We start from the raw sequence: 57,671 nt of genomic DNA, 5'->3' as shown, positions 1-57,671 counted from the left end.
CGAGCCTGAGCCTTTCATGAACAATCGCCGCATGGAATGCGGACGGGGTAAAGGGCTGGGCGGCTCGTCGCTGATCAACGGCATGTGCTACGTGCGCGGTAACGCGATGGATCTGGACAACTGGGCGAAACAATCGGGTCTGGAGCACTGGAGCTACCTCAACTGCCTGCCCTACTACCGCAAGGCAGAGACCCGCGACGTGGGGCCGAACGACTACCACGGCGGCGACGGTCCGGTGAGCGTCACCACCTCTAAGCCGGGCGTGAACCCGCTGTTTGAAGCGATGGTAGAGGCGGGCGTGCAGGCGGGCTACCCGCGCACCGACGACCTTAACGGCTATCAGCAGGAAGGCTTTGGCCCGATGGACCGTACGGTCACGCCGCAGGGCCGACGCGCCAGCACCGCGCGCGGCTATCTGGACCAGGCCAAACCGCGCCCGAATCTGACCATCCGCACCCACGCCATGACCGATCACATTATCTTTGACGGCAAGCGCGCGGTGGGCGTCGAGTGGCTGGAAGGCGAAAGCACCATTCCGTCAAAAGCGACGGCGAAGAAAGAGGTGCTGCTGTGCGCGGGCGCCATCGCGTCTCCGCAGATCCTCCAGCGCTCCGGCGTGGGCAACGCTGAACTGCTGAAGCAGTTTGATATCCCGCTGGTACATGATTTACCCGGGGTGGGTGAAAACTTGCAGGATCACCTGGAGATGTACCTTCAGTATGAATGTAAGGAGCCGGTCTCCCTCTACCCTGCCCTGCAATGGTGGAACCAGCCGAAGATTGGCGCGGAGTGGCTGTTTGGCGGCACAGGCGTGGGCGCGAGCAACCACTTCGAAGCGGGCGGGTTTATCCGCAGCCGCGAGGAGTTCGAGTGGCCAAACATTCAGTATCACTTCCTGCCGGTGGCGATTAACTACAACGGCTCGAACGCGGTGAAAGAACATGGCTTCCAGTGCCACGTTGGCTCCATGCGCTCGCCGAGCCGCGGCCACGTGCGCATCAAGTCGCGCGATCCGCACCAGCATCCGGCGATCCTGTTCAACTACATGTCCCACGAGCAGGACTGGCAGGAGTTCCGCGACGCGATCCGCATCACCCGCGAGATCATGCACCAGCCTGCGCTGGACAAGTATCGCGGTCGTGAAATCAGCCCGGGCGTGGAATGCCAGACCGACGAACAGCTGGACGAGTTCGTGCGCAACCACGCTGAAACCGCCTTCCACCCGTGCGGCACCTGCAAGATGGGCTACGACGAAATGGCGGTGGTCGACGGCGAAGGCCGGGTTCACGGGCTGGAAGGGTTACGCGTAGTGGATGCGTCGATTATGCCGCAGATTATCACCGGCAACCTGAACGCCACCACCATCATGATTGGCGAAAAGATTGCCGACGCCATTCGCGGGCGCGAGCCGCTGGCGAAGAGCACGGCGGCGTATTATGTGGCGGATGGGGCGCCGGTTCGCCGCTGAGTGCGAACTTCTCCCCTCACCCCGGCCCTCTACTAAAGGGAGAGGGTGTCATCGTCCCCTCTCCCTCTGGGAGAGGGTTAGGGTGAGGGGAAATTATTGCCGAAATGCTTCAAGCCGCTTAACCTGCCGTCCTTCCCCGTCAAAATTCTCCGCCGCCAGCCAGGCGCGCAGCTCTGCATCGCGCTGCGGCCATTCGCCGTCAATAATCGAAAGCATATCGCTGTCGCGGTTGCGTCCTTTACGCACCAGCTTCTGGCGCAGGCGCCCTTCCCAGACAAACCCCAGCCGCTCCGCCGCGTTGCGTGAGGCGATGTTCATCGAATCGCACTTCCACTCCAGCCGGCGATATTGATGCTCAAAGGCATTTTTCAGCAGCAGCCACACCGCTTCGGTACCCACGCGGGTGCCCTTCATTCTGCGCGACCAGGTGACGTGGCCGATCTCAACCGAGCCCTGAAAGCGTTCTATCGCCATATAGCTGACCAGCCCTACCGCCTTTTCGGTGCGCAGATCGATAACGGCAAAGGGCACCAGGTCGTCATCCAGCACCTTTCCCAACACCCAGTGCGCAGTGGCCTCAACGCTCACAGGCTGGGTGCTGGCAAGCCACGTCCAGTCGCTGTCGTCACCCAGCGCATAGGCTTCAAACAAATCAGCCGAATGGCGGTCAGCATCCAGCGGCTCCAGGCGGCAATACTGCCCGGTGAGCAGGGTACGGGTTAACGCGCGGGCGCATTTCCAGTCCGGGACAATATCATTAACGGTTTGACCATGTTGATTGATTTCGGGCACGGCGGTGACTCCCTGAAAGGTAAGGAGTTTGTTATAGCAGGTTAAAAAGCGAACGAAAAGAGAGGTGACTCATAACCAGACCGAATGCGTTATTCCCGGAGGGCATAAGCAAAGCAGAATTTCGACTTTGAGGAAATCCTCAGCCAGCCTACCGTAACGGTGCATAAAACAATCACAATATATTTTCTTCAGGGATCGCTATGAATAAAAAACTGCTGCCTTTACTGGTGCTGGCTGCGCTCTCAAGCGCTGCTCACGCCGCTACCCCGCCCAACACGCTGGTTGTCGCCCAGGGTCTGGATGATATCGTGAGCCTTGACCCGGCCGAAGCCAACGAACTTTCCAGCATCCAGACCGTACCGAGTTTGTATCAGCGTCTGGTACAGCCGGACCGCGATAACCCGGAAAAAATCACCCCGGTTCTGGCCGAAAGCTGGGAAGCGGACGCGGCAGCAAAAACCCTGACCATCAAACTTAAGCCCGATGCAAAATTTGCCTCCGGGAACCTGCTGCGCCCGGAAGATGTGATCTTCTCATATACCCGCGCCGTGACGCTGAACAAATCCCCGGCGTTTATCCTCAACGTACTGGGCTGGGACGCCAGCAACATCGCCAGCCAGCTGAAGAAAGTGGACGACCATACCCTCACGCTTCGCTGGACGGCGGACGTCAGCCCGTCGGTAGCGCTGAATATACTCTCCACGCCGATTGCCTCCATCGTCGATGAAAAGCAGGTTGCGGCGAACGTGAAGGATAACGACTTCGGCAACGCGTGGTTAAAAATGCACTCTGCGGGCAGCGGCGCGTTCAAAATGCGCGTTTACCAGCCGCATCAGGCCATCGTGCTGGAAGCCAACGAATCCGCGCCCGGCGGCGCGCCGAAGCTTAAAAGCATCATCATTAAAAACGTCCCCGATCCCGCTTCCCGCCGCCTGCTGATCCAGCAGGGTGATGCGGACGTGGCGCGCGATCTGGGTGCAGACCAGATAAGCGCCCTCAGCGGCAAGCCGGGCGTGAGGGTGCTTAGCATCCCTTCTGCCGAGCAAAACTATCTGGTGTTTAACACCGGCAACAGCGCTAACCCGCTGCTGAATAATCCAGCGTTCTGGGAAGCCTCGCGCTGGCTGGTGGATTATGAAGGCATCACCAAGGACCTGCTGAAAGGCCAGTATTTTGTTCATCAGAGCTTCCTGCCGGTCGGCCTGCCGGGCGCGCTGGAGGACAATCCGTTCACGTTTGACCCGGCAAAAGCAAAAGCGATCCTCGCCAGGGCGGGCATCAAAGACGCGCATTTCACGCTGGACGTAGAGAATAAACCGCCGTTCATCACCATCGCGCAATCCATGCAGGCGAGCTTCGCTCAGGGCGGCGTGAAGGTGGATCTGCTGCCCGCGGCGGGTAGCCAGGTGTACGCCCGCGTGCGTGCGAAACAGCATCAGGCGGCCATACGTCTGTGGATCCCGGACTACTTCGATGCACACTCCAACGCCAGCGCCTTCGCATGGAATGACGGGAAATCCAGCACCGTGGCCGGGCTTAACGGCTGGAAAATTCCGGAGCTGAACAACGCTACGCTGGCGGCGGTTGCCGAGCCGGATCCGGCAAAACGTCTGGATCTGTATAAGAAGATGCAGGAACAGTTACAGCATAACTCGCCGTATGTGTTCGTTGACCAGGGCAAAACCCAGATCGTGGTGCGCGATAACGTGAAGGGGTATCAGCAGGGGCTGAACGCGGATATGGTCTGGTACGATCGCGTTACGAAGTAGCCCTTGTTGCCGGGTGGCGCTGCGCTAACCCGGCCTACGTTCCTGGTTTTTGTAGGCCGGGTAAGGCGAAGCCGCCACCCGGCATAAAGAGATTTCCCATGCCACATCTTTCCACCCGCGTGCTTCAGGGTCTGCTGACTCTCCTGCTCACGCTGTTCGGGCTACTGCTGGTCACGTTTGCGCTCTCTGCCTTTTCCCCGGTCGATCGCGTATTGCAGATCGTCGGCGATCACGCCAGCCAGTCCACTTACGATCAGGTTCGCCACCAGCTTGGGCTGGATCGGCCCCTGCCGGTGCAGTTCTTGCACTACCTGCAAAACCTCGCTCACGGGGATTTAGGCACCGCCAGCGCTACCGGTCAGCCGGTATTGCAGGACCTGCTGCACGCCTTTCCCGCCACGCTGGAACTGGCAACGCTGGCGCTAATTATCGGCACGGTACTCGGCGTGATTGCGGGTGTACTGTGCGCCCGCTACGCCGGTTCGCCACTGGACTTAGCGATCAGAACGCTCACCCTGCTCGGCAATTCGGTGCCAATATTCTGGCTCGGACTGCTGATGCTGGCTCTGTTCTACGCGAAACTACAGTGGAGCGCTGGCCCCGGCAGGCTGGACGACATCTGGCAATTCACCGTCGAGCCACGAACCGGATTTGCGCTGGTTGATACCTGGCTTTCCGGCGACCGCGAGGCGTTCCGCAACGCCATCAGCCACCTGGTGCTGCCGGTGCTGCTGCTGGCCTACTACTCGCTGGCAAGTATCACCCGCCTGACGCGCTCCGCCTGTCTGAGCGAGATGAACAAAGAGTACATATTGCTCGCCCGCGCCAAGGGCGCTGGAGAGATGACCATCCTGCTGCGTCACGTGCTGCCGAACATTCGGAGTACCCTGCTGACGGTGATTGCCCTGGCCTACACCAGCATGCTGGAGGGCGCGGTATTAACCGAAACCGTCTTCTCGTGGCCGGGCATCGGGCGCTACCTCACCACGGCCCTGTTCGCCGGTGACACCACCGCCGTGATGGGCGGCACGCTGCTGATTGGCGTCTGCTTTGTTCTGATCAATAACCTTACCGACCTGCTTGTGCGGGCGACCGATCCCAGGGTGCGCTAATGCCGTTTTATCTCTTCTTACGCCGCCTGCGCCGCTCCCCTGCCGCGTTTTGCGGGCTGATCGCCATCGCGCTGCTGGTGCTTATTGCCCTGTTCGCACCGTGGCTTGCGCCGCATGACCCCAACTGGCAGGACGCCGCCGCGCGTCTGCAACCGCCCAACGCGCAGCACTGGCTGGGTACCGATAGCTATGGGCGGGATCTGCTCTCCCGATTAATCTACGGCACCCGTCCGGCACTGGGGCTGGTGGCCTTAGTCACCGTTATTACCCTCCCCGCCGGTCTGCTGGTTGGGATTTTGTCAGGCTACTACGGCGGCTGGATGGAGCGCATCCTGATGCGCTTTACCGACGTGGTGATGTCGATGCCGCGCCTGATCCTCGCCTTCGCGTTTGTCGCGATGCTCGGCCCCGGTCTGGTGAACGGCGCGCTGGCGCTGGCCTTAACGACCTGGCCTGCCTATGCGCGCCAGGCGCGCAGTGAAATCCAGCGTCTGCGCCACAGCGATTATCTGGCCGCCGCGGAGATGATGGGCATTCGCGGCCCGCGCCTGCTGGTCGGCCATATTCTGCCCCTGTGCCTGCCCTCCGCGATTGTACGGCTGGCGCTGGATCTGGCCGGGATCATTCTGGCCGCCGCCGGGCTGGGCTTCCTTGGCCTGGGCGCACGTCCACCGATGGCGGAATGGGGCGCGATGATAGCCGACGGCATGCAGGTCATTTTTGACCAGTGGTGGATTGCCGCCATTCCAGGTGGGGCGATTCTGTTTGCCAGCCTGGCCTTTAACCTGCTGGGCGATGGCCTGCGCGACGTACTGGAGCCACAGCATGACTGAACACCGCGTCATTGTCGATGCGCTAAATATCGACTACCCCGCCGCGCGCGTGGTCAACAACCTGAGCTTTACGTTAGGCAACGAGCGGCTGGCGCTGGTGGGAGAATCCGGCTCCGGCAAGTCCATGTCTGCCCGCGCCCTGCTGGGGCTGGTGCGCAAGCCCGGCATCGTGAGCGCTAAGCGGCTTAACGTGCTTGGCAACGACCTGCTGACCCTGAACAGCCGCCGCTGGCAGGCGCTGCGCGGCAACGGCATTGCGATGGTTCTACAGGACCCGCGCTACGCGCTAAACCCGGTGAAAACCGTCGCCGCCCAGCTTGATGAGGCGCTGACCCTCCATCAGCGCCTGCCCCGCGCCGAACGCCTGGCGCGCATTCACGATATCATCCGCGCCGTGGGGCTGAACGAGCACGTGCTCCAGCGCTATCCCAGCGAACTCTCCGGCGGCATGGGCCAGCGCGTGATGATCGCCATTGCGCTCGTCAACAACCCGCAGGTGCTGATCGCCGACGAACCGACTTCCGCGCTGGACGCACGCCTGCGCAACCAGATCCTGGAGCTGCTGGTACAGCAGTGCGAGGCGCGGCAGATGGCGATGCTGTTAATCAGCCACGATTTGCCGCTCGTCGCGGAACACTGTGACCGCGTGCTGGTGATGTATCAGGGTGAGAAAGTTGATGAAATGGCGGCGAGCCAGTTGCCGCAGGCAACCCATCCTTACACGCGCACGCTCTGGACCTGCCGCCCGAACGCCGGGACGTTTGGCCAGATGCTGCCGACGCTCGACCGTTCGCAACCGTGGAAGGAGGCCGACAATGGCACTCGTTGAGGTTAACCAGCTCCGGGTGAGTTTTGGTGAAAAAACGGCGGTTTCCGCCGCCAGTTTTGCGATCGAAAAAGGCGAAACCTTCAGCCTGATCGGTGAATCCGGCTGCGGCAAATCGACTATTCTGCGCGTGCTGGCGGGGCTGCTGCGCGAGTGGAATGGCCACATTTCCGTCCTCGGGGAAAATTTACGGCCAGGACGACGTTTTGAAGGCGCGCTTCGACGTAACGTGCAGATGGTGTTCCAGGATCCGTGGGCGTCTTTGCACCCGAACCACACCATTGCCCGCACCCTGTCGGAGCCGTTAAACATCCACGGCGAACCCCAGGTTGCCGAAAAGGTGGCGGATGCGCTGCAACAGGTGGGTCTGGCTGCCGACGCCAGCAGGCGTTACCCGCATCAGCTTTCCGGCGGACAGCGTCAGCGCGTGGCCATTGCCCGCGCGCTGCTGCTGCGCCCGCAGCTTCTGCTGCTGGATGAACCGACCTCGGCGCTGGATATGTCGGTACAGGCGGAGATCCTGAACCTGCTCAACCGCCTGAAGGCGCAGCACGGCATGACCTACCTGCTGGTGAGCCACGATGCGGACGTGATTGCGCATATGTCCGACCGGGCGGCATTTATGGCGCACGGGAAGATCCAGCGGGTATTTGACCGTGAAGCAATGTTGCGGGGGGAGCACAGGATGGGGTAAACCGTGCGGCGGCGAGTGCCGCACGCATTTCGTAGGCCGGGTAAGGCGTAGCCGCCACCCGGCAAAACGTTACTTCAGCAGCTTCACCGTGGCATCGATGTCGATCTCATCTTCAGTGAAGATCAGCGTCGTGTTCTGGAAGGTAGTGATCGCCAGCTTCTTCACCGTGCGCATTTCGCCCGGCTTTTTCTCGGTTTTGGGTTTGATGCTGTTCATCAGCAGCCCCACCGACAGCACCGCATTCTCTTTGTCGATTTTGGTCTCAACGGGCTCTTCCTCGCTGAACACCACGAAGGATTTAATTGAGGTGAGCTTCACGCGCTCGCCCGCAATATAAAGATGCTTACTCTCCGGGATCACCTTCACCGCATACGCGGAAAGGCCTTTGCTGTTGGTGGTTGGCTCGAAGGTCACCGCCGCATCTTTCTTAATCAGATCAGGGTTGGCGACCTTAATCACATGAAAATAGCGGTTGTCGCCGTTTTCATCTTTGATAAATCCAAAGCCTTTATCTTTAAACCACGTTGTGATTGTACCGTTCATCGCTGTTACCGCCTGTCAGATCTCAAGACTAAAGTTTTGCAGCGCGCAGTGTAATGCACAATGGCTGACGAGACAAAAAAAAGCCCCTGCACGGGAGCAGGGGAAAGTTCATGTCAGAGCTTTTTGGTATTGTGTATTTAGTTGAACACCATCCCACCATCAATCAGCAGCGACTGACCGGTCATGTAGTCGGAATCCGGCCCGGCGAGGTAAGAGACGCAGGCGGCCACGTCTTCCGGTTCGGACAAACGGCCAAGCGTGATGCGTTTGGCAAAGGTTTCCGTCCCGTAGCCAAGCGGTTTACCCGCCGCCTCGGAGACCTGACGGTCGATTTCCGCCCACATCGGCGTTTTGACGATCCCCGGGCAGTAGGCGTTAACAGTGATCCCCAGCGGCGCGAGATCCCGCGCGGCGGTCTGGGTTAAGCCACGCACCGCGAACTTGCTGGAGCTGTAGACCGCCAGCTCCGGGTTGCCGGTGTGGCCCGCCTGAGAGCAGGCGTTGATAATTTTGCCGCCGTGCCCCTCTTTACGAAACGCGTCAATCGCGGCCTGAATGCCCCAGATCACCCCTTTCACGTTGATGTTGTAGACCTTGTCGACAATCTCCGGCGTGATGGATTCGATGGGCGTGGACGGCGCCACCCCGGCGTTATTGACGATGACGTTAAAACCGCCCAGCGCGGTGCGGGCTTTTTCCACCGCCGCGAACACCTGCTCGCGGTCAGAGACGTCCACCTTCACGGCGACGGCCTTCCCGCCGTTACGGGTGATCTCATCCGCGACCGCTTTCGCCGTCTCTTCGTTGTAATCCGCAATAGCAACGGCAAAACCATCCTTCACCAGGCGAAGCGCGATCGCTTTGCCAATCCCCTGACCGGAGCCGGTTACGAGAGCCACTTTTTGCATTTCTCTGTCCTTATATTGATTCACAAAATCTGGCTGAGATGGAGCTGGCCCATCAGCAGCGGGTTATCGCTGTAGTCGACGGGAATGGCCACCACGGCCGGGCCATCGACATCCATTGCCGCACGCAGCGTCGGCTCAAGCGCGTCCGCGCTCTCGACGGCAAAGCCTTTCGCACCGAACGCGTCGGCATAGGCTTTGAAATCGACCGGGCCGAACTCGACGCCGGAAAGCCTCTGGTATTTTTTCTCTTCCTGGATGGCCACCATGTTGTAGGCGTTATCCACCCAGATGATGTGCAGCACGTTGGCGTTCAGGCGTACGGCGGTTTCCAGCTCCATGCTCGACTGCAAAAAGCCGCCGTCCCCGGAGACCGAGACCACCTTGCGCCCCGGGTTGACCAGCCACGCGCCAATCGCCCACGGCAGCGCCACGCCCATGGTCTGCTGACCGTTGGAGATCATCACCTGACGCGCCCGGAAGCTGTAGAGGTAGCGGGCGATCCAGATGTGGAAGCTGCCCATGTCGACGGTGAGCGTTACGTCGTTATTCACGATGTCCTGCATGGCGCGCACAATGCGCAGCGGATGCAGGGCAAACTGGTTAAGCGATGCGCCGCGACGGTCGAGGAGGTCCCGCTGATGCTGGCGATCGACAAGAATTTCCGAGGCGCGCTGGCTGAGTTCAAGTTTGTGCTCGATTCGACTGGCAAGCAGATTCAGCGTGGCGGCAATATCCCCGACCAGTTCCAGATCGGGAACATACTTGCGCTCCTCATAAGCGGGCAGCACGTCAATGTGCACCAGCGTGGCGTCGCCGCTGTTCCACATGGACGGCTCGTACTCCACCGGGCTGTAGCCGATGCAGATAATCAGGTCCGCCAGATGCAGCAGCCGGTCGCCCGCCTGGTTGTTAAAGAGGCCGACGCGTCCGGCGAAGCGGGTGAAGTGTTCCTGATTCACCGCCCCGGCGGCCTGATAGGTGCTGGTGACCGGAATACGGCTTCTCTCCAGCAGCTTATGCAGCGCGGCGCTGTTGGCGGGCTGGCTGGCCATAAGGCCGAGTAAGATGACCGGGTTTTTGGCCTTCGCGATAAGCTTCGCCACGTCGTTGATGGCTGACTCCGGCGCCGGGCCCATCAGCGCCGCGGTGCTGGCGGGTAAAATCGCCCCCGTGGTGGGCTGGTCGACAATATCCTGCGGCAGGCTGACAAACGCCCCGCCCGGCCTGCCCTGCTCGGCAGCGCGAAACGCGTTCGACACCACCTCGGCAATCGCGTCCGGTGAATTAACTTCGACGGCGTATTTGGTGACCGGGCTGAACATGGCGACGGTATCCATGCTCTGGTGCACCAGTTTCGCTTTATCTGCCCGCTTCACCGCCCCGCCCAGCGCCACCACCGGGTCACCTTCGCTGTTGGCGGTGGCGATGCCGGTGATCAGGTTGGAGCAGCCCGGCCCGGAGGTGACCAGCGCGACCCCGGCCTTACCGGTTAGCCGCCCTACCGCTGCCGCCATAAACGCCGCGTTCGCCTCGTGACGCACCGGGATAATCTCGATGGAGGAGTCCAGCAGGGAGTCAAAGACCTTGTCGATTTTTGCGCCCGGTATGCCGAACACCTGCTTCACACCCTGCGCTTCCAGCTGGCCGACAACCATATCGGCGCCGTGCGCCCACTGACGTGACTGTTTCTCACTGTTCACGGTAGTTCTCCTGTTAGTTTTCGACGGCGCGGATAGCCGCATCAAGGTTGCTGGGGTGCAGGTTGGCCTGTAAAAACGCGCTGTCGGCGGGCAGGTCAATCATCAGCTTGTGGATTTCGCCGAAGGTGAGCACGCCGTTCTCCAGCTGATAGTCGAGCAGGTGGCCCCCGCCCTGACGGTCGTCGGTGATAAAGTGTTCGTGATAGCCCGCCACGTTAATGCCCTGCATATGCTGCGGGGTGCGGAACCCGACCAGTACGCCCTCGCGCTGGTTAAAGCGGAACACCGGCTGGTCATCCAGCACGTCGGTCATCGCCCGGTACGGCGGTGTCTGGCGCGGTACGGTGCGGGTGTGCGCGTGGCGGAAATTGCCGTCGATGCGCAGCGCGCAGAACAGGTTATCGGAGGGGATTTGCTTGTCGATCACGTCGTGGATCTGCTGACGGCTGACCGGCCCGTCGAAGGCCTTGCGGTACTGCGGCTGGAACCAGGTCATCACCGCGAACGGCGTTTTTTGCTCCGGCTTCGCGGCGCGGGCGCTGCCGTCGGCGCGCAGCTGGTACACCTGGCTGCTGAAGGCAATCATTTCACCGTCCAGCTCGTTAAAGGTACCGAGACCAAAATCACCGTGTGCCAGCAGGTCGGCGATGGTCGTCTCCCCTTCGTAGACGCCGCTTAGCAGGGCGCTCATTAGCGATGTCTGATAGATCACGCTGTCAGGATGCTGAGCCGAGAACCCACGCAGGGTCTCGCATAAACTCGCCTCACAGTCGCATGCAGATGAATGCATCATCATGCCCGTCCTCTTCAACTTTATTTATAAAGGTTAAATAAATGTTGACCCGATTCAGCAGAGAGTTCCAATATAGAATCCATGCTGGTTTGAGACGTTTTTGATATGGAACTTCGTTATCTGCGCTATTTTGTCGCGGTAGCACGCGAGCGACACTTCACCAGGGCGGCCAAAGCGCTGGGTATTTCACAGCCTCCTCTGAGTCAGCAGATCAAACGGCTCGAAGAGGAAGTGGGCACGCCGCTGTTCAGGCGCCTGACGCGGGGCGTGGAGCTGACCGAAGCGGGAGAGGCCTTCTATGAGGACGCCTGTAAGATCCTGGCGCTGAGCGATGCCGCGCTGGAGAAAGCCCGGGGCATCGCGCGCGGGCTGAACGGCAGCCTGTCGATTGGCATCACCAGTTCAGATGCTTTTCATCCCAAAATCTTCGCCCTGATTCGCCAGTTTCAGGTGCAGAACATGGCTGTGCAGGTTCACCAGGTGGAAGCCAATATGTCGTCGCTGACGACGATGCTGGCGGAGGGTGAGCTGGATATCGCCTTTGTGCGCCTGCCGTGCGAAAGCAGTAAGGTGTTCGAATTAAAAATCCTCGATCGGGAGCCGATGGTGGTGGCGCTGCATCGCGATCATCCTCTGGCGGCATGTGGCGATCTGGCGCTGGATGAGCTGCGGGATACGCCGGTGGTGCTGTTCCCCCAGGAGGTAGCACCGGGGCTGTATGACCGCGTTTACGGCAGCTGCGAGCGGGCCGGGATCGATATGCAACACACGCTGCAATCCTCACAACTTTCCTCTTCCCTGAGCATGGTCTCCGCTGGCGGCGGGTTCGCGCTGGTGCCGAAATCCATGGCCGCTATTTCTCCGCCGAATGTCACCTACCATGCGCTGCGCTCACCGGAGCTTTATACCGATATCGCGCTCTGCTGGCGGCGTTTTGAGCGTTCGCGGACGGTGAAGCGGTTTCTGGCGATGATGAGCGAGGGGTAGCTACGGTGTGGCTGTGCCCGGCGGCGCTGCGCTTGCGCGGGCCTACGGTTCGTGTCGCGGATAGGTTGGCTGGTTGGCGGTTTTGTAGGCCGGGTAAGGCGCAGCCGCCACCCGGCAATGCCCTTTGGAAGCCGCCTCGCAAACTTTTAAGCAACCTTATGTAATTCAGGGGCATCCCTTTTCATCCCTTCTCCGCGGTCGTAAAGTGCCTGCGTTGCGGCACATCCGTAACCGGGCGTAGGAACCCGTTAGCATGACATGACATTTTTTTTGGACAACGAGGATGCTAAATGGCGACTACCCCTGGATTTTCATACGTACACGCTGAAGAAAGCGCTGTTCATCACCTTCTTCACCTGCAACTTCCCGATTCTGCGGATCTCTTTGAACTGGCTGGCACCTGTGCGGCGTACGTGAGCGTACTGGTGGAAACGGACGATGCGGTGACATTTTCCACGCTCTGTAAGCAACTGCTGGCAGCGCTGAAGCGGCTGCGGGAATGCTGCGATGCCGAACTGCCTTCGTATCTGGTTGAACAGCTGATCGCAGGAGAAAAGAACGCCTCCTGCGTACCGGACTGCTGGCAGGATACGGCGTTGCAGGTGGACTATGCCATGGCGTTAACGCTGGCGGTGATGGGCGGGACGTTGCCTGTGAGCGTGGCGAAAGAACTCACCGGGCTGCTGCATGATATGGTCTGGCTGCTGGCGGAGTTTGTGAAGGAGCCTTATATAACGGCGCACTGAGGCGGGTGATGGGAGGCTGGAATACTGCTGGGTGATAAGCGGGATTTCGGCCTTTAGAAAATGCAATATTTCATTGTGAATGATTAGTTGATAATGAGAAGCAGAACTCTCTCTTATAACTCTAAGCTTGTTAATTTTATTTGTAGCGCCGCTATTTCTTGATTAATAACATTAAATCCCTCATCGATAGCACATCTAAGCTCTGCATCAATATTTTTTATTCCTTGCGCATAATCCACCATCACTTCAATTTTTGCAGCATGCAATCTTTCATACATATCTTTATCTTTATTATTATCAGCCATATCAAATAGAATTTTTTCGTAATCTACGACAAGCTGATTATTTCCTTTGAAGGACTGTATTAATGAGCGAGCATATGTGTAAATGTTAATTATTGAATCTCTTGCTTCATCATTCAGTTTTGCAATGATCTTTGCGTTTTGCTCGTAAAACGTAAAATTATCATCACCAACAGGGAAGTTAATAGGCAGTATTTTTCCCGGCCCAATGTTATCAATATGATTTTGCATTCTTTTATTATACAAAGTAATCAAAGTAAAAATCTCTCCTTTTATTCCTTTTAATACAGACAACTGCAACTCAAGGGAGTTCTTTTCAGCCTCTGCGCGAGTAATCTTTGCCTCGCGATCAACACCTCTAAGAGTAAACCAGCCTCCAACAACCGCGCCCATTAAAGCGATAATAAACGATGATAACCATTGAGGAAGGCTATTTAAAAAATCGCTAATCACGTTCAAAAAAGACATTATGGTTCATTCCTTAGTCTGTTTACGGTAAAATGGACATAATTATACATCAAAATAAATCTATAATTGAACTTAACTTTTTAAGTCTGTTGTAATAATGATAATAAAAGAAATTGAGCTCATCAGTTAATTCTACTACCAATCCACAATGTTTAAAGGACGCTTTTGGCATAAGCGACGTAACTATCATGGTATCTATCGTTAGCAAAAGAATAATCCACTACACTTTTTTTCAGCAAACAAATCCTGAATACGCTACGCAAATCACACAAATACTTCAGGCCAAGATACTTCTGGCACTTTAATGGCATACCACTCTAACTTAAAGTGCTCGCACTCAATGCAAAGCTCAATTGTCACGATCATGTAGAAACTGCATTTTCATCGAAGTTTCCGCATTGTCAACTCACCAACCACTATCTATAATGTTTCCATCTTGGCAACAAGGGGCAAGGATGCACATAGTCTCAAGAGCGCCTTTCGACACAGCGGCCAGACATTATCCCAATCAAGCACAAGCCCTGGACGATCTTTACCGGGTACTAAAAAAGGAACACTACCCCTCACCAGACGAGATGCGAAAGCGCTTTCCCAGCCTGGACCGGATGAAATACCGGGAAAAATGGTGGGTCATTGATGTGGGTGGCGGGCATCTAAGAGTAATGTTTTTTGCTGATTTTGAGCGGGGAAAGTTCTTCATCAAACACATCAGCACGCACGCAGAGTATGACAAGCTCACGGACTACTATCGGAGAACGAAAGAATGAATTATGCAGCAGCCATCAAAGCGGCAAACGCTCTGACAAACGAACTCCCTTTCCTGGGTTCAAGCCCGTCGCGGCAAGACTACGAGGATGCGCTGGCGCTGGTGGAGTATCTTATCGAGCACGACCCGGATAACCCGCTGGTAGAGATGCTTACTGCCAAAATCGATAAGTACGAAAACGAGTCCTCGGAGTTTGCAGAATTTAACGCGCGTATTGCCAGTATTCCGTCAGGCGTTGCGTTACTGCGAACGCTAATGGATCAGTACCAGCTCACTCAGAGCGACTTCGAGAACGAGATTGGTAAGAAGTCTCTGGTAAGTCGGATCCTGAACGGACAGCGCACGTTAACGCTGGATCATATGCGGGCGCTGGCGAAGCGTTTTGGTTTGCCGGTGAGCGCATTTGTGGGGAATTGATGCGAAAGCAGGCTCTATGTACCCAATCTGCGTTCTATTTGATTGATTAGCGATTAAAAATCTTAACAAACCAATCGCCCATATTTGCAAACCACGGTGAAATACTTCGGCTTTCATAATCCGCATCAACAAAAAAGTATCTATTTCATATCCCTGTTGCGCCAACATTGACGGCCTTTTTTATAAACGTTAACGTCCCGTCTGTTCTTTAACCGACTGTAATAGAAGAATTTATCAGGATTTTCTTAAAAGGAGTTTAAGCAAATGTCTATAACCGTTTATGTATGGTGCAAAAACGATGTCGGCGAGCGGGGAATAATGCGATGAAATATCCAATCGTCCTGCTGCTTTGTGCGCTCACCGTCCCAGCCATTGCAGCCAGCACTGACTGGCCATCAGCACTTCATGGAATCGCCTCAGGTGACACACACTGGATTGCGCAAGCCCCAACGCTGGCTGCCACGGCTGACGTCAGGCAGGCGCAACTGCTGGAGGATGCTTTGGCCGCAGCGCTCACAACAAACACCAGCGCCACACTGAAAGCGCTCCAGACCATTGACGCGGGAAAGTGGCCGCACATGGTTGGCAGCGATATCGTCTGCACGCCGCCTCTAGAGAAATCCCCCGCCGAAGTCGACGCGTTCTATCAGCGCACCCGCCGGGCGCTGCTGGATACGGTTGAGGGTGCTCAGTGCCTCTGGATCCTGGAAGCAACAATGGAAGAGCTAAAAGCAGAGAAAGCCCGTCAGGGTAAGTAAGAGAGTTACCCGGTGCACAACGGCCGGGTCTTTCCTTCTCGCCAGCCCCTGGCTCACCCCGGCCCCTCACTCCCCGCCGCCAGCAGCGGCACCACCACATCGCTGATGGGCACCGCAATCCCGTGCCTGCGGCCATAGCGCTGGATCACGCCGTTGCGGATATCCCACTCCATCGGGCGATCCGCCTGACGATCGGCAAGGATCGACGTGCCCAAATCCACTGGCGCGCGCTGGAAGTTCGCCAGGATCTCCTCCGCCACCGCATCATCCAGCTTCGCCCCTTCGGCGCGGGCGACGGTCAGCCCCTCGCGCAGGTAGGCCAGCGCCAGCTCGCTGATATCTTCGCGCCTGAACATTCCGGCGCGGCGATTGGCCAGCACCATCAGCCCGGCGACCGCGTTTTGCAGCAGCTTGCGCCAGGCGACGGTGGCGAAATCTGTCGAGAGCTCAACGTCACAGCGCGTCCCGCGAAGCGCCTCCACCACCCGCTGCGCCTGCGGCACGTCCGGTAACGTCAGGCGCGGTTTAGCCCGCAGCCAGACAGAGGCGTCCGGCTCGCGCTGCGCAGGGAACCACACCACCGACGGCAGCACCGTTGCGCCATTGACCAAAGGCGCAAGCTGGGCTTTCTGCTCCACGCCGTTTTGCAGCGCGCAGACTACGGTGTTTTCATCGCACAGGGCGCGCAGCCAACCGGCGCTGTCGGCATTTTGCGTCGTTTTTACCGCCAAAAAAACGAGGTCAACGGGGCGCGTAATGACGCTCGGATCGGTGAGTACCGGACCGGGCACCACAATTTCACCCTCATCGTGACGCAGGCGCAGTTCCGGATGCGCGGTGCGACCACACAGCAGCGGCGTGCGGCCCGCTTCATGCAGCACCGCGGCAATGGTGGTTCCAATCGCACCGGGTCCTGTCAGCGCAATGGTTGGATAGTCAGACATGGGTCACTCCCCTTTTGCTAAGCCTGCTATCAGTTATACCACCCTGAAAAGAGCGCGCCACGCCCATTGTCTATACTCAACACATAACAGACAACGGAGTGCGCCATGCCCTTACCCGATTTCAAGTCCTCTGAACCTTATACCCTCGGCATTGAGCTCGAACTCCAGGTGGTTAACCCGCCGGGTTACGATCTGAGCCAGGACTCCTCTGCCCTCATCGCCGCCGTCAAAGACGACATCAAAGGGGGCGAAGTCAAACACGACATTACCGAAAGCATGCTCGAAATCGCCACCGGCGTGTGCCAGACCATCGACCAGGCAGCGGCGCAGTTTTCAGTGATGCAGCAGAGCATCCTGCGCGCGGCGGAAGATCAGCATATCCAGATCTGCGGCGGTGGGACGCATCCGTTCCAGAAATGGCAGCGGCAGGAAGTGTGCGACGACGAGCGCTATAACGTCACGCTGGAGCGCTTTGGCTATCTGATTTTGCAGGCGACGGTGTTCGGCCAGCACGTACACGTCGGCTGTCGGACCGGGGACGACGCCATTTACCTGCTGCACGGCCTGTCGCGTTTTGTGCCGCACTTTATCGCCCTGGCCGCCGCATCACCGTATATGCAGGGCACGGACACGAAGTTCGCCTCATCGCGCCTCAACATCTTCTCGGGTTTCCCGGATAACGGCCAGATGCCGTGGGTCAACAGCTGGCAGGAGTTCGAGGGGCTGTTCCGCCGCCTGAGTTCCACCAGCATGATCGACAGCATTAAGGATCTGCACTGGGACATCCGCCCCAGCCCGCACTTCGGCACCGTCGAGGTGCGGGTGATGGATACGCCGCTGACGCTCGGCCATGCCATTAACATCGCCGGGCTTATTCAGGCGACGTCGCACTGGCTGCTGACCGCGCGGCCCTATAAGCATCAGGAACGAGATTTTCTGCTGTATCGTTTTAACCGTTTTCAGGCCTGTCGCTACGGGCTGGATGGCATTCTGACGGACGTGCATACCGGCGAGCACAAAACCGTGGCGGAAGATATCGCCTGGCTGCTGGAGCAGGTTGCGCCGTCGGCCGAGAAGCTCGGCGCGACAAGCGCAATCAATGAGATTGCCCTGCTGTTAAAGCAGGGCAAGAGCGAGGCGCAGCGCATGCGGGACTTTATTGCCGATGGCGGCTCGCTGATTTCTCTGGTGCAGAAGCACTGTGAGCTGTGGGCGACGAGTCCGTAAGGCCGTGGCCCCACTCGCGCAGGCGCTGGAACAGCACGAACAGCGCCGGGATGAACACTATCCCCACCACGGTCGCCACCAGCATGCCGCTGAACACGTAGTGCCGATGATGCGGCGGCTCTGGGCGCCCGCCCCGGTCGCCAGCATCATCGGCAGGACGCCGATAATGAACGACACGGCGGTCATCATTACCGCGCGGAAGCGGCGCGAGGCCCCCTCCCGTGCGGCATCGACAATCGCCATTCCATCCATGCGCCGGGCGCGGGCAAACTCCACGATAAGAATTGCGTTCTTGGCGGCGAGGGCTATCAGTAGCACCAGACCAATCTGCACATACACATCGTTGGCGTAGCCCGCCAGCCACAGCCAGACCAGCGCCCCGCCGATGGCGAACAGCACCGAGAGCATCACGCTCGCCGGGAGCGTCCAGCTCTCATACTGGGCGACGAGGAACAGCCACGCCATCACCACCGCCGCCAGCACGATCCATATCGCCTGATTGCCGGTCTGCTGCTCCTGATACGACATGCCGCTCCAGGCGTAGTCGTACCCGGCTGGCAGGTTTTCCGCCAGAATCTCGCCCATCGCCGCCATTGCGGTGCTACTGCTCACCCCTTCCGCTGCCGAGCCGCTCACCGATACCGACGGGAACTGGTTGTACTGCTGAATAAATGGCGCGCCGACGGTCGGCGTGATGGTGATGAGGTTGCTCAGACGCACCCGCTCGCCGCTGTTGCTGCGCACGAACAGCTCGCTGATTTGCTCCGCGCGCTCGCGCCACTGCATCTCGTTCTGCATCACTACGTGGTAGACGCGGTTGTTGACGCTGAAATCCCCGGCGCGCGTGCCGCCAAAGGCGGTTTGCAGGCTGCTGAAGATGCGTGACACCGGCACGTCGAGGCGGGCCGCGCGCTCGCGGTCAACGGTGAGCGTCATCTGTGGCACGTTGCTGCTCCAGGTGGTGAACACGCGGCTCAGCTGCGGGTTCTGGTTGGCTTTCGCCAGCACCTCACGCGTCACGCGCTCCAGCTCCGCCGGGCTTTGCCCCGCCTGCGCCTGAATGCGCAGGTCGAAGCCGGAGGCGTTGCCCAGCCCCGGCAGCGTCGGCGGCGCAAAGGTCATGATGGTGGCTTCCGGCAGGGCCAGCAGCTGGCGCTGAAGGGTGCCCATCACCTCATCCAGCGGCGGACGCTCGCTCCAGTCTTTGAGCATGATGGAGATAAACCCGCCGTTCGATGCGCTGGTGCCGTTGAGGATGTTAAACCCGGAGACCTGAATCACGTTTTCTACCGCCGGGTTGTTAGCGATCAGCTCGCGCGCGGTGGTCATCACCGCTTCGGTGCGCTCCAGCGAGGCTGCCTCCGGCAACTGGACGCTGGCAAAGAAGTAGCCCTGATCCTCCTGCGGCAGGAAGCCCTTTGGCATCGACATAAAGCTGAATACCACCACCGCCGCCGCGCCTGCGGTGGCCAGCAGCGCCAGCCACGGGCGCAGGTTTAAAACGTTCACGATGCGGGTGTAGAAACCGCGCGTGGCGTCCAGCCCGTGGTTAAAGGCGCGATAGAGTGCCGCAGGTTTCTCCGGTCGCGGGCGCAGCAACAGCTCGCACAGGGCGGGCGTAAGAGTCAACGCCACGAGGCTTGAGAGCGTCACGGCAGTCGAGAGCGTCACCGCGAACTGGCGGTACAGCTCGCCGACAATCCCCGGCAGGAGCGCCACCGGCACAAACACCGCCAGCAGCACCAGCGTGGTGGCAATCACTGGCCCGGCGATCTGGCGCAGCGCCAGCGCGGTCGCCGCCGTACGGCTCTGCCCTTCCGCCATCAGCGTTTCGACGCTCTCCACCACCACGATGGCGTCATCCACCACCATGGTCAGCGCCAGAATGATAGCGAACAGGCTCAGCGTATTGGCGGAGTAGCCGAGCGTATAGAGCACCGCGAAGGTGCCCACCAGCGACACCGGAATGGCAAGGGCAACAATCAGCGTCGCGCGCCAGCTTTGCAGGAACAGGGACACCACGACCACCACCGCCAGCATCGTCAGCGCCAGCGAGACGCCAATCTCTTTGATGGTGGCGGCCACAAACGAGGTGGTGTCGAATTTGACTTCATAGACCAGATCGTCCGGGAAGCGCGTGGATAACCGTTCCAGCTCCGCGCGCACCGCATCGGCCACGCGCAGGGCGTTAGCGGACGGCGTCGGGTAGATGCCGAGGTAGGCAGAGTCGTGCCCGTTCAGCTGCGCGCCAGAGCTGTAGCTGCGCGAGCCAAGCTCGATGGTGGCGACGTCCTTCAGGCGCACCAGCTGACCCATCTCCCCGGCGCGGATAATGATGTTGGCAAAGTCGTCGGCCTGATTTAAGCGCCCCAGCCCGTTTATGGTCAGGGTCTGCTGCTGGCCGTTAAACACCGGCGGCGTGCCGACCTGGCCTGCCGCCCCCTGCACGTTCTGCTCGCGCAGCGCCTGCGCCACGTCATCGCTGGTCACGTTCAGGGCGTTCATGCGGTCCGGGCGCAGCCAGATGCGCATGCTGTAGTCCCGTGCGCCAAACATCTGTACCTGCCCGACGCCCGGCAGACGCGACAGCGCCTCGCGCACCTGGGTGCTGGCGTAGTTGCTGACGAACAGCGGCGTGTGGGTGTTGTTCGGTGAGTAAAGGCTTACCCCCATCATCAGGTTGGTGGCGCGCTTGCGCACCTGCACGCCGTTTTGCTGTGCCTCGGTCGGCAGCTGCGCCACGGCCTGCGCCACGCGGTTCTGCACGTCGATGGCGGCGAGATCCGGGTCGGTGCCTGCCGCAAAGGTAATGTTCAGGCTATAGCTACCCTCGTCCGAACTGGTGGACTCCATATAGAGCATATGATCCACCCCGTTCAGCTGGGTTTCCAGCGGCGTGGCGATGGCCTCCGCCACGTCAGCCGAGCTGGCGCCCGGCCATGACGCTGACACATTCACGACCGGCGGGGTGATCTGCGGGTACTGCTCCACCGGAATAATCCTCAGCGCGATGGCCCCCAGCAGGGTGATGACCAGCGCAATCACCATCGCAAAGCGCGGGCGTTTGATGAAAAACGTCAGCATGATGGCTCCTTAATTCAGTATCTGGACGGCAACGCCTGGCTGCACGCGCTGCGCACCGTCAGTAATCGCTCGCTCACCGGGCTTCAGGCCGGAGGCAATCTGGAACTGCTGGCCGATCTGTCCGGCGACCTTCAGCGGACGCATTTCGGCTTTATCCTCGGCGTTAACCACCCATGCGAAGAATCCGTGGCCATTCTGCTGTACGGCAGCGGCGGGCAGAGTCAGCACTGGTTGCTCACTTGACGGACGCAGGTAGACGTTCACGTTGCCGCCGGGCAGCAGCTGATGGCGCGGGTTGGCGAACTCGGCGCGCAGCATCACGCTGGCGGTGCGCGGGTCGATGCGGTTGTCCACGGAGGTGAGTTCCCCGCTGATGCGCTGGCCGTTGCTGTCAATCAGCGCCTGCCAGGCCTGCTTCATGGCGCTGATATCCGCATGCTGTCCGGCTTTAGTGGCAAACGCGCCCTCTTCCAGCGCAAAGGCGATGCGGATGGGATCGAGCTGCACCACCTCCACCAGCACACCGCTGGCAGGATTCACCAGGCTGCCGACGTGAAAGTTGCTGTGCCCCACGCGCCCGTCAATCGGTGAGGTAATGCGCGTGTAGTTGAGGGTGACGCTGCGGGTGTCGAGACGGGCTTTCGCCTGCTCCAGCGCGGCGCTCGCTACGTCGCGCTGCATGCGGGCGTTGTCCACGTCGTGGCGGCTGATGGCGTTGCTGCTGCCCAGGCTTTCGAAGCGTGACAGCTGCTGCTGCGCCTGACGCAGCGTGGCTTCGGCGCTTCTCACTTCGGCCTGCGCCAGACGCAGGGCGGCGCGCGGCTCGGCGTCGTCCAGTTCGAACAACACGTCGCCTTTTTTCACGTACTGCCCGTCGCGGAAGTGGATTCTGGTGATGACGCCTTCCGTGCGGGCGCGCAGTTCAACGGTGTGGATAGCTTCAATGCGACCCGGGATCTGACGCTCGGCGGCGTGGGCGGTCTGCTCCACGGTGGCGACACGCACGGGAATGGCCGCGGCGAATGCGGGTGGCAGGGTGCAGGCGAGGAGCGCGAACAGGAGTGGGAATTTCATGGGAGTACCTCGGCGTTGTTTTCCCTCACCCCGGCCCTCTCCCACAGGGAGAGGGAGGTCAGAGTTCCCTCTCCCTGTTGGAGAGGGTTAGGGTGAGGGCAAAAGGTTATGCAGCCTTACGGAACCTGCGGGTCAGTCGCTTCTCGATTTCGACGACGAAGAACATCACGCCCGCCACCGCCAGCGTCACGAACCAGTAGCGCAGCGGCAGCGCTTCGGTGCCGAACAGCATCTGCATAAACGGCAGGTAGATGATCGCCGCCTGGAGCAGGAACAGTACGCCCGTTACCAGCCAGATCCCTTTGTTCGCCAGCAGGCCGCGGTTCAGGGAGAACCCGTCGGTGTTGCGGCAGTTAATCATGTAAACCCACTGGGCGCAGACCAGCATCTGCAACAGCACGGTGCGGATGAACTCCGCGCTGTGGCCGCGCGGGGCCAGCCAGGCTTCCAGCGCAAAGGCGGCGATGGCAATCATGGTGCCGACGAAGGCCACGCGCCAGACGGCGTAGGCGTCCATCACGTGCTGCCCGGTCTGACGCGGCGGGCGGCGCATAATGTTGCGCTCGGCGGCCTCGAAGGCCAGGCCGAAGGAGAGCGTGGCGGAGGTCGCCATGTTCATCCACAGGATCAGCACTGGCGTCAGCGGAATGATGTTCCCCGCCAGCAGCGCAATCACAATCAATAGCCCCTGCGCCAGGTTGGTCGGCATGATGAACAGGATGGTCTTCTTCAGGTTGTCGTAAACGCGACGCCCCTCTTTTACCGCGCTGGCGATGGTGGCGAAGTTATCGTCCGTCAGGACCATGTCCGCCGCCTCTTTGGTCACTTCCGTGCCTTTGATGCCCATCGCAATACCCACGTCCGCCTGGCGCAGCGCCGGGGCATCGTTCACGCCGTCACCGGTCATGCCGACGATTTCGCCTTTGTCCTGCAACGCTTTCACCAGGCGCAGCTTATGCTCCGGGCTGGTACGGGCGAAGATGTCATACTTCACCGCCGCTTCCGCCAGCTCGGCGTCGTCCATCTTCTCCAGCTGGTAGCCGGTAACCGCCTGCTCGCTGTTGGTGATCCCCAGCATCTGGCCGATGCTCATCGCCGTCTGTGGGTGATCCCCGGTGATCATCTTCACGCGGATCCCCGCCTGCTGGCAGGCGTTAATCGCCTCAATCGCTTCCGGACGCGGCGGATCCATCATCCCGGCAATGCCGAGGAAGATCAGACCGTGGCTCAGGTCGTCGTGAGTTAATGCCTGCTCGCCGTTCGCTGGCTTGAACGCCGCGGCGACCATGCGTAGCCCCTGACGCGCATAGCGCTCCATCTCCGTTTCCCAGTACGCGCGGTCAAAGGCTTGCGCACCGTTGCGGGTCTGCTGCTGCTCACACAGGGCGAAAATCACGTCCGGCGCGCCGGTAATCAAAATCTGCTCCTCACTGCCAATCTGGTAGTGGGTGCTCATGTACTTGTACTGAGAGTCGAACGGGATCTTGTTAACCAGCGTGGTCACGACCGGCTCGAGGTGGGCCTTGGCCGCCAGCACCTTCAGCGCGCCCTCGGTTGGCCCGCCGGTGATGCCCCACAGGCCACGCTCGTCCTGAATCAGCTGGCTGTCGTTACACAGGTCGATGGTGCGCAGGTACTGCTCCAGCACGGTGCCCGGCTGGATCTGCACCGGCTCGTCGCTGCCTTCGAGGTAGATGTTGCCCACCGGCTCGTAGCTGTTGCCGTCCACGCGATAGCAGGTGTCGGCGGTGATGATGGCTTTCACCGTCATCTCGTTCATGGTCAGGGTGCCGGTTTTATCCGAGCAGACCACGGTCATCGCGCCCAGGGTTTCAACCGTTGGCAGCTTGCGGATAATCGCCCGCTTGCGCGCCATCGCCTGCACGCCCAGGGAGAGGATGATGGAGATAATCGCCGGCAGACCTTCCGGTACGGACGCCACCGCCAGGCTAATCAGGGAGAGCAGCAGCTCGCCCATTGGAATTTCGCGGAACACCAGGCTGAAGACAAACAGCGCGGCCATCATGGCGAGGATAATGGCGAAGATCGCTTTGCCCAGCTTGTCCATCTGCACCAGCAGCGGCGTGCGGTGTTTTTCAATGCCCGCCATCATCTGGTTGATGTGGCCGAGTTCGGTCTCCTGGCCCGTGGCAATGACCACGCCAACGCCGCCGCCCGCGCTTACCGTCGTACCGGAAAAGACCAGGTTCGTGCGGTCGCCCAGCGGTAATTCGCCGTTCAGCGGGTTCGTGTGTTTATCCACCACGGTGGATTCACCGGTCAGAATTGCCTCTTCCACGCGTAAATTATGCGCTTCGATTAAGCGCATATCCGCCGGTATACGATCTCCTGCGCGCAACACAATAATATCGCCCGGGACGATTTCCGTCGTCGGGATAGTTTCATGGTTGCCGTTACGAATAACGCGCGCCTCGCTGGAGAGCATATTGCGAATACTCTTCAGGGATTTTTCCGCGTTACTTTCCTGAATGTGGCCAATTAAGGCATTGATTACCGCCACGCCCAGAATAACCAGCGTATCAACCCAGTGTCCCATTACTGCCGTTAATACGGCGGCTGCCAGCAGGACGTAAATCAGGACATCGTTAAAATGCGCGAGAAAACGCAGCCAGCCCGGCTTGCCTTTTTTCTCCGGCAGCGCGTTCGGGCCATGCTTCTGTAAACGCGCCTGCGCCTCGGCACGGTCCAGGCCATTAGCCTGGCTCTGCGCCTGAGCAAGCACCTGCTCTACGGTCTGCTGGTACGCCTGCCCGCCTGCGGGTGGCATATTCTGCGAGAAATTTTTTTTGGTCATGGTATTTTTCCTTCAATATCCGGTGGACGGAAGCCGGAATTCCTTTCTGGCTTTAAATAATTCATTTTTAAGTCTTGCGGGTTAAATTGATCTACCGCAATATATTGACTACCCGGTTATTCAAAACTGATTAAAATTATTTCGACGCGTTGATTTTTACAAAATATTTCTAAACCAACACTAAACGAGGAGGAAGCATGTTTGGTATTTATCGCGGACGGCGTCTGGCGTTATACATTGTCGCAGCCATTGTTATTGCGACGTTAATTGGATATAGCACCTATAGCTTTGTAAAATTATTTTCGTGAGAAAGACGTTTATTTACATAACGCGATATTAATTTAATCGCCCCGAAAATATTATCTATTTTCTGTTATTAATTCGCAGAATAACGGTGGCCTTTTACCCAATTTTGCCAGCGGGGATGATATTGCTTTACGTTTCAGGATGCCGGACAATGACATTTTTAACTGACGATTAACATTACGATGAAACACCCGTTAGAATCGCTGCTCACCGCAGGGGGCATTTTGCTGATGGCCCTGCTCTCCTGCCTGCTGTTACCCGCGCCGTCGCTGGGTCTGGTGCTGGCGCAGAAGCTGGTTCAGACCTTTCATATGGTCGATCTGAATCAGCTGTACACCATTCTGTTCTGTCTGTGGTTTTTGGTGCTCGGCGCCATCGAATTCTTTATCCTGCGTTTCATCTGGCGCCGCTGGTTTTCACTGGCGTCGTAAGCCAGTGAAATCGCGCATCCCGTGGATCAGCGCTTCACACCAGGCCGCGTAGTCGTGGCCGCTGGATGAGGGGTGGAAGCTGACGCGATAGCCTTTTTTCCTCAGCACCTGTTCAAAATCCTGCGTGGTGCGATAGATGCCGCCGCCCGGCCCCGTGGTTTCAAACTTCCCGGCCTGTAACCAGAAACGCACCGGATACGGTGGAGACTGTTGGTACTGGCGCGTCAGCCAGCCGGGAGCGTCACCTTCCGGCGCCCACCAGTAAGAACCGGAAAGGCTCAGCACGTTGCCAAACAGGCGCGGATAGCGCAGCGCCACCCATGAAGAGGCAATTCCCCCGTAGCTTGATCCTGCCAGTACGGTTTTCTGCCGCTGCATGCCGATGCCCTTCCCCCGCAGCCACGGCAGCAGCTCGTGCGCCATAAAGTCAGCAAAATCCGGGTTCGGCGGCAGCTCGTTGCCGCGACGGGCGTGATCGAGGCTGTCGATAAACACCACGTTAATCGGAGGCAGGTGATGTCGGGCAATCAGACCGTCCAGCACGTTGGCAAAATGGTATTCGTCCTGATAAACCTGTCCGTCGAAAAGGATGAGCGTCCAGCGTGCAGGCTGTGCGCCGCGCGGTTGGTAGATCATCACGTCGCGGGCATTGCCGAGGATGTTGCTGCTCAGCCTCTGGCGGCTCAACGTCCCGTGTAACAGCGGCTGTGCCGTAGCCCGAACGGAGCAGTAGCGCGCCGGGCTGAGATCGAGCAGAGAATAGCGATTCCAGCGATCGGTCTTCTGCTCCCCAAAGCTATTCGGGTTAAGCGGATCGGCCTGCGCGCTTACCAGGATGGCGCGGCGTTGATCGCGGGCAGAGCCTTCAACGATCGGCACATCGGGGGCGAGCTTGTACTGCATCACCGTATCAGCGGGGACCACGTAGCTGCGGAACCAGACGTCGCTGTTGCCCAGACGGAACAGCGGATCGTGATCCCCCGCCGGAGAGCCGAGAATGAAGACGTTATCCCGCGCGCCGCGCCACAGAAAGGTCACCCGCTTATGGCTCGCATCTACCGGCTCCACCATCGGCGTTCCCTGTCGACGCTGCGCCTGCCAGAACGCCTCGGTACTTCCACCGGCAGAAATGACGTTTGCCAGCGCCTTCAGCGTCGGGCTTTCTGGCGCCAGCATCTGCACGCGTGGTAACGGAGAGGTCTCTTTCATCCGCCACTGAAAACGCCACGGCTTGCCAGCTTCGCCGTGTAGCACCAGCGAGGTGTTCTGTTTCACCGGCAGGGCAAACAGCAGCGTGTGTTCCCCGTCCGCAGGACCGTTTTCGATCAGCGTGCGGATGCGACGGTTTTGCCCATCCAGCAGGCGCGCATCCGTCACGCCATGCAGCGTGGCGGAAACGTAATTTTCATCCAGCTCGGGCAGGGAGAAGCAGACTTCGCCGCTGGCATCAAACTTTCCCTGAACATCGCCCTGCCGGGACGACTGCTCGCACGTTGCCGCCACGGCGGGCAGCGCGCCGATCCCCAGCAGCAACCCACTCCATACCCTCTTCATTACCGCTTGTTCCCCAACGAAATTTGTTAACAACGCTAATGCAAATGGTAATAATTTGCAATATCATCAACGGCGTTTTACCGGTGTTTTTATGGCGATAGCAACCAAGGACGTTCAATAAAAATGTTTAAAAATAATAAGATAATGCAGCTCTGGCTGCTGAGTCTGGCGACGACCAGCGTCGCGGCTCAGGCAGAAACGAAAGAAGAAACGATTACGGTGACGCAGGGCGTGAGTGAAGAGCCCACTGCGCCCGTAAAAGGCATTGTGGCGACGAAAACGCTCTCCGCCACCAAGACCAGCGCGGAGATCGTGAAGACGCCGCAGTCGGTATCGGTGATCACCCGCGATCAGATGAACATGCAGGACGTCACCTCCGTTTCGCAGGCGCTGCGCTACTCGGCGGGCGTGTTTACCGAGTACCGGGGCTCGTCTAACCGTAACGACGAGGTGTTTGTGCGCGGCTTTAGCTACGTGCCGAAATTCCTCGACGGCTTAAGCTTTGGCGCAACGGCTTCCTCACAGACGGGCACAGTTGACCCGTGGCTGCTGGAGCGCGTGGAGCTGGTGCGCGGCCCGGCGTCGGTGCTGTTTGGACAGGTGAATCCGGGCGGATTAATCAGCATGACCAGCAAGCGCCCGACGGCGGAGGCCATTCACAACGTGCAGTTCCGCACCGGCAATAACGATCTCGCCGAAGGTGCGTTTGATTTCGGCGGCAAGCTGAGCGACGACGGCCGCGTGCTGTATCGCGTGAACGGTATCGCCCGTACGCAGCATAATCAGGTGGACGATTATAAAGAGACGCGGATGGCGATCGCCCCGGCGATCACCTGGTACCCGAACGATCAGACCCGCGTTACGCTGCTGACCAGCTACCAGAAAGATCCGGATGCCGGATACCGCAACTTCCTGCCCGCGTATGGCACGGTGAAAAGCGCCGACGGGAAGTACATCCCGCGCGACTTTAACGTCAGCGATCCGAATTACAATCAATCCTGGCGCGAGCAGACGATGATTGGCTACGAGCTGGAACACCAGTTCGCCGACAACCTCACCTTCCGCCAGAACGCCCGTTACGCCACCATCAAGCAGAAATATCATTATCTGGTTTACGCCAACAGCGCGGCCAACAGCACGGTGTTGACCCGTCGCGCCCAGCGTGAAGAGCGCACGACCAACGAATTTGGCCTTGATAACCAGCTGGAATATCTACTGGAGACCGGAAGCGTCAACCACACCCTGCTCGGCGGGTTTGATTACAAGACCAGTAAGGATAAACAGCTGCTGGCGCGCGGGAGCGGCTCACAGTATGACCTCGACTGGACAAACCCGGTTTACGGCGTGAACGTGGATGAAAGTACCTTCAAAACGGCCACCGACGAGCAGCAAAATCTCGACCAGATGGGCCTGTATCTTCAGGATCAGATGAGCTGGAACAACTGGGAGTGGCTGGTTTCCGGGCGCTACGACTGGAGCGAAGTGCGTACCAACGACTTTACCGATAACAGCTTTACGCAGCAGAACGACAGCAAATTTACCTGGCGCACTGGCCTGCTGTACGCGTTTGATTCTGGCCTGTCGCCGTACATCAGCTACAGCACCTCGTTTGAACCGAACCTGCAAACCAACCGTGCGCCGGGCGTTGCGCCATTCAGGCCTACTACCGGGGAGCAGACCGAGATTGGCGTGAAATATCAACCGGTCGACACCACGCTGATGACCCTGGCGCTGTACGATTTGACTCAGGACAACGTAGCGACCTATAACAGCGCTGAAGGCTGGTTCGAAAATGCGGGCAAGGTGCGTTCGAAAGGCGCCGAAGCGGAAATCCACGCCACGCTGATGGATAACATCAACCTGATTGGCTCCTACACTTACACCGATGCAAAAACCGAAAGCACCACGGTGGCGGGAACTGAAGGCAAAACGCCTGCGCGCATTCCAGCGCATATGGCATCGGCGTTCGCCAGCTATACCGTTCCGGGCGGAGCGCTGAAGAGCCTGACCGCTGGCGTGGGGATGCGCTACATCGGCACCAGCTACGGCGATGCGAAGAACACCTTCAAGGTGCCATCGGTGGATCTGTATGACGCGATGCTGCGCTACGATCTGGGCGAGATGAACCGCAGCCTGAAAGGGGCAAGCGTGCAGTTCAACGTCAATAACGTGGCAGACACGAAGTATGTGGCGTCATGCGCAAGCGATACGGCGTGCTTCTACGGGATTGGCCGGACGGTGACGGCGACGGTGAATTACAGCTGGTAAGCATGGTGCTGTCTGATCCCCTCACCCTAACCCTCTCCCTAAAGGGGAGAGGGCCGGGGTGAGGGGATGTTTTTCAGTGCGCCCGACCGTGGTTTTCTTTGCGATACGCCCCGGGCGGCTGGTTGAAGGTGCGGGTAAAGATGCGGGTAAACGTCTGCTGCGAGTCAAACCCGTAGCGCAGGCAGATATCGTACACGCGCTCGTCTGACTCACGCAGATCGCGCGCCGCCATCAGCAGCTTGCGTTCGCGGATGTAGCGCCCCAGACTTTCGCCTTTGTACTGCATAAACAGCCGCTGTAAATGCCATTTTGAGTAACCCACATGGCGGGCAATCTCTTCGATGCGTAACGGCTGGTGTAGATTGTCATCAATCCATTCGACAATCGTATCAATGACCTGAGCGGAAATCGTCATACTGCTCTCCCCCTCTGCTTCTCGCTTAAACATTATTCCCACCACTCGCGAAATTGTTGCGTGGTATCACTCACCCGCACGGGCTCGCCCAGCTCCGGCGTCAGCAGCCGGTAGTTTTTATCCTTACTGGCTTTCGCCAGCTGGATCAGTGGATCGTTCCAGGTATGTTTCGCCAGCACAAAACGCCCGTTATGTCCCGGTACGACCGCTTTGGCATTGAGATCTGCCGAGGCCTGCGCCGTTTCTGCCGGATGCATATGGATGTACTTCCAGTCCTGGTCGTACTGGCCGTTTTCCATGATGGCTAAGTCAACTCCGCCAAACTGCTCGCCAATCGCTTTGAAGTGCGGGCCGTAACCGGAGTCTCCGCTGTAGTAGACCTTTCGCTCTGGGGTGACAAACATAAAGCTGCCCCACAGGGTCTGGTTACGCTTAATGCCGCGCCCGGAAAAATGGCGCGCCGGCAGAACGTGCACCGTCAGCGTATCGCTGATATGCACCGACTGGTTCCAGTCCCGCTCGTCGATAATCTCCGGGTTCATCCCCCAGTAGCGCAGATGCGACCCCACGCCCAGCGGGGTGACCACGCGCTTAACCTTCGGCAGCAGCGCCTTGATGGTGGCGTAATCCAGATGGTCATAGTGATCGTGGGAGATAATCAGCAGGTCGATCTCCGGCATGCTCTCCGCACGCCACGGGTACTCCCCCGCAAACGCTTTATTGAGGAAGGAGAACGGTGCGGCGTAGCTACTCAGAACCGGATCGATCAGGATGCGTTTCCCCGCCAGCTGCATATACCAGGAGGAGTGGCCGAGCCACACCAGCGTGTCCTGTTCAGGCGACAGGCTCGCCAGATCGGTTTTCACCAGCGGCAGCGGCTGCGCAGGACGGGCGTTTTCGGTTTTACGGGTAAGGAACTGCCACCACGCCACCAGCTTATTTTGTTGCCCGGTAAAGCCCGGCGTAGGGAGCGTGTTATGGAATTGCCCGTCGCGATAGTGCGGAGAGGCTTCCACTTCAGAGAGCTGCGCACCCTGCGGTGGCTGGCCAAATCCGGCATTAAGTACAAACGGTAAACTGGCAGCTGAAGCAATAATCATGACTAACACCACGCAGATGAATAGAGGCTTTTTCATTTCCTGACCCGCCTACGCGCCCCATCCGATGGTTTGCGCGGGTGACACTTGATTATGAGTGAGTAAGCACTCATTATAGATAGGATGATTACGCCGTCAAGAAGGTTTTCGTTCTTTGACATTCCGCGTTGCAGCGTATCAAGGCTCGTGTTTCAATCAGGGCTTTTACAATTGACGGGAGGAAAAATTTAGTGGCACGTCCGAAGAGTGAAGATAAAAAACAGGCCTTACTGGAAGCAGCAACGGCTGCGTTTGCGCAGTCAGGTATTGCCGCCTCAACGGCGTTAATTGCCCGTAATGCGGGCGTCGCTGAAGGGACACTGTTTCGCTACTTTGCTACCAAAGACGATCTGCTGAATGCCCTCTACCTGCATCTGAAGCAGGATCTCTGCCAGACCATGCTGGCGAATCTCGATCGCACCATCACCGAGCCAAAAGAGCATACCCGCAATATCTGGAACAGCTATGTAGACTGGGGCATTCGTAACCCCCTGGCGCATGCGGCTATCCGCCAGATTGGCGTCAGTGAAAAGCTGAACGCCGAAACCGAGCAGGCGGTGAAAGACATGTTCCCGGAACTGCATGAACTATGTCGTCGTTCGATCCGCCCGGTGTTTATGTCTGACGAGTTTAAGACCTTCGGTGATGCAATGTTCTTATCGCTGGCTGAAACCACCATGGAGTTTGCCGCGCGCGATCCGTCCCGTGCCGTCGATTTTAAAGCGCTGGGCTTTGAAGCCATGTGGCGCGGGCTTGCTGAGGAAGATAACCATGGACAGTAAATCCTTGCAGGAACATGCCAGACGCGTCGCGCTGGAGATGCCTTTTACCGAACATTGCTGGCCGTTTGGCCCGGAGTATGACGTGTTTAAGGTGGGCGGGAAAATTTTTATGCTGATGGCGACCGCACACGGTCGGGCCCACGTCAGCCTGAAATCCGATCCGGAAAAATCGCTGCTCAATCAGCAGATCTACCGTGGCGTGGAGCCCGGTTACCATCTGAATAAAAAACACTGGATCTCACTTTATGGCACGGACGACATCACGCCTGAACTGGTCACCGACCTGATTACGGATTCGTGGAATCTGGTCGTTGATAAACTGCCGAAAAAAGATCAGAAGTGGATTCGGCCAGCCTGATTGTTCGTCTCAGACGAACAGAATAAGCGCTCGAATCGCACTTATCTTTTCCCGCTTCGCGCGGTAATCTGCTTTCCTTTCACGCCCGCCCGCGGGCGAATTTCATCACCAGGAGTTGTTATGGATATTATTTCTGTCGCCCTGAAACGCCACTCTACCAAGGCGTTCGACCCAACCAAAAAACTGACCGCAGAAGAAGCGGAAAAAATCAAAACGCTGCTGCAATACAGCCCGTCCAGCACCAACTCCCAGCCGTGGCACTTTATTGTTGCCAGCACTGAAGAGGGTAAAGCGCGCGTGGCAAAATCCGCGGCGGGCACCTATGTGTTTAACGAACGCAAAATGCTGGATGCCTCTCACGTGGTGGTGTTCTGCGCGAAAACCGCGATGGACGATGCCTGGCTTGAGCGCGTTGTCGATCAGGAAGAGGCTGACGGCCGTTTCGCCACGCCAGAAGCAAAAGCCGCGAACCACAAAGGCCGCTGCTATTTTGCCGACATGCACCGCGTGGATCTGAAAGATGACGACCAGTGGATGGCGAAGCAGGTTTACCTGAACGTCGGCAACTTCCTGCTGGGCGTGGCCGCGATGGGCCTGGATGCGGTACCCATCGAAGGGTTTGACGCCGCGATCCTCGACGAAGAGTTTGGCCTGAAAGAGAAAGGCTTCACCAGCCTGGTGGTGGTCCCGGTCGGGCATCACAGCGTGGAAGATTTCAACGCCACGCTGCCGAAATCTCGCCTGCCGCTGAGCACGATTGTGACTGAATGCTAAGCGCTTCTGGCACGCCGGCTATCGGCGTGCCCGTTTTCAGTAAAGCGTTATCTGCGGATGCTTTACCCCGCACACCAGCGCATAACGCGTTAATGTATCGAGACTCGCCCGGGTAATATTTGCTTCCATTCGTGATACCGTCGGTGCGCTGACGCCCATCCGCTCCGCCACCTGGGCGCGCGTCAGACCAGCATGATTGCGCCATTGCGCCAGCATCTCCCGCAGGCGTTCCTTGCGCTCTTCTGCATCAAAGGAAGCCTGAACTTCTGAATCGCTTAACAGTTCAGCTCTGAGTTCGTCCCAGTCAATAATCTTTTTGCTCATCCAACATCTCGTGTTGTCGTTTCAGTGCCAGACGGAGTTCAGCAGAGGGCGTTTTTTGCGTCTTCTTGATAAATATCCCCATCGCCGTCGGGTTAGCGAGAAATTTATCAAGCTGGCGGTCAGCTTCACCTGTACTCCTGAAGGCAGAAAAAGGCTCCCTGATATTAGCATATAAGGCAATTTGCATTAAAGGCTAAGTCACGCGTTGATTCCCTCAAAGCCCCTCGCAAAAAACTTATTTCCCCTGCTCCGCCAGCCACGCCATCGCCCTCTCCCCTGCCTCATCCACGGGTAAATAGACCAGCAGCCGCGATCCGTTTCGCGGGGCGGAGTACCAGTACATCTGCTGGAGATGAAAATCCCCCAGCTCGGGATGGGTGAACAGCTTGAGCTGGTTCTCCACGCCGCGCACGTCGTTACGCTGGTGCCACAGGGTTTTAAACTCTTCGGACACCGCAAAAAAACGCGCCAGCTTCGCTTCCCAGAGCGGGTCGCCACGGTGCTCAGCCATGGCCGCGCGGAAGTAGGAGACGAAAATCGGCAGCACGTCGTCACGTTTGCCGAGCCGCGCGCGCCACGCCGGATGGGTGAGGAACAGGTAAATACAGTTGCGATCTTCCGGCGGGATGGCGTTGAAATCGACGCCCATCAGGTGGCCGAAGCTGTCGTTCCACGCCACGATATCGAAATTGGGTTTCTGAATGCTGGCGGGTTTCGGCAGCAGGGTATCCAGCAGGCGACGCGTGCCTTCGCTGATCCCCTCGCAACACACCGCCTGCGGGGCTTCACCCGGCGGCAACCCGGCGAGAACAAAAAGATGACGGGCTTCGGTCGGGGTGCATTGCAGCGCTTTTGCGATGGCGGCCATCACCGCGCTGGACGGATTGACGTCCCGGCCCTGTTCCAGCCAGGTGTACCAGGTCACCCCGACATCCGCGAGCATCGCTACCTCCTCCCGGCGCAGGCCCGGCGTGCGGCGGCGGCCGCTGCGCGGCAAGCCGAGGCGCTGCGGATCAAGGCTTTCGCGCCGGGCACGCAAAAACGCGCCCAGCTGCTTGCGGGTGTCATCCTGGAGAGAGGTGACAGGTTCAGACATCAGCGCCATAACATCTCCTGCATGGTAGTGTCAGTACCAGTATAAGCAAGAACTGGTACCCGTTTATCAGATGGTTGATGCTACGACTCTACGCTGTTTGACGCAATGGAGTCACCATGAATACGTCAGTTGTTTCACCGGGTCGTGCGGGCCTGATACTGCTGTTAACCGGCCAGATGCTGCCGCTGATTGATACCTCAATCACCAACGTGGCGCTGGATTCCATCACCCATTCGTTACACGCCACCGCCACCGAACTGGAGCTGATCGTCGCCCTCTACGGCGTGGCCTTTGCCGTCTGCCTGGCCCCCGGCAGCAAGCTGGGCGATAACCTTGGCCGCCGTCGCCTGTTTATGTGGGGCGTGGCGTGTTTTGGCCTGGCCTCGCTGCTGTGCGGCATGGCAGGAAATATCGAACAGTTGCTTGGCGCGCGCATTATGCAGGGTGCGGGCGCCGCGCTGATCATGCCGCAAATTCTCGCGACGTTGCATGTGACGTTAAAAGGAACGGCACACGCCAGAGCGATCAGCCTGTTCGGGGGTATCGGCGGAATTGCGTTTATCGTCGGCCAGATGGGTGGCGGCTGGCTGGTGTCGGCGGACATCGCCGGGCTGGGCTGGCGCAACGCCTTCTTTATCAACGTGCCGATTTGTCTGGTGGTGCTGGCGCTGAGCCGTCGCTACGTGCCGGAAACCCGCCGCGACACGCCGTCGCGCATTGACTGGACCGGGACTGTCCTGCTGACGGTAATACTGTGCTGTCTGCTGTTCCCGATGGCGCTCGGCCCGCAGTGGCACTGGTCGTGGCCGCTGAAGGCCGCACTGCTGGCGATTGTGCCGCTGGCCTGTTTGATGGTGCTGAACGCGCGCAAAAAAGAGCGTGAGAATGCCCACCCGCTTATCGCGCCGCGCCTGTTGCAGCTGCGCAGCATCCGCTTTGGCGTGCTGATCGGGATACTCTTTTTCAGCGTCTGGTCCGGGTTCATGTTCTGTATGGCGCTGACCATGCAAAGCGGTCTGGGGATGGCGCCGTGGCAGTCCGGGAATAGCTTTATCGCGCTTGGCGTCACCTATTTTATTTCTGCCTGGTTCGCCCCACGCCTGATTGCCCGCTACAGCACCAGCGCCATCCTGCTGACCGGGCTTGCGATTCAGCTTGTCGGCCTGGTGGCGTTGATCGCCACGTTCCGTCACTGGGGAATGCAGAATACCGCGCTGACGCTGGCCCCGGCCACCGGGCTGGTGGGTTACGGGCAGGCGCTGATTGTAAACAGCTTCTACCGTATCGGGATGCGCGATATTCAGCCTGACGACGCGGGGGCCGCGAGCGCGATTTTAAGCACGCTGCAACAGGCTGCGCTGGGGCTTGGCCCGGCCATTTTCGGCGCGATTTTGCTGCACGGGCTGCAAAATCATCACGGAGATTACACCCAGGCGGTCAACGTCTTCCTGATGGTGGAAACGGCCATGATGGTGGTGCTGGCGCTGGTCACGCTGCGTATGCGCCATCGTCTGTGTTTACCGGTCGTCAAGGCCTGTCCGGCGACAAAATAAAACTGCCTGAATTTGCATAATAGATCCGCAGCCGCCATTATGGGGCTGCATCAATACAGGAGACGTTATGCAGGAATTAATTGCTCAGGTTGAAGAGTTAGGGATTGAAATTAATCACACCACCTCTTTAGTGATTATCTTTGGTATTATTTTTCTTACGGCCATTATCGTTCATTTTATTCTGCACAAAGTGGTGCTGCGCGCATTCGAGAAACGCGCCCAGGCCAGCAGCCATTTATGGTTGCAGATCATTACGCAGAACAAATTATTTCACCGTCTGGCGTTTACCCTCCAGGGGATAATCGTCAACGTTCAGGCGGTTCTGTGGCTGCAAAAAGGCAGCGAAGCGGCGGAATTACTCACCACCTGCGCGAAATTGTGGGTGATGGTTTATGCCCTGCTCTCCTTCTTCTCGTTGCTGGACGTGATTTTCAATCTGTCGCAGAAAATGGCTACCGCCTCGCAGCTGCCGCTGAAGGGGATATTCCAGGGCGTTAAGCTGGTGAGTGCCATTCTGGTGGGGATACTGATTATCTCCCTGCTGATCGGTCAGTCACCCGCCATTCTGATAAGCGGCCTGGGTGCGATGGCCGCCGTTCTGATGCTGGTCTTTAAAGACCCGATACTGGGCTTAGTGGCGGGCATTCAGCTCTCCGCCAACGACATGCTCAAGCTCGGCGACTGGCTGGAGATGCCGAAGTACGGCGCCAACGGCACGGTGACCGACATCGGCCTGACCACCGTTAAAGTGCGCAACTTCGATAACACCATCACCACCATCCCGACCTGGGCGCTGGTGTCCGATGCGTTCATCAACTGGAGCGGCATGTCCGCTTCCGGTGGTCGCCGCATCAAGCGTAGCCTGAATATCGATACCACCAGCATTCATTTCCTCGACGAGCAGGAGCAGCAGAAACTGATTCAGGCGAAACTGCTGAAGCCGTATCTGGCGGCGCGTCATGAGGAAATTAACCTGTGGAATCAGCAGAACGGCGAAGGGGAATCGGTATTAAACCTGCGCAAGATGACCAATATCGGCACCTTCCGTGCCTACCTGAATGAATATCTGCGTAACCACCCGCGCATTCGCAAAGATATGACGCTGATGGTGCGCCAGCTCGCGCCGGATGCCAACGGGCTGCCGATTGAAATATATGCCTTTACCAACACGGTGATCTGGGCGGAATACGAAGATATTCAGGCCGACATCTTCGATCATATTTTCGCGGTGGTAGATGAATTTGGCCTGCGTATTCACCAGTCGCCAACCGGAAACGATATTCGCTCGCTGGCTGGCGTCATCGCCAGATAATCAGGAGCTGGCGCGGGAAATAAAGCGCCAGTCCATCATGACCCTTTCCGTGGGCGCATCCGGGTTGTCGATCTTATTTAACAGCAGATTGACCGCCTTGCGCCCGATATCCCGCGACGGCTGTTCAATAGTGGTGAGTGAAATCATCTCCGCCAGCTCAGTGCCGTCAAAGCCGACCACCGCGATATCTTCTGGCACCCGCAGCCCTGCCTGCTGAATGGCGCGCAGCGCCCCCGCCGCCAGCGTATCGGAAACGGCAAACACCGCATCCGGCGGGTTTGCTTTTAACAGATTTTGCATCGCCGCCATGCCCGCACCAGAGCTGAGCTCACTGGCGTACTCCACCGCCTGATAATCCAGATCCCGCAGGTGTATGACGCTCTTATAGCCGCGCTCGCGCAGACGGGCATATTTGTAGCTGAGGTCGTGGTTGATGAGCGCAATGCGTTTGCGTCCCCCGTCGGCAAGCTGGCTGACAACGTGCTGGGAGGCATCAACATCATTAATCCCCACGCAGGAGACCGCGCCCGCATCGGCGTATTCAGCGCACTGCACCCACGGCGCGTTGCCAATCAGCGCGGCCAGCTCCGGCAGTTTCGAGAACGCATCCATGGTGATAATGCCGTCGACGATTTTGCCGGAGAGCAGGCTTAAGCCCGAGCGGGAGCGCTCAATATCCGAGCCGGAGTTGCACAGCAGAATGCGATAGCCGTTCTTTTCTGCCTCGGCTTCAATGCCCTTCACCACTTCGGCGCAGAACGGGTTGGCGATGTTCGAGACCATCACCAGGATCATATAGCTGCGGGCAGTGCGCAGCTGACGCGCCAGCAGATTGGGCTGATAGTTACTCTCCTGGATCGCCTGCAAAACGCGCTCGCGGTTTTTCGCCTTCACGGTATCGCTGTTATTCAGTACGCGGGAGACCGTTGCTACGGATACCCCGGCCAGTTGAGCGATTTTCTGAATTGACATAGCGACGATACATCCTGCGGTTAGCGTTTTGTGCAGGCTACCATAAATTGATTGCCCGGCGAACCGGGCAATGCGTCAGTATTCCACGCGCACCCAGCGCTGCTGCTGATGACTTTTCATAATCGCATCAATGATATACATCACACAGGCGCCATCGTGGAAGGTGGCAAACTGCGGATTATCCGGCATCGCGCCCGCCTGCACGGCACGGTAAAACTGCGCCATCATATTTTTAAAGGCATCCGGCCAGCCTTCAATGTGCCCGCCGGGGAAGTGGGCGCTGTCGGCCACGTCACGGTTCATCAGGCCCGGATCGTCGCAGAGTATCTGGTTTGCCCTGGCGCGATGGCCGACCCACAGCTGCTGCGGGATTTCCTGATCCCACGCCACCGACTGCTCGCTGCCGTTAATTTCAAAGGTCAGGCGATTTTTTCGCCCCGCGCTCACCTGCGAGACGCTAAAGCTGCCCTTGCTGCCGTCGTCAAAGCGGAACAGCACCGAGCCAAAGTCTTCGGTGGTGACCGGTTTGTCTTCATACTCCGCCTGCTCGTCATGGGAGAAGGTCTGATGACCGCCCGCGCTGGCCTTGCGCGTCGGCCAGACGGTGGATAAATCAGCCATCACCCCGGTAATACGCCTGCCGGTCACATACTGTACCGTATCGCACCAGTGGGAGCCGATATCCGCCACCGCCCGCGACGCGCCGCCGAGCGCGGCATCCACCCGCCAGTTGTAGTCGGTTTCCAGCAGCATCCAGTCCTGTAAATAGCTGCCGTGCGAAGCAAACAGCCGCCCGAGGCTGCCCGCACGCATCATGCTCGCCGCCTGGCGCACCATCGCAAACTGGCGATAGACAAAACTCACGCCATGCACCACGCCTGCCTGCTCCGCCAGCGCCACCAGCTCGCGCGCCTCGTCCGGCGTCATGCACAGCGGCTTTTCGGAAAACACGTGCTTGCCCGCACGCAGGATCTGGCAGTTAATCTCCGCGTGCAGGTGGTTCGGCGTGCAGTTGTGCACCGCGTGCAGATTAGGGAGCGCGAGCAGTTCCTCCACGCTGGCACAGGCGTGCGGCACATTGAGCTGGTGCGCCTTTTCCTGCGCCTTAACGAGCGAGCCGTCACAGAGCGCGACCACCTGCACAAACCCGAGACGCCTGAGCGCCTCGATATGCGCCGGGCCAATAAACCCGCTGCCGATAATCCCGACGTTAATCATGGCTGCCCCCTGCGGCGAAATCATCAAACGCCCGTCCGGAAACCGGGATGATATGACGGCGGATAAATTCACTGCCCTCACTCGCGCCGGTATCGCCATCCTTCAGGCAGCACTCCCACTCCAGCACCGCCCAGCCGTCGTAGTCGTACTGGGTCAGCTTGCTGAAAATGCCCTTAAAGTCGATCTGTCCGTCGCCGGGCGAGCGGAAGCGTCCGGCGCGGTTGATCCACGGCTGGTAGCCGCCGTAGACGCCGCTGCGCCCGCTGGGGCGGAACTCGGCGTCCTTCACGTGGAACGCTTTAATGCGCGCATGGTAGATATCAATAAAGGTCAGATAGTCCATCTGCTGGAGCAGCATATGGCTTGGATCGTAGAGAATATTACAGCGCGGATGGTTATCGACCAGCGCCAGAAAACGCTCGAAGGTGACGCCGTCGTGCAGATCTTCCCCCGGATGCAGCTCAAAGCAGACGTCCACGCCCTGCTCGTCGAAGGTATCCAGAATCGGCCGCCAGCGGGCTGCCAGCTCCCCGAATGCATCCTGAAAACGCTGCTCGTTGTGCGGCGGCCACGGGTAGAAAAACGGCCAGGCCAGCGATCCGGAGAAGGTGGCGTGTGCTTTCAGGCCTAATCGGGCCGAGGCAACCGCCGCCTGCTTCAGCTTCTCCGTCGCCCACGCCCGTCGCGCCGCATCGTTACCGCGCACGGAAGCAGGGGCGAAGTGGTCAAACGCCTCGCTGTAAACCGGGTTTACCGCAACAAGCTGCCCTTCCAGATGGGTCGACAGCTCGCTGATGACCAGCCCATGCGCGGCCAGCCTGGCGGTGATGTCGTCGCAGTAGGCCTGACTCTCTGCGGCTTTCTCCACATCAAAGATATGCGGATGGTTGCAGGGGATCTGCACCGCTTTGTAACCCTTCCCCGCCGCCCATCCTGCCAGCCCGTCGAGCGTGTTGAAGGGCGCTTCCCCGCCAATAAACTGCGACAGAAAAATGCCCGGTCCTTTCATTGTCCTCATACCACCTCCTGAACGTTACGCCTTGTCATCGTCATACTTAAACGTGAGAAGGAAAATTAGCGCGATCGCCGCGGCAGCCACCGCCGGGATCCACCAGAATGTGACCCACGCCTGCGGCACGGTCTGTCCTGCCACCAGGCGGTTGTAGAGCGCGCCGGAAATCTGAGAGCCGAGCAGCATGCCGATACCGTAGGTGAACATCACGATCATGCTCTGCGCCTGGCCTTTGACCTTTTCGCCCGCCACGCGGTCGGTGTAGATAAAGCCGACGACAAAGAAGAAATCGTAGCAGACGCCGTGGAGCAGAATGCCGAGATACAGCAGAATGCGCCCCTCCTCGCTGACGCCCAGCGCGAACATGGCATAACGCACGAACCACGCCAGCATGCCGATCAGCAGCATATATTTCACGCCCAGGCGGCGGAACAGCAGAGGAATAACCAGCATGAAGACGATCTCAGACATCTGCCCGAAGGACATGGCGGTGCTGACGTCGGCAATGCCGGCATCCGCCATATACGAGGCGGTGTAGGCGTAATAGGTGCCGAGCGGGACGGAGATCAGCATCGCGCAGACGGAGAAGACGAAGAAGTGGCGGGTTTTGAGCAGCGCGAAGGCGTCCGCGCAGAAGAGATCCCGCACCTTTACCGGCAGGCCTTTCGCCGGGGCGGGCGTGTGCGGCAGCGTCAGGCTGTAGATCGCCAGCAACACGGAGCTGACCGCCGCCACCTGGAAGATGGTGACGCTGGACGCCACGCCGGTGACGCCGATGCAAATGCCCGCCGCGATCCAGCCGATGGTGCCGAACACGCGCACTACCGGGAAGGTTTTATCCACGTTCGCCAGACTGTGAAACGCAATGTTGTTGGTCAGCGCCAGCGTCGGCATATAGCAGAGCGTGTAGCCAAACAGCAGGCCAATCAGCAGCGCGCCGTTCTCAGCAATCAACGCCCCCGGCACGAACCAGAGGATCGCCGCGCCCGCGAGGTGCATCACCGCCATCACCTTCTGCGAGGCAAAGAAGCGGTCCACCAGCATCCCGAGCACGAACGGCGAAAGAATGGAAGCGATGGGTCCGGCAGAGAACGCGTCGCCAATCAGCAAAGACATGTTGTGCTGAGTCATCACCAGGCCAAGCGTGACCGACCAGCTACCCCAGATAAAAAATTGCAGAAACATCATCAGCGACAGACGCGGCACCAGCAGCCGGTGTTGCGTTATCGCCTTTTCACTACTCTCAGTTGACACCATGATAAGCCTCACCCGGAAAAAGTAATCGATTACAAATTCGTTCAAATGAAAAGTAATCGATTACAAAACAAAGATCCTCTGGATCAAAACAGAATTGGGAGGGGAGTCACGATAACGGTGAAGGGGAGGTGCCGGGTGACGGCTGCGCCTTACCCGGCCTACTAAATAACGTCCCCGAACATGTAGGCCCGGTAAGCGCAGCGCCACCGGGCGTGAAGGCGGGTGCGGTCTGGTTTGGTGCGGTCTGGTGCCCTCACCCCGGCCCTCTCCCACAGGGAGAGGGAGAAAACCGCGCTACTTTTTGCGTGAAAGCTTAAACGCGATAAACAGGAACACCACCCACACCGGCAGCAGCATCGCTGACAGGCGCATCTCATCCATGGTGCACATCAGCACCAGAATCAGGCCGAGGAAGGCGATACAGAGGTAGTTCCCCGCCGGATAGAGCAGCGCTTTAAACTGGGTCTCGCGCCCCTTGCGTCGCATCGCCGCGCGGAAGCGAAGGTGCGCCAGGCAGATCATGATCCAGTTCAGCAGCAGCGTGGCGACAACCAGCGCCATCAGCAGGCCAAACGCCTCTTTCGGCAGCAGATAGTTAATCAGCACCACCAGCGAGGTGATAGCGCCAGAAAGGAACAGCGAATTGATCGGCACGCCGCGACGGCTGACGCGGGTGAGGAACTTCGGCGCGTTGCCCTGTACGGAGAGGCCAAACAGCATGCGGCTGTTGGAGTAAACCCCGCTGTTGTAAACCGACAATGACGCCACGAGAATGACGAAGTTGAGCGCCGAAGCCACCACGTTGCTGTTCAAATCGTGGAAGATCATCACGAACGGGCTACTGTCAGATTTCACTTCCACCCACGGATAGAGCGCCAGCAGCACCACCAGCGAGCCGATATAGAACAGCAGGATACGGTACACCACCTGGTTGACCGCTTTCGGAATGCTTTTGTGCGGATCGCGCGCTTCAGCCGCGGTGATGCCAATCAGCTCCAGCCCGCCGAAGGAGAACATAATGACCGCCAGCGACAGGATCAGCCCTTTCCAGCCGGTCGCCAGAAAGCCGCCGTGCTGCCACAGGTTGTCGATGCTTGCACGCTCGCCGCCGTGACCGGAGAACAGCAGCCACAGGCCAAAGCCGATCATGCCAATAATCGCCAGCACCTTGATCAGCGCAAACCAGAACTCGGTCTCGCCATACAGGCGCACGTTCACAAGGTTAACGGCGTTAATGATGATGAAGAAGGCCGCGGCCCAAATCCACGTCGGCACGTCCGGGAGCCAGTACTGCATATAGATGCCAGCGGCGGTCAGCTCTGCCATGCCCACCAGCACGAACATCACCCAGTAGTTCCAGCCGGAGAGGAAGCCTGCGAACGGCCCCCAGTATTTATAGGCAAAGTGTGCGAAGGAGCCGGACACCGGCTCTTCAACGACCATCTCGCCGAGCTGGCGCATGATCAGGAAGGCGATAATCCCGGCGATAGCGTAACCCAGCAGAACCGCCGGGCCAGCCATTTGAATGGCGGGGCCGATGCCGAGAAACAGCCCGGTACCGATCGCGCCGCCAAGGGCAATTAACTGAATATGTCGATTTTGCAAACCACGTTGCAGCGTCGGACTCTGATCCGACGAAGCTTCAGCGCTACCATGGCCTGAAGCGGATGACGCGTCTTTCACGCCCTACCCCTGTCTCTTTTTTAGAAGGGGCACGTTTTAACACTTCATGCTGGTGGTAGCAAGCTTAACGCCGGGCCAGCGCATGCGCCCGGCGGATAAACGTCACGACCCGATGATCCCGCCGTCCGCTTTGGTAATCACCACCGTTGACGATCGCGGACGCCCGTTCGGGCTGGCGTCTGGCCAGTTGGAAACAGCGCGCGGATTGGCCGGGTCGGTAATATCATCCCCGCCCTCCCCCGGATGCTGAATGTTGATAAATAGCGTGCGGTTGTCCGGCGTAAACGCAATGCCGGTGATTTCACATCCGCGCGGCCCGGTCAGAAAACGGCGATACTCGTTGGTGCCCGGAATGGTGGCGACCATCTGGTTATTGCCCATCCCCTCGTACGCTTTCTTATTGATGGTGCTGGAGGAGACGTCGGTCTGGATCCACAGGACGCCCTGGTGATCGAACGACAACCCATCAGGGCTGCCGAATGCCGCGCCCTGCATGGAGCCTTTGGCCTTCGGATCGTCGCCGTCGGTACGCCCGGCCATAACCAGAATATCCCACTTAAAGCGTGCGGCGGCAGGATCGGCACCCTCTTCGTGCCAGTGCATGATGTGACCAAACACGTTGTTGGCGCGCGGGTTAGCGGCATCGACCGGTGCCTTCCCCTCTTTACCGCGATCGCTGTTGTTGGTGAGCGTACAGTAGACGCTGCCGCTGGCGTGCGGATCGACGGCAATCCACTCGGGACGATCCATTTTCGTTGCCCCCACCGCGTCGGCCGCCAGGCGGGTTTTGATCAGCAGATCGCCCTGGCTTTCAAACCCGTTGCTTTTATCCAGGCCATTTTGCCCGAAGATCAGCGGCAGCCAGTCGCCGCTTCCGTCCTGGTTGAACCTGGCGACGTACAGCGTGCCGGACGTCAGCAGCTGCATATTGGCTTCCCGGTTCGCGGGATCGTATTTTTTGTCGGAGACAAACTTATAGATGTACTCAAACTTCTGGTCGTCGCCCATGTAGACCACCACGCGATTATCGGCGGCGAGCGTGACGGCGGCCCCCTCATGCTTGAAGCGGCCCAGCGCGGTGTGCTTGCGCGGGGTGGAGGTCGGGTTGTAGGGATCGATCTCCACCACCCAGCCGAAACGGTTGGGTTCGTTAGGGGTTTTATCGACGCTGAACCGCTCATCCACCTCGTTCCAGCGATAGGACTCATCGCTGTCGCTAATGCCGTAGCGTTTTTCCAGCGGATTGAGATCGGCTTTTTTCACAAAAATGTCCGACCAGTTCTCCTCGCAGGTGAGATAGGTGCCCCAAGGCGTGTGGCCGTTGGCGCAGTTCTGCATGGTGCCCAGAACGCGTTCCCCCTGCGGATCGGCGGCGGTTTTCATTAAATCCTGATGCCGCGCCGGGCCGGTAAGCTGCATCGGCGTATTGACGGTAATACGCCGGGCGAAGGAAGACGGACGCACCACCTCCCAGCCGCTGCCCGTTTTTTTCACTTCCACCACCGACACGCCCATCGCATTCTGCCCCTTGCGGGCTTTGTCGAGGCTCCAGTTCGCCGTGCCGTCGGTAAACAGCATCCCGTTATCAATGTATTCATGGTTCATCGCCAGCAGGCCATGCTCCGGATTTAGCCCCCCCTGCGGCAGGCTAAACCACGCCATGCCGTCGTGGTGCATGCCCGCCTGCACAGCCTGTTCGTCTGTGGTATTGCTGGCGTCCGGCTTAAATGCCGGCATGTTGTCTTTGATTCCCGTCGGATCACCCCAGCGATAGAACGGGCGGGCAATATAGCCTTCTGGCACCCTGACCGTGTCTTCCGTGGAGACGTCGATGCTGGTAAAGCCCAGGGAAACCGCTTTTGCCAGCGCGGAAGGCTTCGATACCGCGGCAATGGCATTTTCGGGTGTGATCAGATACGGGAATGATACGGCGGCCCCCGCTACGGCCCCCATCTGGAGAAAACGGCGGCGGGAGAGGAACACCTCTGCAACCTCGGAGAATACCGGGTTAGCGCTGCGGTTACTGATATCGTCGCGATGTTCTGTTTTAAATACGGATTTGAGGGGTCTGCCCATAGCGGCTTCCTGTCATTGGCCAAGAGGTAAGGATGTGGCGACCAGTGTAAGAAGCTTTTATTACAATTTTATAACACGACAACGAAGGGATTGGGGCGTCCCTGCCCCGGATAACGAGGTGGAACGCTTAGAACTCGTAGCCAACCGAGACCTTAAAGGTACGCGGCTCGCCCTGAGTGATGTAAGTACCGGAATCGTCCACGCTTGACCAGTAGTTCTCGTTAGTCACGTTGTCGATGCCTGCCCGCACGGTCATCTGGTTTTCATTGTGGTTCACCGCGAAGCGATAGCGCATGCCCAGATCCAGCGTGGTGTAGCTGTCCAGCTTTTTGGTGTTCGCAAGATCGGCATACTGCGTGCCGGAGTGGTTAACGCGTGCGGTCGCCGTCAGGCCTTCAATCGGCTTGATATCGTACTCTGCGCCCAGCACGGCGTAGAAGCTCGGAATACCGATCGCATCGTTGCCCTGATTGACGCCGTTTTTGGTTTTGGTCAGCTCGGCCTGCAACCAGGTGGCGCTGGCATTCAGACGCATCCCAAGCATTGGCTCGCCGAAGACGTTCAGCTCCACGCCGCGGTTACGTTGTTCTGCATCCAGGCCGTAGTGACCGCTGTCGTCAAGGATCGCCGACGGCATTTTGATCTCAAACAGCGCCAGGGAGCCGCCCACGCGGCCAAAGTCCGCCTTTACGCCCACTTCGTTCTGCTTAGAGTGCACGATACCGGTGCTCTGGCCGTAGTTAGTAGCAGTGTTCGGCGCAGTTTCACCGGGCTGTAACGCCTCGGTGTGGTTGGCGTAGAGGGAAATTTCCTCCCACGGTTTATAGACTACGCCGTAGGTTGGCATCCAGCGGCTGCCGTCGAAACCGTCCGCGTCGTTTTCCGCGCCGGTGATTTTGTTGTACCCGCGGATGACAACTTTCTGATGACGTGCGCCTGCGGTGAACAGCAGCTTGTCATCCAGCACGCCCAGGGTATCACTCAGCAGCCAGCCCTGCGTGCGGGTGCGCCCGCTGGTCAGCGGATCGCTGTATTTGCCGCCAGAGCCGCTGAAGTTGCTGCTGTCCGGCATAGCCACGCCGGTGTTGTGGTAGATGTTGGTGGTCGGATTATCCGCCGCGGCCGACATTTTCCACGCGATTTTTTCGTTTTTGGTCATCGCCGAATACCCGACGTTCACCTTGTGCGAGACGAAGCCGGTAGTGAAGTTACCGCGAATGCCCGCCATGCCGCTGACGGAATCGCTGATGCGGTTGGTATCAAGGCGGCTGACCGTCGCATTACCGCTCTTATCGAGGAGCTTCGGCGCGCTGTAGATCCCTTCTTCGTGCGCGTGCTGCGCGCCGAGACCGGTATATGCCGTCCAGCTATCGGTGATGTCATACTCGCTGCGCCACATCCCGAACTCGTTTTCGATATCGCTGTAGGCCCACTTCTGTGAGAAGTTACGATCGTTCTTCGGCGGTTCAGGCACAAAGTCCACCGCCGAGATGTTGACGCTGGTTGGGCTGCCGTGGAAGGTTTTTTTTTGGTAGCCCAGGTCCAGCGAGGTGCGGAAGCGGTCGCCTTTGTAATCCAGGCCGGTGGAGAGCAGCGTGGTGCGGCGGCGGTCGTTCGGCACGCCGGTTTCGCCTTCGCGATGCACGAGGTTCACGCGCGCGCCAAACTGGTCGTTATCACCAAAGCGACGACCCGCATCCAGCGTGGTGCCAATCTGGGAATCCGAGGTGTAGTCAACGCCCACTTTCGCCTGCGGGGTGTCGCCCGCGTGTTTGGGCTCAAGGTTGATCATCCCGCCCACGCCGGAGCTTGCGGCGCCGTTCATCAGGGAGTTGGCCCCTTTGAAGATCTCGATACGGTCGACCATCTGGGCATCCACCACCTGACGCGGCAGCACCCCGGACAATCCGCCAAAGGTCATATCGTCGCCGTCAAACTTCAGGCCGCGAATGCGGAAGGTTTCCGCGCTGTTGCCGTAACCCTGAACAAATTGCACGCCCGCGTCGTTGGCAACCACGTCAGCAATGGTTTTTGCCTGCTGATCTTCCACCAGCTTCGAGGTGTAGCTGATGATGTTGAACGGCACGTCCATGGCGTTCTGCTGACCGAGCATACCCATGCGCCCGCCGTTCGCCACCTGGCCGTCGAGGAAGGCTGGAAGCAGCTGGTCACCACCGGGTTTGAAATCACTCCCCGCCGTGGACTGGACCACGATGGTGTCCTCTTTTTTCTCATCCGCCGCAAAAGCGGAGTGTGTAACCGCGCCGATGGCAATCGCCAGCAGCGTTTTGTGCATTGTGGTGTTGTTCATAATGAGCTCTTAACGTGCGCTCAAAAATGACCCGTTGTCGGGCCTTAAAAGTTATTAAAAGAAATGCAAATGAGAACTATACGCATTATGAATGCGTAATCAAGTGTCAACGGACATCTCTGAGCGAGAAGAGACAAGAAACAAGGCTGGCGGGAGGTATGGCGCGCAACCACCCCGAAATAGGGGTGGTTGCTAAGGCATTATTTTTTCTTGAAAATATCGGCGGTACCGTGAATTTTGTTGTTGGTATTACCGGAAGTCAGCACCAGAACATCAGCACCTTCTTTATCGGCTTTCTCGATCAGCTCTTTTTTCGCGTCGTCTACCGAGACTTCATTGGAAGTGCTAACCGTACCGATTTTTTCATACTGTGATTCCACTTTCTCAAACTCGTTTTTCGTCAGCAGTTCAGCCGCAAAGGTATTGGTGGTAAACAGAAATGCAGTGCCCATCAAAATAGCAGTCGTTTTTTTCATAACCTTTTTCCTTGAGATTAATCAGCAACTACGAAAAGCCCCACGAGTAAGAGTGAGGTGATATGAGCATGGTAGAGGAATAGCAAAATTGCCATAGGGTAAGAAAAATACTGTTATAACAGTCAATTGTGCTGTGAAAAATGTGCGTTAACGCTACTTTCGCGAGGGGTATTTCATGGAGAAAATCAGCAGGACGTCGCGCAGGCGGCAATCTGTGAAATTTAATGGCACGCCCTGTAGGATTCGAACCTACGACCTACGGCTTAGAAGAACGTAGAGTACTGTTTAACACACTGTAATATCATTGGTTTTTCCGCGCTCGCACCGCGTTTGTGTCATAACGTGTCATTACTTGCTGTCGTATTTCCTTCTGATTCATCCATGCATGACACAACTGTGACACAGAGAGTACACAGCCATGCCTCATGGTATAGCTGTGTAATTTCCTTTCTACATCACCGGGCAATCATCAAACTCACCTGTCCGCGCATCGTTGATGATGTACGTGATTACCCCGAATATTGGTAGCGCCCCACTGATACCCTCGTCGTTACCAGGCAGCCTCTCCTTTCTCCCGTTCGCCACATTCTCCAGATGCGGATGCGGGTATGTGCGATACCTCTTTACTTTAAACTCACCGTTGCAGTCACAGATAAGCAGCGAGCCGTCACACGGCTTAAGCGACGAATCGATGACAAGGAGCGCATCTTTCATGATGCCGCATCTGTAGATAGTCTCACCCGCCCGCATGTAGTACGTAGCAGCAGGTTTCATGATAAGCGCCTCATCAAGTGACAGGCGACTTTCAACGTAATCAGCAGCCGGGCTCGGGAATCCCATACTCACCTCCGATAGTTACTGTATATGTATACAGTATTATCGATCGACGGTATCGATCAATAGTCTTTGTAGTGCTACACTTCAGACCTTTCAGAATTTACTGATTTATATCATGTTAAAGTTATTTGCCAGGTACACATCAATCGGCGTCATAAACACGCTCATTCACTGGGTTGTGTTCGCTATTTGCATATACGTGTTTCACACAGGTCAGGCGCTTGGTAACTTCGCCGGATTCGTCGTGGCAGTGTCTTTCAGCTTCTTTGCAAACGCCAGGTTCACCTTTAAGTCATCGACAACTACGATGCGCTACATGGTGTATGTAGGGTTTATGGGAACCCTGAGCGCAGCTGTTGGTTGGGCCGCAGATAAGTCCGGTATGGCTCCGATCGTGACTCTCATTCTTTTCTCCGCCATCAGCCTGGTGTGCGGGTTTATTTATTCAAAGTTCATTGTCTTTAGGGATGCGAAATGAAAATTTCTCTCGTCGTTCCCGTCTTCAACGAAGAAGACGCGATACCTATTTTTTATAAAACGGTTCGGGAATTTGAAGGGCTTCAGCAGCATGAAGTTGAGATAGTCTTCATCAATGACGGCAGCAAAGATGCTACAGAATCAATTATCAACGCGCTTGCTATTTCGGATCCGCTTGTGGTCCCGCTGTCATTCACAAGAAACTTCGGTAAAGAGCCCGCTCTGTTCGCCGGCCTTGACCACGCGACCGGTGAAGCGATTATCCCGATTGATGTAGATTTGCAGGACCCTATCGAAGTCATTCCTCATTTGATTGAGAAATGGCAGGCCGGGGCTGATATGGTTCTTGCTAAACGTTCTGACCGCTCAACAGATGGCCGACTGAAGCGCAAGACAGCTGAATGGTTCTATAAGCTCCATAACAAAATCAGCAACCCGCAGATCGAAGAAAACGTTGGTAACTTCCGCCTGATGTCGCGTGATGTTGTTGAAAATATTAAGCTCATGCCAGAGCGCAACCTTTTCATGAAGGGAGTGTTGAGCTGGGTTGGCGGCCGCACCGATGTCGTTGAATATGCACGCGCAGAACGCGTAGCAGGAAGTACGAAATTTAACGGTTGGAAGTTGTGGAATTTGGCACTTGAAGGGATCACCAGCTTCTCTACATTCCCTCTTCGTATGTGGACTTACATCGGCCTGCTCGTTGCTGGGGTGGCATTCATCTACGGGGCGTGGATGATTTTCGACACGTTGGTGTTCGGTAATTCTGTTAGTGGTTATCCATCTTTACTTGTATCTATTCTTTTCCTTGGTGGCATTCAGTTGATCGGTATTGGTGTGCTTGGGGAGTACATTGGAAGGATATACATTGAAGTGAAAATGAGACCTAGATACATAGTCAAGGATGGAGGAAAAATGAAATGATCAGCAAGTTGATAAAAGAAAACATTCTTTCCTTAGTTGTAATATGCACTGTCTTTATATTGATTTATTCATTGAATCATATGACGCTTTATGTTGCTGACGACTTTGTTTATAGATTTGTATACCAAACAAACCCATCTCCAAGCGCCGTTCCAATTAACGGTATCATTTCAATACTTTACTCTCAAATTCGACACTATGAGATATGGAATGGACGATTCGTGGCTCACTCGCTTGTTCAATTTTTCATGCAATTCGATAAATCAATATTCGATATTTTCAATACAATCGCTTTTATTACAATAGGTATACTAGTTTTAATGGTAGTAAAGTCAATTTCAAATATTAATGAAACTGGCTTTGCAGTTCTAATTACATTCATGACGTTATGGCTTATTGTTCCGGAATTTGGCTCATCGGTTCTTTGGGTTTCTGGGTCAATGAATTACTTGTGGATGTCTATTATTTACACAACATTCATACTGATAAGTATGCGTGAGAAGAGGCCTGGAGCATTAACACTTATTTTGTACCTAGCTTTGAGCTTCCTTGCTGGGGCTACAAATGAAAACAGTGGGCCAGCATCAGCCCTTATCGTCTTAATGATAGTATTTTTAGAATACATTAGAAATGGAAGGATTAGTTGGTGGAAATTGATCGGAACCGCTCTTTCAATTGCGGGATTTGCACTAATGATGAGCTCCCCTGGATCGCAAAAGAGAGGAGGCAGTCACTTCTCTTTAGAAATATTCGCCTCTCATTTTTATGATGTGTTGCAATCAAACATTTCTTTATTTTTGCCGTTTTATACGCTGTTTATATTACTATTTGTTGTATGCATATACAAAAATATAGTTTCCAAAAGAGATGTGGATTTCACCATAATATTTCTTACTGGGCATTTTGCATCAATATATAGTATGGTGGCTGCGCCGTCATTTCCTGAAAGAACTGCTTTTGGGGCAGCTATCATGCTTTCAATATTATTGATTCATTACATATGCAAGATTAGCCCTTCCTCTGTATTATTTAAAGCATTAGCATTTTCTTTATACACATCATTTGTTGCTACCTATACCTATGCAGCAACTGATATTTACAACACTTATAAAGAACTGATGATTCAGGTGAATGTAATACATGATTCCCAACCTGGTTCTGACATAGTTGTTCCGATGATTTCCAAACCTAAATCACAAGCTAACGCTTATAAAAATGCAATATACTTAACACATCGTAAAAATTCATGGATGAATATGTGGGCGGCTAGATTCTATAATATGAACTCAATATCAGGTAAGGACTAAATGAAGGCCCGAAAGGGCCTTTTTTTAGACTCCTGCGACAAATGCTGTGCAGTTAGTGAGACTGGCAGAGTTAATGTTTATTTGTACCTCCCCAGAAGCCAAGCATCTTAGGGCTACAGTGCCGTCTGAAATAGCCCCTTGCGTACCTATAACCTTGCCCTCCCAGAAAGCTATATTTCCAGCAGCTGCTGACAGATACGTAGATGCGTTAGTTAAAACCGGAACTGAAGCGCCATTCTTATTCAACTTGGCCCCTATAGTTCCGATTATTCCAGCGGATGCGTTAATGGTCTTCCTGGGAGCCAATTGTATCCTTAAATCAACGGACGTGAGACTATCGGAGTTAGTGTACAAAGTTACCCAGCTTGTTGAGTCATTAGCGTTAAAATCGATATCTACAGATCTAAGCCTCTGCAAACGGGAAGGATACGTCTTCAAATCACCTGTGATTGCCCCCCCCTGAAGGAGGACGAGACTAGTAAAGTCGTTGCGTTGCCCCGTCCCCATCTTGGTGACTGATGCAGATCGAATTAGCATGGTGTCGATGAAGGTGGGTGATACAAGAATAGTATTTCCAGAACCTGTGATTTCCATTTCAGGGATGTACGCATTTTCTGTCTCAATGCGATGATCCGCACTGGCATACCCACCATTATCATACTTAAGCAATCCGGAAAATGTAAGGAAGCCTCCTGATATATAGAATAGTGGGTAGTAATTAACAGTATATTTTCGCGTTACACTTAAATCACGAAGTTCATGCGCTCGTACAATAACAGTTTTTCCAGAAGCAACCTGAAGGTGAAAGAGTGAGCCAGTTGTAATAACGCCACGAAGAATAAGAGAGTCAATTGTGATATTTCCTGAATAAGCCCCCTCTACACCGTAAGTTGTGCGTTGGTAATCCAGGAACTGTGTACCATTGATTGCTTCAAACCCTTCTGTATTAAAGTCTGTACTTGCAGAACTAGCGCTACAGAAAATACGCGCAGGGTTAACACGCCCACCAAATAACTGGTTAGCTGTCTGCCCAGTTATAGTGTCAACCTGGTCACCGGACAGAGGAAGTGTTGATGTTCCTACGCAGGTAACTCTATCTAATATAACTTTACCGAATTTAGAGACGTTAGTTTGATTAGCATGATTAATATCTGCGTCAAAGTTACCACGCCTCCAGTATCCGTTTTGGAGAGTGACACGACCAGTACTGGTGTGCTGGATGCCAAGCTTTCCAAAGTCGTAGCAACCTTCAAATCTGAAGTTACGCATTGTGAAGTTGGCAGATCCAATTACGTAGATGCAATCAATGGTCATGCCAGTAATTTCCGTACCTTCCACGGTAACGTCCACATTTCGGCAAGTTAAGCCATATGTTTTGAATTCCTGCATCTTGCCACCAATTATCTTGGCTTTTCCAGACCCTCGGAACTCCAGGCCAGCCATACCAAATCTCCAGTTTCCAACCCACACGTTGCGCATGAGAGTACGGTTTTCAACAGGATTCAGAACTGTGATGGTATTTCCAGATATAGCTGTGATATAGTTGAATTGTCCATATGAGGATGAGTTACTCCATTTCCATGTATTAACATCACCATCTGGAATGAGGAATGATGTGGTTATCATATCCCCAACCTGGAATACACTTGCATCATCTACTGTGAATGAATTTGCGCCTACAGCAGCATCAGCCGTAACCAACGCTTTTTTCAGCCCCCCGTGCCAGATGCCGCCACCAATTAGATTTATAGTGAAATAATCCGTGACGTTGAAGATGCAGTTATAACCAATCTGGCGCACTTCTGAACCAGGGAGTATGGTTATCGTTTTACACCTTGCTGATGAAGGCATCTCAAAATCATCAACATAGTATATTCCACCGCTAAATACTAACTCATCAGCCTGATCGAACGCTGTCAAAAGCCTTGAGATATCTTGCCCGATACCAGTCTTGAAGCCGAAATATTCAACATTGAACGTATTTGTTCGCATATCAACGTATTGACGCGCAGTAGTATCACCTACGGACAGCCATGCACCCGGACCGATACCTCCAGTGTTTTCTGGAGTTGAGTTCGCAGGAACTACCTTTGGACCAGATAAAAATGACCCAGTCCATTTGTAATATTCACCGTCGGCAGTATTAAGCAGTACTTCATTAGGCTCGTTAATAGTTGTGCCAGTAGTAAACGTTTTACCTGTGAGGATAACGTAACCGAACGCTGCCATAGCCTGCTGAGAAAGATAATTGATACCTTCAACGGTGTAGTGTTGATTGCCGAAGCGATCGGTATAAGTCCATCCCATAGAGGTAACGAACTCGTCGATTTTGCCGGCATTGAACTTCAGATCGCGTGGTGATTCACTTGGCACTGGCAGGTTTGTAGGTGTAGTAGCCATATTAATTCCATAAAAAACCCGGCGCGAGGCCGGGTGTTGTTTGTTGGGATGGGGCTTATTCGTAGATGGCGTCGCTGTATTCCGCGACTGTCAGAGATACAGTGTTATCTGTGTTCGGTTTGATGCTGTTGACCGTCCATAGCTGACTGTCCAGTTCCTCCACCGTCGCTATGAGATAGCGAGACGGAAGCTGCACTTCATCCCCATCCCAGAAATTTAGGTCGATATCTGGAACAGAAGCGATAAATCCATAACTGGTATCAGGTCGAGGCGAGGCTGGATAACGCAGTGTCGGATTTCCTAGACTGTCAGTCACCAGCACAAACATCTCTCCTGAGAAAGTAATCGGCTCGCTGGTATCGAAATAATTACCAGTTCGCCCTTTCAGGTATCCTTGCTGCTGGTTGCTATCGTAGATGTCCGGCATCTGGATGACGCTCCCAACCTGGATAATCCCGTCCTCGAACACCTTTGCGTTCATCTTCACCCGGGAGTAGATCAGGCGCTTGGTTTCGCGTAATGCGCGCTCCCGGGCCTGATATTCATTACGGAAGCCGACTATTTCCAGCTTGTTCGGATTCTCCGCTTCCTGCTCAACGATGGCGCCGTTCAGCACGCGGTAGTTGATGTACGTCTTATTGTTCGTGGTCGGGTGGACGTAGGACACCTGTACGCCGTCGTAGCCGCCAGGAAGCGTGGCCTCGTACGTCATTTTGTACTCGTCCGTCTTCATGTTGGCCCGGTTGAATACGGCCGCCGGGTAGTCAACTTTCTGATCACGGGTAAATGTCAGTACGCCGTCATCCCAGTACGCCACAACAGATGCCGCATTGCAGATCGCCTGCACCCGGTCGCCCAGTGAGTCGTTCTCGTCGTCGAACGTATAGTCGAAGTAACCCAGTCGCTCATCAGGAAGGCTTTCAGCGATCGAATACAGCCCGTACAGGTCAATGCTGCTTACCGGCTGCTCGCCCATAATCAGCCAGGTATGCGCAACCGCATCAGCGAACGAGCGCGACGGCCGCAGTGTGTAATCCACTGCCTGCGTCTCCAGGTCGTAAGTGATGGTGTGGCGCGTCACCAGGGCGTTATATTTGCGCTCGCGGCTGCCCAGGGCATTCTCTGTCGCCCTGACTTTTACGCGCACCAGCGTGTCGGTCGGGTGGACGACATTCGTACGGATGTTAATGCTGTGGATCTCTTCGACCTTCAGAAGTGACGCGTCGCCAGAGTTGTCCGTGCGCTGGAAGCTGACCGCGTACTTCCCGAAGCCGCCCGTCGGTGTGATCTTGTCAGTGCGATAAAATACCTCACTCGTCGACTGGTGCGGCGTCGTCTGCCGGTACGTAAACGTCTGCTGCGTTCCCGGCACCTGGTTGTAGTCGTCGTCGATTTTCCAGATGACAACCTTCCAGTTCGTCTCTTTCTTCCCGCCCAGACTGGATTGCGTGTGCAGCCACAGCTGCGTCGACTCTACCGGGGAGAAGAACGGGCCGACCACCAGTGCCTCGTTATCGTTCAGGATGAACTTCGTTGTGTTGATCGTGGCGTTAGCCGGGATGTCCTGCGGCCCCTCCAGCTGGTTCATCGTAAACGTGTACCAGCGCACCGGGTTAACCACAGCGCCATCGTTTGTTTCAACGGCGGAAATCAACGTGCCGGAGAAATTTGCGTCAGTGGTGACGCTGCCTGATGCTGTGTTGTACGTAACGTTGATGGTAAAAGTCACAGCGTGCGGCAGCACCAGGCCCATAAAGTAATCGAACTCAGCTTGTTTCACGATTTTCATCGCTATCTGTCCGCCGGAATACGTTCCGCTGACCACCGTGTTTGCCGTTGCTGTTTCTATAGGGAAGTCGCTGGCTTCGTTCTGCCCTGGAACCTCTTGGCCGTCTACGTCATCGAACCCGTAACCTTCGACGATCTGCGGGATAACTTCGCCAGGCTGGAAGAACTGGAATTCGGCACCGGCCAGAGAGCCCAGGCTGGATTCTGAGTAGCGCACGGACTCGTAATCGTATTTGCCGATCCCGACGCACATCCACTCTGTAACGTACTTCAGGCCGCCGTCTGTAGACGTCTGGTGCACGTATTCAAATACCGACTCCTGAATCAGATCCGGGAAAGAACGAATCTGCCCGTAAATGTCCGGCTTGGCCTTGTAAACGCGCGCGGTGTTTGTCTGACCGGTCAGACTATTGTTGGGTGAGTCGACCGTATTGCCGCCGCTGTTTGCAATGGCCGGTTTCGGTGCCAGGAACGAAAATACTTGGCCAACTACTTTAAAGATCGGGCTTAGGATGTCGCCGACAATGCCTTTCGGCTGGTCGAATATCTGGATGTGGTCCAGCTCGCTCAACTCAAACGCCAGCTCATCATCTTCGCCCAGCTTAACTCCGTTGCGGACGATCATCAGATCACGATGAAATGTAGCGTCATTGGCCACCAGCCAGTCATGAAAAAGGGTGCCGTTTGGCACCCTGCAACGCAGCTTAGGCGTTCCTGGAAAATTCGATATCTCAACCAGCGCCATATTCGAAAAACTCCACTTTGGTGAATGCCCGCTGAATGACCAGCAACGAGTCCATGCGTACGCTTCCACTTTCGCCTCGCGAGTGCAGCGCCTGTCTGTTAAGCACCAGCCCAACATGCGCCGGTTGCACACCGCGGTATCCGACGAATATCCCGCCCTCTACTGGCTTGTCGACCTGGCGCCAGAAGACGACGTCGCCCTGATAGCAGGTGAAGAAGTCGGCCCCGGCTTCGTAGTCCGGTGTCTGGTGCAGCTCTATACCGAGAACGTGCCGGTAATACAGCACCACCAGCCCCCAGCAATCCACCTTTTCGAACGTACAGGCCCGGTTAGCCCACGGCACGCCGATCATCCTGCTGATAAAATCAGAGGTACTGAAGTCCCGTGTACTCGACTGGATCATAAAGGCGACCAATATTGTTATTCAGAGGGTTGGTGACGGAGAGCGTGACCGATGCGGCATCAGCATCGATATCCACCGTCTTGACGTAAAGCTGCCACGACTTAATCGGCACCGACACGTCGCCGCTGTCGAAGATCTGCCGCGTGGCCGTGATGGCAGTCAGCCTGGCCGCACCCTTCCACTGTTTCATCAGCGCTTTGATATCCGACGACAGCCGCCCAAGCTTCACCGTCGCGTCGATAACCGGAGTACCACTCTGCTGACTCTCTTCGATTTCAAAGCGCGCTGGCGTGTACGTCTGGCCGCCGAGCGTCTTCGGGAAGAACTGCTTATCGACCAGGCGGACGTAACCAAAGGAGGGGTGGTAGAACGTAATGGTGTCGTACAGTCCGCGCGTCGGGCGTTTCTGCTTGTACTCCCTGAAGCTCGGCATTACGGAACCCTCGGTAG

51 protein-coding genes and 1 pseudogene (2 of these 52 cut by a window edge) are annotated in these 57,671 nt (G+C 56.8%); 22 read left to right on the top strand and 30 right to left on the bottom strand.

Going from position 1 to position 57,671, the window contains the following annotated elements:
• On the top strand, nucleotides 1–1,468 hold the 3' portion of the coding sequence (gene betA / locus L379_RS16610) for a choline dehydrogenase (RefSeq protein ID WP_023296081.1). The gene continues 197 nt to the left of window position 1, outside the view; 1,468 of the gene's 1,665 nt are visible here — the last part of the coding sequence; its start codon lies off the left edge, out of view; its stop codon occupies nucleotides 1,466–1,468.
• Nucleotides 1,469–1,561: 93 nt separating this feature from the next.
• Here the strand turns inward: betA and L379_RS16615 are convergent, their stop codons facing one another.
• Nucleotides 1,562–2,260 carry a GNAT family N-acetyltransferase gene (locus tag L379_RS16615; protein ID WP_032103078.1) on the bottom strand — a complete coding sequence of 233 codons (699 nt, stop codon included), beginning with the start codon at nucleotides 2,258–2,260 and terminating at the stop codon, nucleotides 1,562–1,564.
• Between the two features lie 200 nt (nucleotides 2,261–2,460).
• Between L379_RS16615 and L379_RS16620 the strand changes: the two genes are divergently transcribed.
• The 5 genes from L379_RS16620 to L379_RS16640 all read left to right on the top strand — a co-directional run bounded on the left by L379_RS16620 (nucleotide 2,461) and on the right by L379_RS16640 (nucleotide 7,494).
• Complete coding sequence (locus L379_RS16620; RefSeq protein ID WP_032652909.1) at nucleotides 2,461–4,029, top strand: ABC transporter substrate-binding protein; 1,569 nt, start codon at nucleotides 2,461–2,463, stop codon at nucleotides 4,027–4,029.
• Between the two features lie 98 nt (nucleotides 4,030–4,127).
• Nucleotides 4,128–5,141 carry an ABC transporter permease gene (locus L379_RS16625; RefSeq protein ID WP_032652907.1) on the top strand — a complete coding sequence of 338 codons (1,014 nt, stop codon included), beginning with the start codon at nucleotides 4,128–4,130 and terminating at the stop codon, nucleotides 5,139–5,141.
• The gene (locus tag L379_RS16630) at nucleotides 5,141–5,974 is read left to right on the top strand and encodes an ABC transporter permease (protein WP_015571190.1); all 834 of its coding nucleotides are present in this window, start codon (nucleotides 5,141–5,143) and stop codon (nucleotides 5,972–5,974) included. Before L379_RS16625 ends, L379_RS16630 begins: the two co-directional genes overlap by 1 nt.
• Entirely contained in the window at nucleotides 5,967–6,803 is an 837-nt protein-coding gene (locus L379_RS16635) for an ABC transporter ATP-binding protein (RefSeq protein WP_032652905.1), read from the top strand. The genes L379_RS16630 and L379_RS16635 overlap by 8 nt, the downstream gene beginning before the upstream one ends.
• A complete protein-coding gene (locus L379_RS16640) occupies nucleotides 6,790–7,494 on the top strand; it encodes an ABC transporter ATP-binding protein (protein ID WP_032652904.1) in 705 nt (234 codons plus the stop codon). The genes L379_RS16635 and L379_RS16640 overlap by 14 nt, the downstream gene beginning before the upstream one ends.
• A gap of 69 nt (nucleotides 7,495–7,563) precedes the next feature.
• On the opposite strand, the gene L379_RS16645 is transcribed toward L379_RS16640, so the two are convergent.
• The 4 genes from L379_RS16645 to budA all read right to left on the bottom strand — a co-directional run bounded on the left by L379_RS16645 (nucleotide 7,564) and on the right by budA (nucleotide 11,438).
• Complete coding sequence (locus L379_RS16645; protein ID WP_015571193.1) at nucleotides 7,564–8,037, bottom strand: cold-shock protein; 474 nt, start codon at nucleotides 8,035–8,037, stop codon at nucleotides 7,564–7,566.
• A gap of 137 nt (nucleotides 8,038–8,174) precedes the next feature.
• Complete coding sequence (locus tag L379_RS16650; protein WP_003858846.1) at nucleotides 8,175–8,945, bottom strand: (S)-acetoin forming diacetyl reductase; 771 nt, start codon at nucleotides 8,943–8,945, stop codon at nucleotides 8,175–8,177.
• Nucleotides 8,946–8,965: 20 nt separating this feature from the next.
• A complete protein-coding gene (gene alsS / locus L379_RS16655; RefSeq protein WP_152818972.1) occupies nucleotides 8,966–10,687 on the bottom strand; it encodes an acetolactate synthase AlsS in 1,722 nt (573 codons plus the stop codon).
• On the bottom strand, nucleotides 10,659–11,438 hold the full coding sequence (budA, locus tag L379_RS16660) for an acetolactate decarboxylase (protein WP_026094386.1): 780 nt from the start codon (nucleotides 11,436–11,438) through the stop codon (nucleotides 10,659–10,661). Before budA ends, alsS begins: the two co-directional genes overlap by 29 nt.
• A 105-nt stretch (nucleotides 11,439–11,543) precedes the next feature.
• On the opposite strand from budA, the gene L379_RS16665 reads away from it, so the two are divergent.
• Both L379_RS16665 and L379_RS16670 read left to right on the top strand, forming a co-directional pair.
• Nucleotides 11,544–12,425 (top strand): LysR family transcriptional regulator, encoded by an 882-nt coding sequence (locus tag L379_RS16665; RefSeq protein ID WP_003858850.1) that lies wholly within the window; start codon nucleotides 11,544–11,546, stop codon nucleotides 12,423–12,425.
• Between the two features lie 290 nt (nucleotides 12,426–12,715).
• On the top strand, nucleotides 12,716–13,171 hold the full coding sequence (locus L379_RS16670) for a hypothetical protein (protein ID WP_032652902.1): 456 nt from the start codon (nucleotides 12,716–12,718) through the stop codon (nucleotides 13,169–13,171).
• Between the two features lie 113 nt (nucleotides 13,172–13,284).
• On the opposite strand, the gene L379_RS26260 is transcribed toward L379_RS16670, so the two are convergent.
• Nucleotides 13,285–13,941, bottom strand: a complete 657-nt coding sequence (locus L379_RS26260) for a hypothetical protein (protein ID WP_080473509.1) — start codon at nucleotides 13,939–13,941, stop codon at nucleotides 13,285–13,287.
• 455 nt (nucleotides 13,942–14,396) lie between these two features.
• On the opposite strand from L379_RS26260, the gene L379_RS0123930 reads away from it, so the two are divergent.
• From L379_RS0123930 to L379_RS16680, 3 genes are all read left to right on the top strand, one after another.
• On the top strand, nucleotides 14,397–14,708 hold the full coding sequence (locus tag L379_RS0123930) for a type II toxin-antitoxin system HigB family toxin (RefSeq protein WP_022650547.1): 312 nt from the start codon (nucleotides 14,397–14,399) through the stop codon (nucleotides 14,706–14,708).
• Nucleotides 14,705–15,124, top strand: a complete 420-nt coding sequence (locus tag L379_RS16675; protein WP_032652900.1) for a helix-turn-helix domain-containing protein — start codon at nucleotides 14,705–14,707, stop codon at nucleotides 15,122–15,124. Before L379_RS0123930 ends, L379_RS16675 begins: the two co-directional genes overlap by 4 nt.
• Nucleotides 15,125–15,447: 323 nt before the next feature.
• Nucleotides 15,448–15,882, top strand: a complete 435-nt coding sequence (locus L379_RS16680; protein WP_032652897.1) for a hypothetical protein — start codon at nucleotides 15,448–15,450, stop codon at nucleotides 15,880–15,882.
• A 53-nt stretch (nucleotides 15,883–15,935) separates the two neighbouring features.
• Here L379_RS16680 and L379_RS16685 read toward each other — a convergent pair whose 3' ends face one another.
• A complete protein-coding gene (locus L379_RS16685; RefSeq protein ID WP_032652895.1) occupies nucleotides 15,936–16,826 on the bottom strand; it encodes an oxidoreductase in 891 nt (296 codons plus the stop codon).
• 105 nt (nucleotides 16,827–16,931) lie between these two features.
• On the opposite strand from L379_RS16685, the gene L379_RS16690 reads away from it, so the two are divergent.
• Nucleotides 16,932–18,053, top strand: coding sequence for a YbdK family carboxylate-amine ligase (locus tag L379_RS16690; RefSeq protein ID WP_032652893.1), 1,122 nt, complete (start codon nucleotides 16,932–16,934; stop codon nucleotides 18,051–18,053).
• On the opposite strand, the pseudogene L379_RS16695 reads toward L379_RS16690, so the two are convergent.
• The 3 genes and pseudogenes from L379_RS16695 to L379_RS16705 all read right to left on the bottom strand — a co-directional run bounded on the left by L379_RS16695 (nucleotide 17,983) and on the right by L379_RS16705 (nucleotide 25,026).
• Nucleotides 17,983–21,137 (bottom strand): annotated as a pseudogene (locus L379_RS16695) (efflux RND transporter permease subunit). The gene L379_RS16690 and the pseudogene L379_RS16695 overlap by 71 nt on opposite strands.
• A 9-nt stretch (nucleotides 21,138–21,146) precedes the next feature.
• Entirely contained in the window at nucleotides 21,147–22,211 is a 1,065-nt protein-coding gene (locus L379_RS16700; RefSeq protein ID WP_032652891.1) for an efflux RND transporter periplasmic adaptor subunit, read from the bottom strand.
• A 106-nt stretch (nucleotides 22,212–22,317) separates the two neighbouring features.
• Entirely contained in the window at nucleotides 22,318–25,026 is a 2,709-nt protein-coding gene (locus L379_RS16705; protein ID WP_017382547.1) for a cation-transporting P-type ATPase, read from the bottom strand.
• A 488-nt stretch (nucleotides 25,027–25,514) separates the two neighbouring features.
• On the opposite strand from L379_RS16705, the gene L379_RS16710 reads away from it, so the two are divergent.
• Complete coding sequence (locus tag L379_RS16710; RefSeq protein WP_003858875.1) at nucleotides 25,515–25,763, top strand: DUF1158 domain-containing protein; 249 nt, start codon at nucleotides 25,515–25,517, stop codon at nucleotides 25,761–25,763.
• Here the strand turns inward: L379_RS16710 and L379_RS16715 are convergent.
• Nucleotides 25,749–27,317, bottom strand: a complete 1,569-nt coding sequence (locus L379_RS16715; protein ID WP_032652889.1) for an alpha/beta hydrolase-fold protein — start codon at nucleotides 27,315–27,317, stop codon at nucleotides 25,749–25,751. The genes L379_RS16710 and L379_RS16715 overlap by 15 nt on opposite strands.
• Before the next feature lie 123 nt (nucleotides 27,318–27,440).
• Here L379_RS16715 and L379_RS16720 point away from each other — a divergent pair, with 123 nt between their 5' ends.
• Complete coding sequence (locus L379_RS16720; RefSeq protein ID WP_032652887.1) at nucleotides 27,441–29,585, top strand: TonB-dependent siderophore receptor; 2,145 nt, start codon at nucleotides 27,441–27,443, stop codon at nucleotides 29,583–29,585.
• A 73-nt stretch (nucleotides 29,586–29,658) separates the two neighbouring features.
• Here L379_RS16720 and L379_RS16725 read toward each other — a convergent pair whose 3' ends face one another.
• Nucleotides 29,659–30,000 (bottom strand): RamA family antibiotic efflux transcriptional regulator, encoded by a 342-nt coding sequence (locus L379_RS16725; RefSeq protein WP_032652885.1) that lies wholly within the window; start codon nucleotides 29,998–30,000, stop codon nucleotides 29,659–29,661.
• Between the two features lie 32 nt (nucleotides 30,001–30,032).
• Nucleotides 30,033–31,136, bottom strand: coding sequence for a RomA family MBL fold metallo-hydrolase (locus L379_RS16730; protein WP_032652883.1), 1,104 nt, complete (start codon nucleotides 31,134–31,136; stop codon nucleotides 30,033–30,035).
• Between the two features lie 191 nt (nucleotides 31,137–31,327).
• Here L379_RS16730 and L379_RS16735 point away from each other — a divergent pair, with 191 nt between their 5' ends.
• From L379_RS16735 to nfsB, 3 genes are all read left to right on the top strand, one after another.
• On the top strand, nucleotides 31,328–31,918 hold the full coding sequence (locus L379_RS16735) for a TetR/AcrR family transcriptional regulator (RefSeq protein ID WP_003858882.1): 591 nt from the start codon (nucleotides 31,328–31,330) through the stop codon (nucleotides 31,916–31,918).
• Nucleotides 31,908–32,276 (top strand): MmcQ/YjbR family DNA-binding protein, encoded by a 369-nt coding sequence (locus tag L379_RS16740; RefSeq protein ID WP_003858883.1) that lies wholly within the window; start codon nucleotides 31,908–31,910, stop codon nucleotides 32,274–32,276. The genes L379_RS16735 and L379_RS16740 overlap by 11 nt, the downstream gene beginning before the upstream one ends.
• Before the next feature lie 120 nt (nucleotides 32,277–32,396).
• Complete coding sequence (gene nfsB / locus L379_RS16745; protein ID WP_032652880.1) at nucleotides 32,397–33,050, top strand: oxygen-insensitive NAD(P)H nitroreductase; 654 nt, start codon at nucleotides 32,397–32,399, stop codon at nucleotides 33,048–33,050.
• 36 nt (nucleotides 33,051–33,086) lie between these two features.
• Here the strand turns inward: nfsB and L379_RS16750 are convergent, their stop codons facing one another.
• Genes L379_RS16750 through L379_RS16755 form a run of 3 tightly spaced genes read right to left on the bottom strand, consistent with a single transcriptional unit; the run spans nucleotide 33,087 to nucleotide 34,479 of the window.
• Entirely contained in the window at nucleotides 33,087–33,374 is a 288-nt protein-coding gene (locus L379_RS16750; protein ID WP_015571209.1) for a helix-turn-helix domain-containing protein, read from the bottom strand.
• Nucleotides 33,355–33,561, bottom strand: coding sequence for a hypothetical protein (locus L379_RS26255; RefSeq protein ID WP_032652877.1), 207 nt, complete (start codon nucleotides 33,559–33,561; stop codon nucleotides 33,355–33,357). Before L379_RS26255 ends, L379_RS16750 begins: the two co-directional genes overlap by 20 nt.
• Before the next feature lie 48 nt (nucleotides 33,562–33,609).
• On the bottom strand, nucleotides 33,610–34,479 hold the full coding sequence (locus L379_RS16755; RefSeq protein WP_006809723.1) for a helix-turn-helix transcriptional regulator: 870 nt from the start codon (nucleotides 34,477–34,479) through the stop codon (nucleotides 33,610–33,612).
• 107 nt (nucleotides 34,480–34,586) lie between these two features.
• On the opposite strand from L379_RS16755, the gene L379_RS16760 reads away from it, so the two are divergent.
• On the top strand, nucleotides 34,587–36,023 hold the full coding sequence (locus tag L379_RS16760; RefSeq protein ID WP_032652875.1) for an MFS transporter: 1,437 nt from the start codon (nucleotides 34,587–34,589) through the stop codon (nucleotides 36,021–36,023).
• Between the two features lie 67 nt (nucleotides 36,024–36,090).
• Nucleotides 36,091–37,335: a mechanosensitive ion channel family protein gene (locus L379_RS16765; protein WP_015571212.1), complete on the top strand. Its 1,245-nt coding sequence runs from the start codon at nucleotides 36,091–36,093 to the stop codon at nucleotides 37,333–37,335.
• Here the strand turns inward: L379_RS16765 and L379_RS16770 are convergent, their stop codons facing one another.
• The 9 genes from L379_RS16770 to L379_RS16810 form a co-directional block, all read right to left on the bottom strand.
• Nucleotides 37,336–38,307, bottom strand: coding sequence for a LacI family DNA-binding transcriptional regulator (locus L379_RS16770; RefSeq protein ID WP_015571213.1), 972 nt, complete (start codon nucleotides 38,305–38,307; stop codon nucleotides 37,336–37,338).
• Between the two features lie 75 nt (nucleotides 38,308–38,382).
• Nucleotides 38,383–39,525: a Gfo/Idh/MocA family protein gene (locus tag L379_RS16775; RefSeq protein ID WP_032652872.1), complete on the bottom strand. Its 1,143-nt coding sequence runs from the start codon at nucleotides 39,523–39,525 to the stop codon at nucleotides 38,383–38,385.
• Nucleotides 39,518–40,543, bottom strand: a complete 1,026-nt coding sequence (locus L379_RS16780; RefSeq protein WP_023296060.1) for a sugar phosphate isomerase/epimerase family protein — start codon at nucleotides 40,541–40,543, stop codon at nucleotides 39,518–39,520. Before L379_RS16780 ends, L379_RS16775 begins: the two co-directional genes overlap by 8 nt.
• Nucleotides 40,544–40,558: 15 nt before the next feature.
• Entirely contained in the window at nucleotides 40,559–41,794 is a 1,236-nt protein-coding gene (locus L379_RS16785) for an MFS transporter (RefSeq protein ID WP_032652870.1), read from the bottom strand.
• A 294-nt stretch (nucleotides 41,795–42,088) separates the two neighbouring features.
• A complete protein-coding gene (gene pheP / locus L379_RS16790; RefSeq protein ID WP_017382559.1) occupies nucleotides 42,089–43,477 on the bottom strand; it encodes a phenylalanine transporter in 1,389 nt (462 codons plus the stop codon).
• Between the two features lie 102 nt (nucleotides 43,478–43,579).
• A complete protein-coding gene (locus tag L379_RS16795; RefSeq protein ID WP_032652868.1) occupies nucleotides 43,580–45,553 on the bottom strand; it encodes a PhoX family protein in 1,974 nt (657 codons plus the stop codon).
• 127 nt (nucleotides 45,554–45,680) lie between these two features.
• Nucleotides 45,681–47,864: a TonB-dependent receptor gene (locus L379_RS16800; protein WP_023296057.1), complete on the bottom strand. Its 2,184-nt coding sequence runs from the start codon at nucleotides 47,862–47,864 to the stop codon at nucleotides 45,681–45,683.
• Between the two features lie 200 nt (nucleotides 47,865–48,064).
• On the bottom strand, nucleotides 48,065–48,340 hold the full coding sequence (gene yahO, locus L379_RS16805; protein ID WP_017382562.1) for a DUF1471 family periplasmic protein YahO: 276 nt from the start codon (nucleotides 48,338–48,340) through the stop codon (nucleotides 48,065–48,067).
• 450 nt (nucleotides 48,341–48,790) lie between these two features.
• Nucleotides 48,791–49,180 carry a HumD family translesion DNA polymerase gene (locus tag L379_RS16810; RefSeq protein WP_032652866.1) on the bottom strand — a complete coding sequence of 130 codons (390 nt, stop codon included), beginning with the start codon at nucleotides 49,178–49,180 and terminating at the stop codon, nucleotides 48,791–48,793.
• 112 nt (nucleotides 49,181–49,292) lie between these two features.
• Here L379_RS16810 and L379_RS16815 point away from each other — a divergent pair, with 112 nt between their 5' ends.
• The 3 genes from L379_RS16815 to L379_RS16825 are packed head-to-tail and all read left to right on the top strand — an operon-like array spanning nucleotide 49,293 to nucleotide 51,885.
• The gene (locus tag L379_RS16815; protein WP_032652865.1) at nucleotides 49,293–49,655 is read left to right on the top strand and encodes a GtrA family protein; all 363 of its coding nucleotides are present in this window, start codon (nucleotides 49,293–49,295) and stop codon (nucleotides 49,653–49,655) included.
• Entirely contained in the window at nucleotides 49,652–50,578 is a 927-nt protein-coding gene (locus L379_RS16820) for a glycosyltransferase family 2 protein (protein ID WP_032652863.1), read from the top strand. Before L379_RS16815 ends, L379_RS16820 begins: the two co-directional genes overlap by 4 nt.
• Entirely contained in the window at nucleotides 50,575–51,885 is a 1,311-nt protein-coding gene (locus tag L379_RS16825) for a DUF3329 domain-containing protein (protein WP_032652862.1), read from the top strand. Before L379_RS16820 ends, L379_RS16825 begins: the two co-directional genes overlap by 4 nt.
• A 24-nt stretch (nucleotides 51,886–51,909) precedes the next feature.
• On the opposite strand, the gene L379_RS16830 is transcribed toward L379_RS16825, so the two are convergent.
• The 5 genes in view from L379_RS16830 to L379_RS16850 are tightly spaced (at most 55 nt apart) and all read right to left on the bottom strand, a layout consistent with a single transcriptional unit that may run on beyond the window.
• Entirely contained in the window at nucleotides 51,910–54,285 is a 2,376-nt protein-coding gene (locus tag L379_RS16830; protein WP_050597030.1) for a tail fiber/spike domain-containing protein, read from the bottom strand.
• Between the two features lie 55 nt (nucleotides 54,286–54,340).
• A complete protein-coding gene (locus tag L379_RS16835) occupies nucleotides 54,341–56,818 on the bottom strand; it encodes a host specificity factor TipJ family phage tail protein (protein ID WP_032652860.1) in 2,478 nt (825 codons plus the stop codon).
• Nucleotides 56,805–57,170 (bottom strand): NlpC/P60 family protein, encoded by a 366-nt coding sequence (locus tag L379_RS16840; RefSeq protein ID WP_032652857.1) that lies wholly within the window; start codon nucleotides 57,168–57,170, stop codon nucleotides 56,805–56,807. Before L379_RS16840 ends, L379_RS16835 begins: the two co-directional genes overlap by 14 nt.
• A 13-nt stretch (nucleotides 57,171–57,183) precedes the next feature.
• Nucleotides 57,184–57,654 carry a hypothetical protein gene (locus L379_RS16845; RefSeq protein WP_032652855.1) on the bottom strand — a complete coding sequence of 157 codons (471 nt, stop codon included), beginning with the start codon at nucleotides 57,652–57,654 and terminating at the stop codon, nucleotides 57,184–57,186.
• Nucleotides 57,654–57,671: the 3' portion of a hypothetical protein gene (locus L379_RS16850; protein WP_032652853.1), read on the bottom strand. Its footprint extends 480 nt past the window's final position; only the last 18 of its 498 coding nucleotides appear in the window; the start codon falls outside the window, past its right edge — the gene reads right to left on this strand; it ends in the stop codon at nucleotides 57,654–57,656. The genes L379_RS16845 and L379_RS16850 overlap by 1 nt, the downstream gene beginning before the upstream one ends.

The organism is Enterobacter sp. MGH 33 (assembly GCF_000534535.1).
GTDB lineage: Bacteria > Pseudomonadota > Gammaproteobacteria > Enterobacterales > Enterobacteriaceae > Enterobacter > Enterobacter hormaechei_C.
Note: the sequence above shows the minus strand (reverse complement) of the source record. Positions and strands in the feature narration are given on the sequence as shown.

Coding starts and splice junctions, on each gene's coding strand:
- L379_RS16740 (WP_003858883.1), top strand. CDS start 31,908: ATGGACAGTAAATCCTTGCAGGAACATGCCAGACGCGTCGCGCTGGAG.
- L379_RS16730 (WP_032652883.1), bottom strand. CDS start 31,136: ATGAAAAAGCCTCTATTCATCTGCGTGGTGTTAGTCATGATTATTGCT.
- L379_RS16780 (WP_023296060.1), bottom strand. CDS start 40,543: ATGAGGACAATGAAAGGACCGGGCATTTTTCTGTCGCAGTTTATTGGC.
- L379_RS16755 (WP_006809723.1), bottom strand. CDS start 34,479: ATGGCGCTGATGTCTGAACCTGTCACCTCTCTCCAGGATGACACCCGC.
- L379_RS16685 (WP_032652895.1), bottom strand. CDS start 16,826: ATGTCTGACTATCCAACCATTGCGCTGACAGGACCCGGTGCGATTGGA.
- L379_RS16800 (WP_023296057.1), bottom strand. CDS start 47,864: ATGAACAACACCACAATGCACAAAACGCTGCTGGCGATTGCCATCGGC.
- L379_RS16705 (WP_017382547.1), bottom strand. CDS start 25,026: ATGACCAAAAAAAATTTCTCGCAGAATATGCCACCCGCAGGCGGGCAG.
- L379_RS16630 (WP_015571190.1), top strand. CDS start 5,141: ATGCCGTTTTATCTCTTCTTACGCCGCCTGCGCCGCTCCCCTGCCGCG.
- L379_RS16715 (WP_032652889.1), bottom strand. CDS start 27,317: ATGAAGAGGGTATGGAGTGGGTTGCTGCTGGGGATCGGCGCGCTGCCC.
- L379_RS16820 (WP_032652863.1), top strand. CDS start 49,652: ATGAAAATTTCTCTCGTCGTTCCCGTCTTCAACGAAGAAGACGCGATA.
- L379_RS16700 (WP_032652891.1), bottom strand. CDS start 22,211: ATGAAATTCCCACTCCTGTTCGCGCTCCTCGCCTGCACCCTGCCACCC.
- L379_RS26260 (WP_080473509.1), bottom strand. CDS start 13,941: ATGTCTTTTTTGAACGTGATTAGCGATTTTTTAAATAGCCTTCCTCAA.
- L379_RS16640 (WP_032652904.1), top strand. CDS start 6,790: ATGGCACTCGTTGAGGTTAACCAGCTCCGGGTGAGTTTTGGTGAAAAA.
- L379_RS16710 (WP_003858875.1), top strand. CDS start 25,515: ATGAAACACCCGTTAGAATCGCTGCTCACCGCAGGGGGCATTTTGCTG.
- L379_RS16675 (WP_032652900.1), top strand. CDS start 14,705: ATGAATTATGCAGCAGCCATCAAAGCGGCAAACGCTCTGACAAACGAA.
- L379_RS16650 (WP_003858846.1), bottom strand. CDS start 8,945: ATGCAAAAAGTGGCTCTCGTAACCGGCTCCGGTCAGGGGATTGGCAAA.
- L379_RS16645 (WP_015571193.1), bottom strand. CDS start 8,037: ATGAACGGTACAATCACAACGTGGTTTAAAGATAAAGGCTTTGGATTT.
- L379_RS16835 (WP_032652860.1), bottom strand. CDS start 56,818: ATGGCGCTGGTTGAGATATCGAATTTTCCAGGAACGCCTAAGCTGCGT.
- L379_RS26255 (WP_032652877.1), bottom strand. CDS start 33,561: ATGCAAATTGCCTTATATGCTAATATCAGGGAGCCTTTTTCTGCCTTC.
- L379_RS16760 (WP_032652875.1), top strand. CDS start 34,587: ATGAATACGTCAGTTGTTTCACCGGGTCGTGCGGGCCTGATACTGCTG.
- L379_RS16720 (WP_032652887.1), top strand. CDS start 27,441: ATGTTTAAAAATAATAAGATAATGCAGCTCTGGCTGCTGAGTCTGGCG.
- L379_RS0123930 (WP_022650547.1), top strand. CDS start 14,397: ATGCACATAGTCTCAAGAGCGCCTTTCGACACAGCGGCCAGACATTAT.
- alsS (WP_152818972.1), bottom strand. CDS start 10,687: ATGCGGCTATCCGCGCCGTCGAAAACTAACAGGAGAACTACCGTGAAC.
- L379_RS16690 (WP_032652893.1), top strand. CDS start 16,932: ATGCCCTTACCCGATTTCAAGTCCTCTGAACCTTATACCCTCGGCATT.
- L379_RS16670 (WP_032652902.1), top strand. CDS start 12,716: ATGGCGACTACCCCTGGATTTTCATACGTACACGCTGAAGAAAGCGCT.
- L379_RS16810 (WP_032652866.1), bottom strand. CDS start 49,180: ATGGGATTCCCGAGCCCGGCTGCTGATTACGTTGAAAGTCGCCTGTCA.
- L379_RS16750 (WP_015571209.1), bottom strand. CDS start 33,374: ATGAGCAAAAAGATTATTGACTGGGACGAACTCAGAGCTGAACTGTTA.
- L379_RS16795 (WP_032652868.1), bottom strand. CDS start 45,553: ATGGGCAGACCCCTCAAATCCGTATTTAAAACAGAACATCGCGACGAT.
- L379_RS16770 (WP_015571213.1), bottom strand. CDS start 38,307: ATGTCAATTCAGAAAATCGCTCAACTGGCCGGGGTATCCGTAGCAACG.
- yahO (WP_017382562.1), bottom strand. CDS start 48,340: ATGAAAAAAACGACTGCTATTTTGATGGGCACTGCATTTCTGTTTACC.
- budA (WP_026094386.1), bottom strand. CDS start 11,438: ATGATGCATTCATCTGCATGCGACTGTGAGGCGAGTTTATGCGAGACC.
- L379_RS16725 (WP_032652885.1), bottom strand. CDS start 30,000: ATGACGATTTCCGCTCAGGTCATTGATACGATTGTCGAATGGATTGAT.
- L379_RS16635 (WP_032652905.1), top strand. CDS start 5,967: ATGACTGAACACCGCGTCATTGTCGATGCGCTAAATATCGACTACCCC.
- L379_RS16680 (WP_032652897.1), top strand. CDS start 15,448: ATGAAATATCCAATCGTCCTGCTGCTTTGTGCGCTCACCGTCCCAGCC.
- L379_RS16830 (WP_050597030.1), bottom strand. CDS start 54,285: ATGGCTACTACACCTACAAACCTGCCAGTGCCAAGTGAATCACCACGC.
- L379_RS16785 (WP_032652870.1), bottom strand. CDS start 41,794: ATGGTGTCAACTGAGAGTAGTGAAAAGGCGATAACGCAACACCGGCTG.
- L379_RS16625 (WP_032652907.1), top strand. CDS start 4,128: ATGCCACATCTTTCCACCCGCGTGCTTCAGGGTCTGCTGACTCTCCTG.
- nfsB (WP_032652880.1), top strand. CDS start 32,397: ATGGATATTATTTCTGTCGCCCTGAAACGCCACTCTACCAAGGCGTTC.
- L379_RS16620 (WP_032652909.1), top strand. CDS start 2,461: ATGAATAAAAAACTGCTGCCTTTACTGGTGCTGGCTGCGCTCTCAAGC.
- L379_RS16840 (WP_032652857.1), bottom strand. CDS start 57,170: ATGATCGGCGTGCCGTGGGCTAACCGGGCCTGTACGTTCGAAAAGGTG.
- L379_RS16765 (WP_015571212.1), top strand. CDS start 36,091: ATGCAGGAATTAATTGCTCAGGTTGAAGAGTTAGGGATTGAAATTAAT.
- L379_RS16775 (WP_032652872.1), bottom strand. CDS start 39,525: ATGATTAACGTCGGGATTATCGGCAGCGGGTTTATTGGCCCGGCGCAT.
- L379_RS16665 (WP_003858850.1), top strand. CDS start 11,544: ATGGAACTTCGTTATCTGCGCTATTTTGTCGCGGTAGCACGCGAGCGA.
- L379_RS16815 (WP_032652865.1), top strand. CDS start 49,293: ATGTTAAAGTTATTTGCCAGGTACACATCAATCGGCGTCATAAACACG.
- L379_RS16825 (WP_032652862.1), top strand. CDS start 50,575: ATGATCAGCAAGTTGATAAAAGAAAACATTCTTTCCTTAGTTGTAATA.
- L379_RS16845 (WP_032652855.1), bottom strand. CDS start 57,654: ATGCCGAGCTTCAGGGAGTACAAGCAGAAACGCCCGACGCGCGGACTG.